Origin of the sequence: Thermoanaerobacter ethanolicus JW 200, assembly GCF_003722315.1 — a bacterium.
Classification (GTDB): domain Bacteria; phylum Bacillota; class Thermoanaerobacteria; order Thermoanaerobacterales; family Thermoanaerobacteraceae; genus Thermoanaerobacter; species Thermoanaerobacter ethanolicus.
Genome location: NZ_CP033580.1, coordinates 57,672 through 114,678, shown reverse-complemented (window position 1 = coordinate 114,678; position 57,007 = coordinate 57,672). Strand labels below are relative to the sequence as shown.

Below are 57,007 nucleotides of genomic sequence, written 5' to 3'. Positions count from 1 at the left end.
AGAAAGCTTTTAAAAGATACTGTCATTGTTGAGAAACCCACTTTAGAAGACGTGATGTTATATTTTACAAAGGAGGAGTTTAAATGTTCAGTTTGATTTTAAAAGATATACTGATAAGCAAAAAAATTTTATTGCTTACTGCTGCTTCTCTTATAGTATGGGTGCCGACTTTCCGAAATTTCGCAGCGGTAGGAATAATGGCAGGTATGACATACATGGGAATGATAATTGCAAGCTCAGCTGATGAAACAAACAAAGCTGATATTTTGTTAAATAGTTTGCCTCTAAAAAGGCATGAAATTGTATTGGCAAAATACCTGTCTATATTTGTCTATTCAGCAATAGGCATAGCTATTTATTTGTTAGTTGCAGCAGCTACAAAAGTACTAGGCTTTCCTATTTATGTATATCCTATCAATTTTAAAGCTGTAATTTACGGCATACTGGCGGTGAGTTTTCTAAATGGCATATACCTTCCTTTAATGTTTAAATTTGGACATGGTTTTTCTGGGATTATGTACATTATTTTGATTTTTGGATTTTCTTATGGCATATCTTATGTTATAAGACTTTTTGAAAAACTTGTAAATTATGATTGGTTTCAAAATATTGTATCTTTTATAATGAATCAATCAGATACAGTGAAAATGTTGTTTATAACTGCTTTAGCGCTTATTATACTGACGGTTTCATGTTTATTATCTGTTAAGTTTTATAAAAATAGGGAGTTTTAAAATATAGAGGGAGCCATTCTTAAAAAGAACCGGCCCCCTATTTAAGTGTTATTTTACAGGCAATTTTACTTCAAATTTACTGGATTTGATATTTATATATGCAGTATCGGGGCTGACAGGAGAGAATTTTATTAATCTGGGATAGGCTTTATCTTTTTCTACTTTGCCATTTATATCAAAAAGATTATACTCTGCTTCCCACTTTAGGATATTGCCTTTGTCGTCAGTCACAGTCCATAAGCTGGGTTGCATATATTGATATTCGTCAGTATATTCATACCAGCCTACTACAGGGTCTTGTGGAGCTTCAATTTCTATGCTGGTGGAAAAGGGTGAAAGAATTATTTTATTAAATTTGATTTCACCTAATTTGTCTTTGATTACAATTTTCGGTTCTAATACTTTTAAGTCAACTTTAGCGCTGGAGGCAGGAACCGTAAAACTAAAGTTCCATTTGCCTTTAATAGTGTGTCTATTTGTTCCTTCATAAAAAGTTATTTCTCTTATATTGATTTTTACATCTATAGAAGAGGGGATTTTATCGAGATATCCTCTCACAAGTTCATATTTTCCTGATGCTATAAAAGTATTGTCATCAGTTAAAATTCCTGAAACAGTGTTACTGCCAGCAGATAAATTTTCATTATTTATTGTTGTTTCAGCACTGCTATCAATGTAAATTTTATCTTTTTCTATTTTTTTTGGGATATGGTTGTCTTTTATTATATATCCTACCACTAACCTAGAGCCATCAAAAGCTGCTTCATTCAGTGTCACTTCAACACCTTTAGATATTTGCGAAGCCCCTATTCCTACAGCGTATTTTTGATACTCAGCCTTTTCTATACCTTTATTTGATAGATATTCAAATACAGAATTGATTATAGGAATATTTTTCCCTATAGCAGGGTCTATTATTCCTACTGTCAGTATTGCTACGATTAAAAGGGAAGCTACTTTTAAAAGTGCTCCTAAGGTGATTTTCTTAGAAGTAGTATTTTTTGGCACTTTGTTGTCTCCTTTCATTTCTTTTATTGTATTTAATGTAGTTTCTACTTTTTTATGGAAGTATTCAGGCACTTTAATGTCTCTATTTTGCAAAAAGTCACGTATTTGTCTGTCAATTTTTTTATTCATAGGACAAATTACCTCCCTCCAAATTTAATATTTCTTTTAGCTTTTTTCTAGCCCTAAAAAGTCGCGATTTTACAGTACCCTCTGGGGTATCCAATATTTAAGAAATTTCTTTGACTGACATGTCTTGTAAATAATACATTACCACTATTACTTTTAAATCATCTTCTAATTTGTTTAACACTTGATACAATTCTGTGTTGTTGTATTCTTCCTGGGGTACAGGAATATCAGGGAAGTCATCTACTGTTATTACTCTTTTCTGGAGGCGTTTTATTTGGTAGCAATTGTTAACTAGAATTTTCATAAGCCATGTTTTAAAATACTTTGGATGCTTTAATTGAGAAATAGACTCATAAGCTTTTAGTACAGTTTCAGATACGGCATCAGCACAGTCATTGTCGTCTTGCAATATGCTTTTTGCCACTATATACATGTCTTTTTCAAAATGGTATATGAGTTTTGCAAAGGAAGACTTGTCTCCTTGCTTGGCTTTCTTTACTTCTTGTATGATTTCCAATCTTACACCTCCTATTTTGCGATGAGATGAGTCATCCGGATGACCTTCTCACTTTATAGATGTTTGTAAAAGGAGTTTGGTTCTCGGACAAGATTATATCTTGTTGGATATGATTGTTTATAGAAGGATACAAGTATACCTATGTACTTTATATACTAAGGAAGGAACAATTTACACTGTAACCATTTTATAAACAAAACTTAATAATTTTTTAATAAATTTTAACATTTAAAGTGGTATAATGAAATAAAAAATACAAGCAGGGGGATTTTACCAGTGATGAAGAAGTGGTCAGTAGTTACAGGTGTTGTCATGTTAATACTAGCCTTTGCTGCAGGTGTTTTCGCATCTAATCATATTAAGATTTCTAATCATATTAAGATCATTGTTAACGGCCAAGAAATCAAACCAGACGTTCCACCGCAAATTATTAACGGAAGAACTATGGTCCCTGTAAAGTGGATTGCTAAAGCATTAGGTGCTGATGTCCAGTTGGAACAGAGCAGTGAAGGTTATACAGTAAAAATAACTTCAAAGCTGTTGGAGAGGTTACATGCCATTGAGCCAGAACAACCTAACACAATAGTGAACGATTGGAACAGAGAACAAATTAAACAGTTCTTAGAACAAAATAAGATTCATTCTATTCAAGATATCCGTTCGCTTGGTTGTAAAGTTCCTTTTGAAATTACCAGCGAAGATGATAGCTGGATTCGACCTATTTACTCTAAAGCTTGGCATAGTACCTTTATGGGAGGAAAATATAGTGACATAACACAACTTATTAGTTGTGCTCAACGCAACTTTTTCATTTATACCGGAGGACTTTCTGAAGGAGCAGGGTTGTATTACATGATTGGATTTTCAGAAGACTGGGAAAAACCAGTCGGCAGTTCTTTTAATTCATCACATTCTTTTGAACTATGGCTATTATCTCATAAGGTTAAAGAAATCTACCGATTGGATGATGAATGGTTGGTGGTAGTTGAACCTCAACTTCAAGGTTACCAAACGGTGAGGATAAACTATAGTGATGCTGGGATAATGGTGGATAAAGAAACAAAGAGCCGAATAATGCTTTTTCGAATGGTTACTCCGGAAGGTTACGAACTGGAACGTGCTGCTGAAGTTCTTCCAGTGCAATAAATACATAATAAAAAAGGCTGCTACTTTTTTATACAGACTTCTTTTTAGTACTCTTTTAATCTTTCATCAACTTGTGCAATTAAGGAAAAATCTTTATCATCGTGCAACAAATATAAATTGTTTTCAATGGCTGTTTGTGCTATGAGTAAATCTATAGTGCTGCGAATGGTGATTCCCTTTTTCCCAATAGACACGGGGACGGTTCATTTGTCCGACTCGGACAAAGAAACCGTCCCCGTGTCTATTTAAGATTTGTTCACTTCTGTGTCATATTCAACAAAATTTCTCTAATTTCTGTAGCTTTATCTTCATCTGCAAGGACTACTAGATAATCGCCGGCTAGAATTTTCGTATTTCCCTTTGGTATTAATTCATGCGTTCCCCTCTTTATGCCAACAAGTAAGCAACTTTGGGGCAAACTAATATCCTTTAATTTTTTGCCATCTAAACTTGAGCCTACACAAACAGGCATTTCGAAAATCGTCTTTCTTTTTTTATTGGCGGTAATAGATTTTTGTCCTTTCTTTATTGGCAGACGTTCTAACAAAGATTCATAAATCGGCATATTTGAGAACAAATCTGATGAAAGGTATGCCGTTATAGAGACAGTGCTTAGGGCCAACAAATGAGAAAATGAACCGGTCATTTCAGTTACGAGCAAACTACCTGTTATCGGTGCCCTAACTATAGCAGCAAAATATCCTGCCATAGCAAATACAATAAAATTTTTGATATAAATAGGGTTTATATGCATTATGTTAATTATTACAGTTCCGTATATGTTGCCAATCAGTGAACCTATTATAAGGAGAGGCATAAAAATACCTCCTGGTACACCTGAGCCATAGCTTACCATAGTAAATAAAAATTTAACAATCAATAGCAAAATTAAAAATTTTAAACTAAAACTATCTTTACTTAATGTATCGACAAGACTTTCACCGCCGCCAAGTGCCATAGGTATCCATAGTCCAACTGCAACAGATATAATAAGAGGTATTATTGGCTTCATATGTGATTTTATTTTTAACATGTTATATATATCTTGAGTTTTTAAAAGAGTTTTATTAAATACAATTCCACATAACCCAACGATAATTCCAAGTAAAATAAGATAAAGATAATTATTAAGCGGCATTACTGCTAGATTTTTCAGATTAAAAATAGGTTTGATTCCTAATAGTTCACCAGCTACAAAAGTTGATGTAAGTGATGAAACCATACTAGATACAAGTACCAATGGTGAGAAATTTTTATGCAGTTCTTCAAGAGCAAAAATAACTCCTGCAAGTGGTGCATTAAAAGCTGCTGCAAGCCCTGCACTAGCTCCACATGTAAGAAGGTATTTTTCTTCAACTCTAAATCTACCAAACAACCTACTTATTCCTTGTCCGATTGAAGAACCAATTTGCACACATGGACCTTCGCGTCCTAAAGAAAGTCCTGCACCTATCGCTAAAATAGTACCTATGAGCTTTAACAATAAAACTCGTAACCAATTAACCCTCCATGCTTAACAAAGCACAACCATAGATGAAAATAAATTTTCAAGTTGCAAGAAACTAGTTTTTTGGTAAACTAAAATTAACAGGGTCAAAGGTTGATTTAATGCTGATGGATTAATACCTCGTGAATTAACCTAACTTGATTACCTTTGAGCACAACCAATTGTCGCCCCATATTAAGGCAATATGGGAACAGCACGGGTGTTAAGTTTCTTATTTTTCTCAGGTAATCAACCCTGTAATAAATTTAACAGGAGTGAAGAAAATGCAGGATTTACTAGAAGTTTGCTGTGGACTAGATGTTCACAAAGAAACAATAGTGGCTTGTTTGCTTAAAGGTTCTGTCAATGATGAAAAGCCGGAAAAAACGATAAGAACATTTTCCACTTTATTAAAAGACCTTGAAGAATTAAAAACATGGCTTGAAACAGAAAACTGTCATCATGTTGCCATGGAGAGTACAGGGATATACTGGCAACCCGTATATAACGTACTCGAAAGTGCTTTTGATGGTAACATATCAATCATAGTAGCTAATGCAAAACATATGAAGAATGTACCCGGTAAAAAAACTGATATGAAAGATGCAGAATGGATTGCTACTTTATTAAGAGCTGGTCTTTTAAGTGGAAGCTTTATTCCTCCGCAAGAAATTCGAGAATTACGCAACCTTACGAGATATCGCAAAAGCATAATTGAAGAGATATCTTCTCAAAAAAATCGTATAGAGAAGCATTTACAAAGCTGTGGATTTAAGCTTTCAAATTTTTTGACAGATATATTTGGCGTATCAGGTAGAGCGATAATAGACCATATAGCAGAGCATGGAAGTATAACAGCTAAAGAAGTTGAAAATTATGTAAGAGGGAGAGCACGCAGTAAAATAGAAGACATAAAGCTATCAATTAATGGTAGAATGAATAAGCATCAAAGAGAATTTTTAAAGCTTTTACTCAATCATTTAGATGAAACGTATAAACATCTTTATGAGATAGAAGAGAGTATTAATGCTGAGATTGAAAAATACAAGAGACAGATTGAACAGCTAGATGGAATACCTGGCATAGATGTAACGGCAGCTGCTGCAATAATTGCTGAAATAGGTACAGATATGGATAAATTCAAGACTGCAGAGCACATTTGCTCATGGGCAGGATTAAGTCCCGGTAATAATGAAAGTGCGGGAAAAAAAAGTCCACTCGAGTAACAAAAGGAAACACTTATATAAAGAGGATACTGTGTGAAGTAGCATGGAGTATAACCCGCATAAGGGATTCATATCTTGCCACATGGTATTGGAAAGTAAAGCAGCGCCGTGGTACAAAAAAAGCGGTAGTAGCACTTGCCAGGAAAATATTAGTTATCATTTATACTATGCTTAAAAATAACACTGACTATGATGAAAGAATTTTCGATGAAGTGCGAAAGAAACAGGAAATAATTCGCGTTAAACGGATTATTAACGAAGCTCGCAAGTTGGGTTTAGAAGTAACAGTGTCCCAAATTTAAGTAGTATAATTAGATAACTTTACAAAAATTCCCAGCTGATGCTTTTAAAGCATTGGTTTAATATTTATTACCTTTTTTCTGGCTGGATGTTTAAGCCTATGCAGTTGTCAATGTTCAAAATTCTCCTTTTAGATAGTCTATTTTCGTGTTAACTTTTATATAACCGATAATCATGCCTTCAACTTGAGGTATACCGCTACCGCTTATCATAGGTTCTTTTTTCACTATTATACCCAATAATAAGCCTATTAGAGAAAGGAAAATTATCCAGCCAATTAACAAGTAAGGATTTGTATGAAGAATTTTGTATACACTTATTACAAGAATATTTGTTTTTTCAAGAATATATCTTAAAATAGCAATAATCAATCCAACAAAGAAACCTGTTATAATGCCTTCAACTATAATACGCTTGCGAAATTCTTCCCAATGTATTAAAGTATTGAATGTTATACTTTTACCTTTATTCAATAAGATCCCTCCCAAAACATAAAATGAATGAATATTTATTTTTCTCATATTATCATTATACTACAAAATAATGATATCTAGTATTTTATATTGTTAAGTTTACTTATAGAATAATAAGCAGTATTACAAAATTTGGATATAAAACAATACAAAAATCTTTTTATTTTAAACAAATAAACATAAACATTATGCTTTGAAGTAAATTTTCACATATTCTTGCAGGCTTCATAAAAAAGTGATATAATATTCAAAAAGGGATGAAGCCCCCTTTTGGAAAATCCGAACTGCTGATAAACAGCTGATGGCTTCTACGGTAAAAACGTAGGGGTTGTCAGCTTTTTTGTATTTAGTGCATTTGCCTACAACTTTGAAAGGGAGGTACTTTCTTATGCCTTTCCATAGCATATTATTTGAAAAAAACGAAGATGGAGTAAAAAAAGAAACATTCGAAGCGCCTGATTTTTTTGTTGACTTAAATCTTGATCAAATTATAGATGTCATAACAAGAGGCAAAGAAGAATATAATTTAAAACTGTTTTTTTACACTCCTTTAAACGATATTGATACTATCAAGTATCGCCATGAAATAATGCAAGATCTTGAAAATGAAGTTTTGCTTGAGGATATAAAATCATTTGCGGAAAAAATGCAAGAAATGCGCAAACACCTTGCTCAAGCAGACAAACTTTACTACAAATACCAGAAAGAAAGATGGTTTTTGGATGCTGTAGAAATCTACTGTGATGCAATTACTGATTTAGTAGAAGACTTGTCTTCTGTAGAGTTAAAATCTCGTGGTTTTTTAGCATTTCGTCAATATTTGATAGATTATATTAATTCTGACCGTTTTCAGCTGCTACTGAGTGAAACGAAAAAACTTAAAGCTGATTTGTCTACAGTAAAATATTGCTTGTTAATAAAAGGTAACCGTGTGACGGTTCGTAAATATGAATCTGAAATTGATTACAGTATAGAAGTAGAAAAAACGTTTGAAAAATTCAAACAGGAAGCAGCAAAGGATTATAAAGTCAAATTTTCTGATTGGCCAGATATGAACCATGTCGAAGCAAAAATATTGGATTTAGTAGCTCAGTTATATCATGATATATTTTCTAATCTTGATAATTATTGTATGAAAAATAGTGATTATTTAGACGAGACAATAGCTACTTTTGATAGGGAAGTACAATTTTATATTGCTTATTTGGAATATATGGCACTATTCAAGCGCGCTGGACTAAAATTTTGTTATCCACAAATATCTAGTAAATGCAAGGAAGTTTATAATTACGAAGGATTTGATTTAGCTCTGGCTTATAAACTCATCAACGAAAATTCGGCTGTTGTTTGTAATGATTTTTATTTAAAAGGTAAAGAGCGTATATTTGTAATTACCGGTCCGAACCAGGGAGGCAAAACAACATTTGCACGCACTTTTGGACAATTGCATTATTTGGCCAGTATAGGCTGCCCTGTTCCCGGAAAGGAAGCGCAACTCTTTCTTTTTGATAAACTATTTACACATTTTGAAAAGGAAGAAAATATTAAAGATCTTCGTGGAAAACTGGAAGATGAATTGTTTAGAATTCACAATATTCTTGCTCATGCGACATCAAACAGTATTATAATAATGAATGAAATTTTTACCTCTACCACAGCAAAAGACGCATTATTTTTAAGTAAGAAGATAATGGAAAAAATAATACAATTAGATGTGCTGTGCGTCTGGGTAACATTTATAGATGAATTGGCATTCTTAAGCGAAAAAATTGTAAGTATGGTCAGTACGGTAGTTCCTGAGAATCCGGCATTGCGCACATATAAAATTGTTAGAAGACCTCCTGATGGGCTTTCATACGCCATATCAATTGCTGAAAAATACAGGCTAACGTATAATTGCTTAAAGGAGAGGATAAAATCATGAAAGTTTTACTTATGTATAGAGATCATGATTTTGACCTGCAACAAAAATTGCCCTCGAACGAAGAAGCATTGATACAGGATTTAGAATTAAACACTTTGTTCAATGCTATGTCCCTTGGTGATAATTTTTTATTTGAAGTAGCCAAAAAATCTGTTTTATCCAGCGTGTATAGTGATCTGGATACAATATTATATCGCCAAGATGTTCTGAAGGATTCTCTAAAAAATTCTTCCATTGTTAGGAATATCTATAATATAGCAGTAGAAGCAATTGAAAACGAGAAAAAGTATTATTTTAGCATTTTCACCAGGTACCCTGCAGCTATACTTCATAGCTCAATGGATGTATTGCATATGTTTATGGAAATGCTGAAAAAACTAAAGAGTATTGCCGACCAACATGCTGATAAATTCGAATCATATGGTTTTAAAAGGTTTTTTACAATGCTCAAAAAAGAACTTGATGATGAATATTTTGAAAGTATCCAAAATCATTTAAAAGAACTGGAATTTCGCGATGGAATTTTGATCAGTGCTGAGTTGGGTAAAGGCAATAAAGGTGTCAATTATATTCTTCGCAAACAGGAGGATAAAAAACAAAGTCTAATAGACAGGATTTTTTCAAAAAGACCGAATGCTTATACTTTTTATATAAGTGAGCGCGATGAAAGCGGGGCAAGAGCTTTATCTGACTTAAAAGACAGAGGAATCAACCTCGTGGCAAATGCACTTGCTCAGTCTGCTGATCATATTCTCAGTTTTTTTAACATATTACGGACTGAATTGGCTTTTTACATTGGCTGTTTGAATTTATATGAGAAACTTGCCCAAATTGGAGAGCCGGTGTCTTTTCCTATTCCGGTAGCATCCAGTGAACGTAGGCATTCTTTTAAAGGATTATACGATGTCTGTTTGGCTTTGACAATGAAACAAAAAATCGTGGGCAACGATTTAAATGCTGATAATAAAGATCTGGCAATAATTACAGGTGCTAACCAAGGGGGTAAATCTACCTTTTTGCGAAGCATAGGTTTGGCTCAGTTGATGATGCAATGTGGTATGTTTGTGCCAGCCGAGTATTTTTCTGCTAACATATGTGATGGGATTTTTACCCACTATAAACGGAAAGAAGATGCTACCATGAAAAGTGGAAAGCTTGATGAAGAGCTTAGCAGAATGAGTGATATAGTAGACAATATAAAGCCAAATTCCATGGTACTGTTTAATGAATCATTTGCTGCGACAAATGAAAGAGAAGGTTCGGAAATTGCAAGGCAAATAATTACTGCATTGATTGAAAAACGCATCAAAGTTTTCTTTGTGACACATTTGTTTGAATTTGCCTATAGTTTTTATAATAAAAAACTGGAGAATGTTATTTTTTTACGAGCCGAAAGACGAAACGACGGAAAGCGTACTTTTAAAATAACCGAAGGCAAACCACTTCAAACAAGCTATGGTGAAGATTTGTATAAAAAGATTTTTGGAGAAAGCTATTAAATTTATTTAGGAACAGGTTATTGACAAACCTTTTTGCGAGTAATTTAAAGTCTTTTGCTTTTATGCTTGGATGCGTAATAAACAATAGTTTGAAGAAAAATGGGCTGTCAATAAAAAAGACAGCCCTTATCAATACTCTTTTAATCTTTCATCAACTTGTGCAATTAAAGAAAAATCTTTATCATCGTGTAACAAATATAAATTATTTTCAATGGCTGTTTCTGCTATAAGTAAATCTATGGTGCTGCGAATAGTGATTCCTTTTTTCTTACACTTGAAATACAATTTTGCAGCGTTTTCATAAGATTTGGTGCCATATTTTAGGTCATAGAATTTTTGTGTGCCTAAATATTCTTTAATTAAGTTAAATTCATTTTCAGTTTTTGCTCCTTGTAATAATTCTTGATAGATAAAATTGTTTATTCCAAAGGGGATATTATTCTGTATTATTTCTTCAAATTTTTTTACTTTTTCATTTTCTATGCCTTTCAGAAAAGATATTAGAACAGATGTATCTACCAAAATCATTTGCCTTCCCTCATTTTTTTGTAATCATAATTTTCATCAAACTGTATTTTTCCTTTTATCTCCATTAAATTTTTTCTTCTGCGATTTTCTACAAATTCTTTTAAAGCCAAATTGACAACTTCTTTTTTAGTTTTTAATCCTGAGATTTTTAACGCTTCTTTGATGAGATTTTCATCTATGACTATATTTGTTCTCATCACGTACACCTCCTAATGTGTATTGTAATACACTTAATCTTTTAAGTCAAGGGAGAATGGAATTTTATATTTCTTAAATAAAAATAAAAATTTATACTGTAACCATTTTGTAATCAAAACTTAATAGTTTTTTAATAAATTTTAACATTTAAGAAGTTATAATGGAAAAGGAAGAAGGAGATGGGAGGGAAAAGATGAGTTGGCTTGAAAAATTTTTCAAATTGGCAGTTATTCTATTTGTCTTAATTAATTTGCTATCTGGTTGTTCTTATATTCTTAAAGATGATAAGGATTTAATCAAAAATACAATTGAGAGATTTTACGATACACAGTATAAAGCTTACTTGAAAATGGAGTATATAGATATAACCCCCCTATTTAGATATGTCGAGAATACAGAATCAGAATAAAGTTACAGCATTAAAGGAATTAACTTTTAGAAGAAAATATACTGCTGAAAAAGGGTATGGATATGTAGAAAAAAGACGTTTTCCTTTAGAATTTAAATGTTTTTAAAAATTATTTCTTTTTTTGATTTTATTTTATCAATTTTATCAATACATTCCTTAAAATTGGCTTTTCTCATTATAAATTCACCTAATAAGAATAATTATCAATATTGTTGGAATCAGGAGAATAATTGAGATATAATTTAGAAAACAGGATAGGGTATAGTAAGCAGAGACTATGTGTTGAGAATTAGTAATAGTGAAAATGCGAGAGAAAGGAAGCAACAGTTGAAATTAATAGCGCAAAAAAGATATAATTTTCCGATGAAAAGATTCAAGAAGATAGTAGAGGTGAAATGTCATGCTTGTTATTAAGCCAATTGATGAAAAGTTAAAGAAAAAAGTAATAGATTTTATAATACGCAATTGGGGTTCGCCAATAATGGTTTCAAAAGGTAAAGTTCATTCAATGGACAAATTACCAGGGTATGTGGCTATTGTAAATAATGATATAAAAGGTTTAATAACCTATAATATTGATAATGAGGAATGTGAAATAGTATCCCTTGATAGTTTAATTGAAAATCAAGGTATCGGTAGTAAATTGTTAGAGCGTGTAATACATAAAGCAAAGGAGCAAGAATGTAAAAGAATTTGGCTTATTACAACCAATGATAATATAAGAGCGATTCGTTTTTACCAAAAAAGAGGATTCAATATGGTTGCACTTTATGTAAATGCAGTTCAGGAAGCACGAAAGATAAAACCCGAAATTCCTTTATATGGATATGATAATATACCGATATTGCATGAAATTGAATTTGAAATAAAACTAGATTCTAGTGTAGAAACTCAATTTTAGAATCTGCTTTTCTGTACTTTGACAAATTTATTTAGGTAAATTGTGGTAATTTGCACCTATGATAACAAAAATCCAGTTTAAAGTCCGCCAAGAAAAGCTTATATTTACCTTTATAATACGTTATTACCATTTATTGGGCCAATATGGGCACACTTCCCCCTCGGACCTTTGGAATAGCTTTTTTAGCTCGCTCCAACATGTATCTTGCAAAACGCTTAAAGTTCTGGGCCAATACCTTTAAGCCTACGTTTACTCTACATTTTACAAGTCCCCTTACTCGAAGCTTCGAAAGACCATGACCCCTCTTCAAGGCTGAATTGGTACCTTCTATTGCAGCTCTTTTGCTCTTGTCTTCCTCACACCTACATTCTATCTTTTCCCGTTGTTTGGCTGCTTCTATCGATTTTAGATTTATCCTCACCACGTAATCTTTTTTCTGTTCTTTGCAGTAACATTGATTTTTCAATTCACACATTGCACAGGCTTCTTTTGGAAAATGGGCCACCGTCTGCCCCTTCTTAACACCGGCATGGATGGGTATTATTCCCCTTGGGCACTTCGTTATCACTTTCGTTTCTTCATCTATTTCATATTCGGTCACTGATATCCTAGAAATAGGCTTCCTGCCGCTTAAGTCGGTAAAGTGGAGTTCCACACCGTTTTCTTTTGCAATTTGCACTACTTCTTCGGAGTAATAACCACCGTCTACATAGACTTCTTGGCATTCAGTATTTTGTTTTACAATAGGTAGTCTTTCTTTTAAAAGTTCTACATCGCTTTTTATGTTCTTTTCTACCGTATAGTCTGTTATGAGCTGGAAGGGATTTTCTTTTGAACAGGTTTCGCTGAGGTTTAAAACGTATCCGCTTTCAGCTTTGTTCCCCTTCTTGCGATAAGTAGCATCCTCATCGTATGCTGACTGAAGGGAATCGCTGGGTATGCTTTTGCTGTCTTTGGCCTTGAGCCTCTTGGTTTTTTCGTCGTAGTACGCCTGTTCTGACAGGAATCTTGCGAGGATTTTATATGCATCGGATTTTTCAAGTCCGGGAATGTTTTCGATTGTTTCCTTTGCTTCTTGGCACAGATTCAAGAGTATTTCGAGCCTGCTTTCGCTTTCTGAAGGCTTGGTTTTATGTATCACTTCTGTCTTGAATTTAGGGTTGAGGACTTCTTTCAGGTTCTCTGAAAGTCTATCTTCAGGGATGGATTTTACTGCCCTGTAAAGTACATCAAAGGCAAGGGCGATTCTTCCTGCTTTTTTGATGTTTGACATGAACATGGTGGAGTCCATGCGCTGTTCTTTCATGGATATGCCTGCTTCTTTGGCAAAAATACTGGTAAGATTTAGAAATTGCCCGAATATCAAGTCCTCTTGTTCAGGATGTTTTATGAGGTATTGGTATATCCTTGATCTAAAGTCATACAAGGTTTTCTCTGAAAGGTTCATGCCTCCTAATGTCCTTATTCCTACAGCGTAATTTATCAGGTAATTGAAGTTAAAGTTTTCAATAAGTTCATCATCAGAGTAGTTTTTAAGGTGTTTTATGTATTCCAGGGAAAGGAGTATGTTAACCGGGAAGTTAGGCCTTCCTGTATCACTGTATAAGACTGAAAAGGGTTTTTCATCGATGTTGCAGAACACGTATTTATAGAATATGGGTGCCCATGATTTTTCTAGTTTAGCCTTTATCCTTGAATCCATGAAGTTAACACTTTCAAATAAAGATTGTTGAAAATGGTCGCTGTTTTCTCTAAACAAGTGCAACACCCCATTTGTTGTAATTTTTGCTTCTTTGATTCTAACATAATTCTATGAAAATTTGTACTACCTATATTTTTATGTTTATTTATTCAATCTATTTTATATTTATACTTCTTCATAAAGAAAAGAGGCTTTTTACACTAGAATCAAAACTATAATTTAAATAAATCTATTTGCTTGTTATAATGGTTGATAAACCGGGAGATGGCATTGTCAAAGTAAAATAATCTGGCAATACCCATTATTTTGCAAAAAATTGCGTAAATAAATAGTATTTTATAAATATAGATTTTCGGATACATATAAATCTTAAATAAGAATAATTATCAATACTATTGTATTTAAGTTTTAAGTGAGATATAATTAAGAAAACAGGATAGAGTATGAAAAGACAGAAAATCTTTGTATAAATTTTTGATATATAATATGTGAAAGGTGGGAAAAAGTATGCATAAGGTTGTTTTACTGCGGCATGGAGAAAGCCTGTGGAATATGGAAAATAGATTTACTGGCTGGACGGATGTGGATCTGTCACCGAGAGGTATTGAAGAGGCAAGAGAGAGTGGCAAGACTTTAAAGGCAGAAGGATACACTTTTGATTGTGCTTTTACTTCTGTACTTAAAAGGGCTATAAGGACTTTGTGGATTGTTCTTGATGAATTGGACAGGATGTGGATACCGGTTTACAAATCATGGAGGCTCAATGAAAGACATTACGGAGCACTTCAAGGGCTCAATAAAGCTGAGACTGCCAAGAAATACGGAGAAGAGCAGGTAAAAATATGGAGAAGGTCTGCTGATGTAAGGCCTCCTGCATTGACAAAAGATGACCCAAGATACCCCGGTTTTGACCCCAGATATGCTGACCTTTCTGAAGATGAAATTCCCCTCACTGAAAACTTGATTGACACAATTAATAGGGTTATTCCGTATTGGAAATCAACAATTGCGCCGACGATAAAATCCGGTAAAAAAGTCCTCATAGTTGCCCATGGAAACAGTTTAAGAGGGCTGATAAAATACCTTGACAATCTTTCAAATGAGGAGATAATGGAGCTAAACATCCCTACAGGAATTCCCTTAGTTTATGAGCTTGATGATGATTTAAAGCCTATAAGGCATTATTATCTTGCCGATGAAGAGAAAGTAAAAGAGAAAAAGAAATTAGTAGAAAACCAAGGAAAGATTTAAGGAAATTCTTAAAATACTGGTTTGTCTTATTTTTACTTGTTTTTTGGCTTTTAAAAGTGTACAATAGAAATATAAGGAAGTTCTAGATTGAAAGGTGGGTTTTGTATGTTAAGCAACAAAATGTTGGAAGGATTAAATAAACAGTTGAATTACGAAATTTATTCTGCATATCTATATGTAGCAATGGAAAATTATTTTCAAGAGAAAAACTTAGAAGGTTTTGCTAATTTCTTCAAGGTTCAGACACAAGAAGAACTTGCACATGCGAGAATTTTTTACGAGTACATATATCGCATGGGTGGGAAAGTGACTCTGTACCCGATAGAAAAACCAGAGGGAAACTTTGAAAGTATTTTAGACCTTTTTAAAAAGGCTTTGAGTCATGAAAAAACTGTAACTGAAAGGATTTACAAGCTTGTTGATATAGCAATTGAGGATAAAGACCATGCCACAAATGCATTTTTGCAGTGGTTTGTTAATGAGCAGGTAGAAGAAGAAGAGAGCTTCCAGAGGCTTGTTGACAAGTTAGAGCTTATAGGAGATAACATACAGCCTATATTCATGCTGAATGCTGAATTGGCTCAAAGGACATTTGTATTACCTGCTCCACTTGCGCAAGGACAGCAATAAACGGTTCGTTGTTTGTTTAAATTTAGGCATTTTTAAAACGATGACTCTGCTTATGGAAACTTAACGAAATCGCGGAAATACAGTACGGGGGTATGCTTTTTTGATAAGGTATATCCCCATGAATTTTTTTAAAAAATATAAGATAAGGTTTTCGTTGTTAAACTATAGACAAAGCGTAATTTATATAGTAAAATTTATGTAAGGAATACTGTTATAATTATATCAAATAAGAGGTGTTTTTTATGAGTAGTCATAAAAGAATTGTTATCATTGGGGCCGGGTATGGGGGCGTACACGCCGCCAAACTATTAAACAAAAAATTTAAAAATGATAGCACTGTAGAAATAACTCTTATTGACAAAAAACCCTATCATACATTGTTAACAGATTTACATGAAGTGGCTGGTTCCAGAATAGAACCTGATAGCGTTCGTGTGTACTTACACAAAATTTTCGCAAACAAAAAAGTAAAAGTCATAACAGATGAAGTGGAAAAGATTGATTATGAAAAGCAAAGCGTAATTGGAAAAGATGGGGAGTATAACTATGATTATTTGATTTTAGGGATTGGAAGTGAACCATGTGATTTTGGCATACCCGGTGTGTTTGAGTATGGGTTTACGGTAGGAACGTTAGAAGCTGCTATTAAGACAAGGGAACATATTGAGGAGATGTTTAGAAAAGCGAGTGTTGAAAGTAATGCAGAAAAGAAAAGAAAAATGCTTACCTTTGTGGTAGCTGGCGCAGGGTTTACGGGAATTGAAACTGCAGGCGAATTAATGGAATGGACAAAAAGCTTGTGTGACAAATATCATTTAGATCGCAATGATGTTAAAATTATGGTGGTAGAAGCGCTGAATACCATACTTCCCAACTTAAATGCAAGATTAGCTGCCAAAGCTCAAAAGTTTTTGAACAGAAAAGGAGTAGAAGTTTTGACTAATGCTCCTATAGTGGAAGTAGCAAAGGATTATATAGTTTTAAAAGATGAAAGAAAGATTGAAACAAAAACGCTTATATGGACCTGTGGAGTTCAAGGTAACAAATGCGTTGAGAATTTTGGCTTAGAGTTAGGTAGAAGATGTAGAGTCCAGACAAATGAATACATGCAAGCAGTAGGCAAAGAAAATATCTATGTAATAGGCGATTTAGCATACTATGAGTTAGATGGAAAACCTATTCCTCAAGTTGTAGAGACAGCACTACAGTCAGCTGAAACTGCAGTACACAATATAGTGGCTGATATAAAAGGAGAAGAAAAAAAGCCTTTTAAACCTAGATACCATGGTTTTATGGTTTCTATAGGAAGTAGATATGCAGTAGCAGAACTTATGGGTGTGTCTTTGACAGGCTTTTTAGCAATGGCTATGAAGCACCTTGTAAATATGCATTACCTTTTTGGAGTAGCAGGCGTTGATGCCGTGTTATCATACATTTACCATGAGTTCTTTGAAGTTAAAAGCAATCGCTCAATATTGGGAGGACATATTGCCGCGCATATTCCTATCTTTTGGCTTGTTCTTTTAAGAATATATGTGGGTGCATTGTGGCTTATAGAAGGCATAAATAAGATACAGCAAGGATGGCTTGACCCTTCAAAAATATTTATTATAACTACCTCTGATGTATCCGGTGCTACAGCTAAAGCTGGCGAAGCTGCAACTGCAGCGCAGGCCTTGCAGCCATTGTTAAAAGAGCCTCCAGCTTTCTACAAATGGTTTATGGATACTTTTGTAGCACCACATGCCTTCTTATTCCAAGCAATGGTAGTGCTTGCAGAAGTAGCGATAGGTCTGGCTTTAATAGCAGGTTTGTTTACCGCCTTAGCATCAGCTGGTTCTATATTCTTGGCACTGAACTTCATATTATCTGCGATGGCAGATAAGTCTATATTGTGGTATATTTTTTCAGCTATAGCTCTTATGGGAGGAGCGGGGAGAGCTTTTGGACTGGATTATTATGTGATACCGTGGATAAAAAATTGGTGGAAAAAGACTTCTTTTGCCAGAAGAACGTATCTTTATGTTAGCTGATGTAATATGAAAGAGGGTTATTTATAGTGAAAAAAGGTGATATCCTCATAGTACTTTTTGTGGCGATTTTGTCTATCGGGTTGTTGATATTTTACAAAGTATCAACAACCCAACATTATCCCCACAAATATGCGGCAATAATGGTAGACGGTAAGATATATAAAGAGGTGTCCTTAGATGATGTTAATTATCGAGAAGAGATACCTATAGTTACAAAATATGGGAAAGATGTATTGCTGGTTGAAGATGGTGGGGTAAAGGTTATTTACGCTGAGTGCCCAGATAAAATTTGTATAAAAGAAGGATTTATTGATAAACCGGGGCAAAGTATAATATGTTTGCCGTTTAGGATAGTTGTAGAAATACGGGGTGTTAAAAATGACAAAGTTGACCAAGTCGTCTATTGAGCATACAACTATGTCAAAGACTCAGAGAATGGTTTTTCTGGCTATATTAGTTGCTAATTCTTTAGTCTTATACATTATAGAAGGAATATTACCTGTCCCTTTTATTGCTCCCGGTGCTAAGTTAGGACTTGCTAACATAATCACAGTCGTATCTTTGTATTTGTTTGGCTTTTTTGATACATTTATTGTGCTTGCTGTAAGGATATTGCTAGCAACATTTTTTGCTTCCTCGCCATCTTCCTTTTTTTATAGCATAGGCGGAGGTTTATTAAGCCTTTTTGCCATGTTTTTCGCAAAAAAAGTAGGCAAAGAAAATATAACTGAAGTTGGGGTCAGTGTTATAGGTGCTGTATTTCACAACATTGGTCAGATGCTGGTAGCTTCTCTTATAGTGCAAAATATCAATATAATGGTTTATATACCTGTATTAATGATAGCTGGAGTTGGGACTGGCATTTTTGTGGGATTGTCTTCAAAATTTATTCTAAAGCATTGGAAGAAATTAAAAAATCTAAATTTACATTGATTAAGGTGGTCAGATGGATAAGTTTTGGAATAATAATTTAGAAATAAAAAATGAGCTTGATGAAGTTATAAAAATAATGGAAAAACGTATAAAAAACTCCAATAGGTCAATTAGAAATATATTGTTAGATATGATTCGTAACAGCGGAAAGATGCTTAGGCCTGCTTTTGTAATCTTGTCTGGGAAATTTGGAGAATACGATAGAAAAAGGATATTACCTTTAGCTGCTGCTGTTGAGATGCTCCACATGGCAACTTTAGTACACGATGATATAATTGACAATGCTTTAATAAGACGCAGTAAACCTACTATCCAAGCAGAATATGGGAAAAATTATGCGGTATTTATAGGGGATTTTCTTTTTTCTGAATGCTTTTTGCTTTTATCCGATAACATTACTATTGAAAATCTTAAGAAAGTGTCAAAAGTGGTGTCTAGAATATGCAAAGGTGAAATTGGACAATTTGAAAGCCGATACAATATAGATATCACAATAAATGATTATTTGAAGCGGATAGCTGCAAAAACTGCTGCACTTTTTGCCTTAAGTTTTTACGTGGGAGCTTATGAAAGCAACTGTGGAGAAAAGTTGGCTAAAATATTGGGAAGTATAGGATACAATATTGGCATGGCTTTTCAAATTATAGACGATGTTCTGGACTATACTGGAGAAGAAAATGTGGTTGGCAAACCTTTGTGCAATGATATAAGACAAGGAGTTTTTACACTGCCTTTAATATATTCTTTAGAAAAGAATAAAGACGAAAAAATGATAGCATTACTTAAAAAAGAGAGTTATTGTGAGGAAGACATAAAACGCATAGTTGAATTCGTTCAGGAAAATGGTGGTGTAGACCGGTCAAAAATGCTGGCAGAAAAATATACTAAAAAAGCCTTTGATAAAATATCTATGTTGAAAGACTCTCCACCTAAACAAATTTTAATTGAAGTTACGAGTAAGCTTTTATATAGGAATTATTAAAAAATATGTAAAGCTATTTTTGGAGGAGATTATATGAAAAAATCCATAACTTCTTTTGTAATTTTTTTTCTAATATTTAATGCCGCCATTATACTATCTGGATGTTCAAATAAAAATTCACAGCCTATATCTGATACCCAATTTGCTTTAGATACTTATTGCACAATAACCATATACGATAAAGCTCCGAAAAAAGTATTAGATGATGGATTTAAAGCTATAAGAGATGTAGAGGACAAGATGAGTGTTGCCATCAAAGGCAGTGAAGTGAATCAAATTAATGAGAATGCAGGTGTTAGACCTGTTAAGGTTTCACCTGACACCTTTTATGTGATAAAAAAAGCGGTACATTTTTCTGATGTTGAAAAGGGGTATTTTGATATTACAGTAGGACCTATAGTAAAACTTTGGAATATAGGCACCGATAAAGCCAGAGTACCTTCACCTGAAGAAATAAAAGCTAAACTTCCTCTTGTAAGTTATAAAAATATAATACTGGATGAAAAAAATATGACTATTATGTTAAAAAACAAAGGTATGAGCATAGATTTAGGAGGTATTGCCAAAGGATATGCGGCAGATAAAGTTGCACAAGTTTTAAAAAAAGAAGGTGTAAAACATGCCATAATAAATTTAGGAGGTGATGTCCTTACAATAGGAACAAAACCAGATGGCAGTAACTGGCGTATAGGTATTCAAACTCCTTTTAAACCAAGAGGTGAGTATTTGGGCATAGTAGAGGTTTCCAATAAAGCTGTTGTTACTTCTGGAGTATATGAAAGGTATTTTGAAAAAGATGGAAAATTATATCATCATATATTGAATCCTTTTACAGGGTATCCTGCAGATAACCATCTCTACAGTGTGACAATAATAACAGACACTTCTATTGATGGCGATGCGCTTTCAAAAATTTTTGTTATGGGATTAGAAGAAGGTTTAAAACTTGCAGAAAGTTTACCAGGAGTACAAGCTATTTTTGTCACAGATGACAAAAAAGTATATATAACTTCCGGATTAAAAGGCAATTTCAAAATTACTGACCCTGAGTATAGTTTAATGACTAGATAATTTTGGCTTTGGAGGGGAGAAATTTTATGAACAAATCAGAATTTTTGAGGGCTTGGAAGGGATTTTGGCAATTGGCAGATCCTAAGATATGGGTAGCATCTACTGTACCTATGTTTGTTGCAGCTGCCTATGCATATGGCAAAACTGGAGAATTTAACTTTTTATGGTTTGTTATATCTTTGATAGGTATTTATTTTATTGAAATTGGCAAAAATGCAGTTAATGAATTTATTGATTATAAGTCTGGAGTAGACACTTTTGTAACTCCAGATAAAAGGACTCCTTTTAGCGGTGGAAAAAAGACCATAGTCGAAGGTAAACTCACAGTTGAAGAGACAATACTTATTGCAATTATAACAATGCTTGCCGCTTGTATCATAGGATTGGTTATTGTAATCTTTAGGGAACCTTTGGTGTTAATTGTAGGATTATTAGGAGTTTTGATGTCAATTTTTTATAGTTTACCTCCCTTTAAATTTAGTTATAATGGACTTGGAGAAATAGCTGTGGGAGTGACATTTGGACCTTTAATAGTGATGGGAATGTATTTGGTGATGACACATCGCGTAAGTATAGATGTTTTACTGATTTCCTTGCCTATAGGTTTTTTAATAACCAATGTTCTTTGGATAAATCAATATCCCGATTATGAGGCTGACCTTAAAGGCCATAAATACAATTTATTAGTAAGGATAGGCAAAGAAAAAGGAGTAAAGGTATATGCAGCCCTTTATGGAGCAGCATATCTCTCTTTCATTGTAATAGCTGTTGTTACCAAAAACTTACTATGGTTATTATCTTTTATAACAATTCCATTAGCAGTACAATCTGTAAATATTGCTCGTAAATATTATGACAATATACCACAGTTAGTAAAAGCGAATGCTAATACTGTGAAGATATATCAAATTACAGGAATTATGATGATTTTAGCTTCATTGCTGTCCAAAACAAAATTTTAGTGAGACAAATTGATGGAGTTTTTTGTAAAGGAAACGTTTTTAATTTATATATCTTGATATTATTTTAACGTAATGGTATAATATTCTTAAATAAAAATTTATATTGAGGAGAGGTGTAATTGTATGAAAAGGATTTTGGTTCTTATGTTGGTAGGGGTGTTTGCTTTGTTTGTACTGAGTGGCTGTTCTTCAAAAACAGCAAGCGGTGGTTACAAAGATGGTACTTACAAAGCAGAACAGCCTAATTTTGACAGTCATGGCTGGAAGGGACAAATAGAAATAACTGTAAAGGATGGCAAAATAGCATCTGTAACCTATAATGAAGTTAACAAAGATGGGCAATTTAAGAGAAATGATCAACAATATGCCGAAAAGATGAAAGAAAAAACTAATATTACTCCAAAAGAAGCAGATGAAAAGTTAGAGCAACAACTAATAGAAAAGCAAGATCCTGCTAAAGTAGATACAGTAACAGGGGCTACAGAAACTTCGAAAACTTTTAAAGAATTAGCTACAGAGGCTTTAAAGAGTGCAAAGTAATTTTTGAGTAGAGAAAATAAAGGGGACAGTTTTTAAAGCTGACCCCTTTAAAATTTATTAAGACATAAGCCTCTTTTCTCCTTCTATTGCTTTTATAGGAGCGATATCCTGTGTTACATCTAAAGTACCTATATATTCACCATTTTTGTCCCTTAAAGCAAAATATCTTATAAATACATATTTGTCACCCAACTTTATCCAGAAGTCTTCATGACTTTTTTGCCTGACTTGAAGTCCTGAAGCAGCTGTTCAACAATATGGACACTTGTAGGTGGGTGACAATATTGAACTTTTCTGCCAATGACGGATTTTGTCCTTGCAAATATTCTGTCTTTTGTGTTGGAAAAATATTTTACTATGTCATCTTTGTCTACAAAGGTTATGTCAAAAGGGAGATTATCAAATATGGCACTTATTTCTTCTGGTTTTAAAATACCTGTGTCAAATTTTATATAACCAAGGAATGCTTTATTACTAAATTTTTCTTTTTTTTCAACATTGACACGTTCTGGGTGCCATTTTATCTCTGGTTCAATAAGGCAATATCCTATTTCATCACTTTCTTCCATTATACTTATCCATTCATCTTCTGTGAAGGTGTCTAATGCCATAGGCAAAAGTATATTTTCTTCTTTAAAAATCATGTCTAATATTTTGTTTAATGTAGCATTGGCATGTTGTAATATTTCTTCTTTTTTCGAATTATCGTAATTAATAAGGCTTGTTCTCAAGTCTTTGAGCATTTTCCTTATTTCATCATCAACACCCCACATGACAGAGGGAGGTCCCGTTATACCGTATTTTTCAAGGTACGGAAAAAGCAGGTTTTCTTTTCTCGAATAATGCTTGTCTATGTCCATTAAAAGATTAATATGCTCTAAAAGCTTTTGAGCGTCTTCAAAACTTCCGCTGTTTTTCAACTTTTCAAGAGTAGGTTTTATATTTTCATTAATGTGCTTTTCTATTGCTCTATTTTCTTCTTTAAAGGTGTGCACTGGATGCCCCGGAATTGTTTCGGGCTTTTTTAGTTGTTCTAATGAATCTCTAAACACTTCAGCATGGACATCACATAGCCTCTGTACTTCTTTTACGTCTAGTCCCTCGTTTATTAGTTCTTGTTCTATTGCTGGCAATTCTGTAGAAGTTATTCCATTTATGACATCTTTAAATTTTTCCTTAACTTCCGCAACGCTTTTACCCCTATGAAGTTCTTTTATAACTTCTTTTAAAAGTTTCCTTCTGTATTCCCTATTATTAATAAGTTCACTCATGGGAAATACCTCCTTTTCTCTAACATACCTGATTATATTTTACCCTGTATTGAAAATTTTACTGTAACGTATATCACAAATTTAAATAATTTTTATGAATTTTTGTATCTAAAAGGCCTTATAAAGAGTTGTTAAACTGTTGAAAATCTGCTGAGATTGTGATATCTTAAAATAAAATCATAATTAGAAAAAGCAGTAATGAACATTAGGGCGGGTGAATTTTGTGAGGAGTCTACCCAATATGACAGAGGGAGAATACAGAAAATTGTATGCATTCTATCCGAGGAAAATTGTGTTGCTGATACTCCGACTCATTGCTTTTGTATAACTGCCAGAATAAATAGTATTGGAAGAGTAGTTTCAAAAAGTTTTGGCTATAGAAAAAGGTAATAAAAAATCAGAGAGTGTAAAACCTGCACTCTCTTTTTTTACAAATTATTTTGCAGAGTAATAGCATCTTTTAGGAGACATTATTAAATCTTCTTTTTTTAATTCTTTAATAGCCTTTTCAACTTCTTTTTTGTCAAGGCCGGATTTTTCTACAATATCACTAGGACGCAGAGGCTTTGAAGATTCTCTTAAAGTTTTTAATACTATCTCTTTGGCATCCATTTTATTTTTCCTCCTTAATACACATTACAATTTTATATTGATTACGATTCCATTATAATGTCAATTCTTATTTTTGACAAGAACTTCTAAAATAATTTTTTAACGATAAAATTAAGACTTCACTGGCTTCTCCAACTACTGCTTTTGTAGCTTTTCAACAAAGGGTATAGTTCTTTATTTTCTTTTTTTATTCTAATTGGTCATGCAGCTATGATGGAAGGATATGGATTAAGACTTAGAGATAAAGATGGCAAGATTATATGGGATTTTTCTTCAATGTCATATATGATGAATATGATGGGAAAATGGAATAAGAAAAATATTTCTGAAAAAACTCTTCCCATCATTGTAGATGAAAAAAACAGTGGGATATGTGGATATAATTTATTATGAGCCGATGATGATGAGTGACTTGGATTTTAAGTTTTTATATGACATTAGCAGATATAATGTTATAGCAACGGTGATAGCTATTTTTATAGCATTGATTATAAGTATTTATGTGTCAAATTATATTACAAGACCGTTAGTTAATATTACGGAAGTTGCTAAAAAGCTTGAAAAAGGTGATTTTACTGCAAAGGTATATGATATACCTAAAGAAGAAGAGCTATTTAAGCTCACAGCTGCAATATACTTTATTATATCATTATTTCGAGGCACAAAAAATAGAAACAAAGAGAGGGATGCGATAGAAATTTTAAAAGAAAGATATGCAAGAGGGGAAATAAGCGAAGAGGAATATCTTGAAAGAAAAAAATACTTGAAAAAAAATAATTATATTATCATTTTTACTCCAGCTCGTTTATCATCCTTAATACTTCATCTGCTTGTATTGCGGCGACTGCCATGACTTTGGGTGCCAAAGGTTTCTTTTCATTAATCGATGTAACAAAATCACCCACAATTGAAAAGTTTTTACCCCGTTTTATTTTAATATTTTCGCAATCACCAAATCCTGCGACACCTGAAGCCAAAACCACTTTTTTATTATGTTTTTGGGCTTTTTTAAAAATCAGCGTTTTGGTAAATTCATTGTCAACAGCTTCCACAACTATATCATGTTGAGGGATTAACTCATCTAAATTTGACTCATCAATTTTTATATTTTTGGCTGCTATGTTTGCGTGGGGGTTGATTTTAAAGAGAGTATCTTTAAGGGCTAATACCTTTTTTTCTCCTACATGGTGTAAAAAGTAATTTTGTCGGTTGAGATTTAAGATGTCTACCTCATCAAAATCAACTATTGTGAGGTTTTTAATGCCACTTCTTATAAGCATTACTGCAACATTTGAACCAAGTCCACCACAGCCAATGAGAAGAATTTTTACTCTTGAAAGCTTGTCAAGCATCTTTTCATCAAAATAATTTTTAAGCATTACATCAAAAAGATTCATGCATTTTTCACTCTCCTTACTTTGTTTGTAATTTTAAATGTTGACTTTTGTGTAAGAAAAAGGCTGGTTTTAAAAATTTTTTATACTACCAGCCTTAGGTACAATCTCTACACTAGCCAACGGTATTAGAAACTTTTGTAAGTCTGCAAAAAGAACATTCTTCCGTTGTTGTGACATGGCCACAAGTTTTGCATTCCTTCAATTCAATATTTTCTACCTCTTTAAAATGTTTTTTGCCCTTTTCAAGGAAGCCAATCAAAAAACGCTGTTTTGTGCCAGGACTTTTTTCTTCCAGTTCATTTAGCAATTCTTTATAAAGAATTGAACGAGCTCCAACTGAATAAGGACACTCTTCATGTAAAAATTCAATTTTGTTTAAAAGTACGTAATACATGTTTTCTTTTTCTGTTAAAGTATAAAGAGGCTTTACTTTTTTTATAAGTTTCGGATGAGTTTGAGGTAAAACTGGTCCCTGTCTTGCAAGATAGCTTTCTCCCCAATTCAAAATATTGCCTAAAAGTGTTGCTACTTCGTCATCTAAATTATGGCCTGTTGCAATAACTGAAAATCCATTGTCGTAAGCTACTTTGTTAAACAAGTATCTTTTAATTGTTCCACATACGGAACAGGGGCTTCGTTTTAAAGTCTTTGAAAGCTTGTATATATCAAGCCCGAATTCTTCTTTAATATTTTTTACAATGAGTGGGAGATTATTTTTCTTTGCAAAATTTTCAACCACCTCTTGAGACCTGTTTGAATACTCTCCAATTCCAAGGTTTATATACATTGCGACAACGTTATAACCTTCCTTGGCTAGAACGTCCCACAGAGCCATACTATCTTTGCCGCCAGATACTACCACTAAAACTCTATCGTCTTTTTTAAACATTTTATTTTTTTGAATGTTTTTTAAGACTTGGTTTCTATAATAATGTAAAAAACACTCAGCACAGAAGGCTGCATTATGCCTTTTTAGAGTGATAACTGCTTTTTTCTTACATCTTATGCACTTCAATTGGTAAAGCCTCCTTCTACTAACCTCCAGAAACTACCGATATTATCTCTACTACATCATCATCTTGAAGAATTTCATCTGGAGTAACTATTTCTCCATTTTTTATAAAGACATGTGATTCTAAATTTATCTCCAACTCTTTCGCGAGTTTTTCAACATTTTTTGGAGCTTTTATTGTAATTTGATTGTCTTTTCCTACAAATATTACTGTCATTCTTGATACCCCCGTAGAACCAAATCTCGAAAATTGTGCGGTAAAATTATTTATAACACATTTGAACTATTCGGTCAAGAATTTTAAAAGGAAGTAGAATGTTCAACAAATACATATTAATGAATGAATCAGGAGAGGTAATACTATGCAAAATAATCAAAGGGCCTTTGTTTTAGAGAGGTTTGGTTGTGGAAGTTGTGCCCTAGATGCAAAAGGAAGTCCACTGAACGCAAATTGTGATTCTGATAGTTGTAAGCTTTTTTTTGAGAATGATGACTCTAATAAAGTATACAGGAGAATCATTCAATATGGGATTTCTGCTATCTTGTTTGCGATAGCATTGCTATTTAATTTATTGGTTTATATCAAATTTACCTTATTTTTTATAAGTTATTAATCGCAGGAGGAGATGTCGTCTTAAAAGCTGCCAAAAATATTTTGAAAGGGCAGATTTTTGATGAGTATTTTCTCATGAGCATAGCGACAATTGGTGCTTTTGCTATTGGAGAGTATCCTGAAAGTGTAGCCGTAATGCTTTTTTACCAAATTGGGGAACTTCTGCAGGATATTGCTGTTGATCATTCGAAAAGGTCTATTATAGAGTTAATGAATATTCGTCCCGATTATGCTAACTTAAAAATTGGATATGAAATAAAGAGGGTTTCACCACAAGGAGTAAGACCGGGAGACGTCATCATAGTAAAGCCTGGTGAAAAAATACCACTGTTTCAAAAATACTAGAATTTATTGAAGAGGCTAGCAGTAAGAAAGCTCCTACAGAAAAATTTATGACAAAGTTTGCGAAATATTACACTTCTATTGTTGTTTTTTTGGCATTGATTATTGCAGTATTAAATATGCGTGTTATTGCAGCAGTGTGACAGAAGAAGAAATTATAAAGGCGGTAGTAGAATATGGCGCTAATACTATGAAAGAAGTTTTAAAACTTACGGGTGCAATGAGCAATTCCGATTGTCAAAGAAAAAATCCGTTGGGCAAGTGCTGCCATAAAATAGTGCAGGAAGCTATTGATAAGGGCTTGAATATTCGCAGTGGCTTGGTATAAAGGGCGAAGAGTATTCGCCTATTTTTATATTCTTATTTACCTATTTTAGAAAAAATAGTACAATTAAGGTGAAAACAATTTTTTCTAAGAGAATAGAAAATTAGCAGGAGGGGTTAGGGTGAATAAAATCATAACAAGGCCTCATGAGATTGATAAAAATGTTAGAGTGCTGTATGCGGGAAATCACTATATAAGTTTACCTGAGATAGATGTAGAGAAGGCTTCAATAAAAAATTTAAATATTGTTTCTCTTTCAAATAAAGGACTTGTGGAGCTTTCTGGAGAAGAAGCTTTGTTTAAACCTGTATTTTATAAAAAAGGTGAAAAACTTGAAATTGTAAAAAGTGAAGTATCAGAAGAGCTTTATTACATACCTAATATTAAACTGTATTTTTCAAACGGGGATTTTGTAATAATAAAAATCTATGCAGATATCAAGGAAAAAGGTTTTATATATGAATTTGAAAGCTCTGAAGAAATAGAAGTTTATTTAGAAGTAAATCTTGATAAACTGTTCTTTTTAAGATTTAACTCTCATGAAATAGAATTTAAAAAAGAATTTAAAATTGACAAATGGCTTAAAAACCCTGCTTTAAACATTTATTCTTATAATATAGCTTTTTCACTTGCTTTTGGTGGAGAAAAAGATTTTGATTATGAGGAAAAGAATGAAAAAATAATACTTAAATCGAAAACCAATGGGACAAACTGTTTTTATATAAGTGTAAACTCCGATATGGATGGGGCTTCAACTACTTTAATTCATTTAAAAAGAAAAGGATTTAAAAATATATATAAAGAGTTTTACAACTGGCTTAAAAATAAGTATATAAAATATTCTCAAGATAAGGATTTAGAAAGTTTATTGAACAAAAACCTATTTTTTAACTACTTTTTCTCTATAGGAAAAGACATGGAATCCGACAATTATATTGCATTAACATCAAGAAGTCCAAGATATTATGTCTCAGGAGCCTTTTGGGAAAGGGATAGTTTTTTATGGTCTTTTCCTGCTGTAAAAATTATTGATAAAAGCTTTCACGATTACATTGCAAGGGAGATGATTTTAAGACACAGTAAAAATGCAGGGGCACATGCCCATTATATAGATGGAACGGTTTTATATCCCGGATTTGAGTTGGATGAGGCTGCCAGCTATTTTATACTACTTGAGAATATGGATGTGGATTTAGATGATATAGAGCTTGTAAAGGCATTAGAAGTTGTATACAGCCGAATTGAGGAAGAATATGACAGTAGGATAGGACTTTATAAAACTTTCTTGCTTCCCTCTGACGACCCTTCAGAGTACCCCTTTGTTACGATAGACAATGTAATACTCTGGAGAGGGTTTATAAACTTAAAGAATCTTTACTTAAAGCTTAACTGGTATAAAAAGGCGGATATGCTTCAGAAAAAGATAGACGGCATTTACAATGGAATATACAAATACCTTGTGACAGAGGTAGAAGGTAAGAGGATTTTTGCTTGGTCTACTGATGGAGAAGGGAATTATAAACTCTACAATGACCCACCCGGCAATTTAGGGCTTATGTATTATTATGACTTTGTAGACTATCAAAATGAAGTATTTAAAAATACAATTGATTACTATTACTCTCGAAAATACAAATATTATTTTGAAGATGCAAAAATAAAAGAGCTTGCCTGTGACCATCATCCCAATACACCCTCAGGTTTAGGGCTTTGTGGTAGCCTATTAAATCCCTTAATGAGGGAGGAAGCTTTGAAGTGGCTTAAGATGGCAAATATGGATTATGGGCTTTTAGCAGAGAGTTTTGACAAAGATACAGGGGAAGCAAAGACAGGAGTTGGTTTTGCAACTGGTTCAGGATATCTTGCAATGGCTCTTTATAGAATACTTTTTGAGGAGTGAGTTTTATGAGAGTAGCTGCAGCAGTTTTTAAAAGGGGTGATAGCGGAAGCTGTATAAGAAAATATGAGGAGGTTTTAAGAGAATGCGAGGAAAAGGCAGTTGACCTTGTGGTTTTTCCCGCTCTTACTGGAGAGGTATGTGATTTTGAAGAGGATTTTATAGAAAAAATTAGGGATTTTTCATTGAGGTATAAAGACATAGCTATAAATCCGGGAAGTTATTTTGAAAACCACGACGGAAAAGTTTATCATTCTTCTTTTGTAATGTTAAATGGAGAGATTAAACTATTTCAAAGGCAGTTATACCTTGCAAGGTGGGAGAGAGAATTAGGATTATCAAGAGATACGGCTCTTAAAATTGTAGATATAAAGGGATATAAAATTAGCATAATTCTTTCTACTGATGTGTTTTATCCTCAGGTTTCAAGATATGCGGCTTTAAAAGGTGTCAATCTGGTGCTTTCACCTGTTGCAATAAAAGGACAGAGAAATTTTGCAAGGCAGATAGCAGGGGTATGGCAAAATGTGCAGCAAAACTTGTTTTTTGCAATTGAAAGTGGATTTAAAGGAGAGTATAAAGGAAATAACTTTTATTCAGAGGCAGCTATACATGCTCCTTTAGAGATGACAAAAGACGATGATGGTTTTCTTGCCAAGGAAGTAGATTCTAATATAATAATTGCGGAACTTAATGAGGTAGAGAGACAAAAAGCTATTTCTAAATTTGATGTGATAAAACAACTTAATATAAACTCCTATAAAGGGATTTTTAGGTGATTGATATGAAAAACATTTTAGAGATTGTTTTTGAAAGCAAAATGTCTGAGAAAAAAGTTAATAACTATTTAAGAAGATTACATGGGTTTTCAAGAGGAAATTTTATTTTAAAGAAAAAAGGGAAAGTAAGGGTCGCATGTGTGGAGAGGGAAATAAAAGTTACAAATTCTTTTGAAGAATATGCCGAAAGGATGAGAAAATTTGTAGAAGAGGCAGCATTAAAAGGAAGTGATATAGTAGCCTTTCCTGAATACAATTTTTTTGATTTGTTAGGGCTTATTCCCGGATTTGGCAAGCTAAATAATTTTCTAAATAAAAAGGCAAAAAGTGAAGAGGTTTCAAATAGCGAAGGTGGTGGAGAAGGATTACTCAAAGTTATATTTAAATCTATATCAAAAGCTTATCAAGAGGCTTATGAGAAGATAATGAGGGATTTTGCTAAAAGGTATGGAATTTATATTTACACAGGAAGTTATATTATCACTGAAAATGGCAATTTGTACAATGGTGGCACGTTAATATCAAGAGAAGGTGAGATTTTAGGAAGGCAGAAGAAAATTCATTTGACAGATTTTGAAGAGAAGATTGGTATAAAGAGGGATGAGGAACTTAAAGTATTTTCTCTTGATATAGGTAAGATTGCATGCCCTGTTTGTATGGATGCCACATATTTTGAGACCTTTAGAATGGCTTTTGAAAAGGGGGCGGAAATTGTAATACTGCCTATTGCCAATATGGAGGAGTACAATTTCTGGAGAGCTTTAAGGGGAATATGGCCAAGGGTACAGGAGTCGTACATTTATGGTGCAAAAGCTTCTTTAAACGGATGGATAGGAGGAATTCACTTTACAGGGAAAGCAGCTATTTTTGCTCCCATTGATATGACTGAAAATGAAGATGGAATAATTGCAATTGCGCCTCATTATGAAGGTGATTATGTCGTAACTTCTGATTTAGACATTGAAAGGCTATATGAAGTAAGGGAAAAAGCGGAATACTTTAAAGATGTGAATGAGGAATTTGAGAAGGATTATTATGAAAAGGTGTATGAGAATTTTAGGAGGGTAAAAGATGAAAAATAATAGATTTTTTGTGCTTTTTATGTATTCTTTGGGGTATTTAGGAATTTCCATATTTACACAGACTGCGGTAAAATGGTATCAATACTATTACACTCCTCCAGCATTTAATACACAGGGGCTTAAAATGCTTGTACCAATAAGCCTTATAGGTTTTTCTATGATAGTTGCGAGAATATTTGACGGCATATCTGACCCAATAGTTGCTTATTATTCTGACAAATTAAATACCAAAATGGGCAGGAGAATACCTTTTGTGCTATTTGGCTCACCTGTTTTGATGATTTCTTTTATAATGATATGGTTTCCTCCTGTTTCTGAGGTGTCAATAGTAAATTTTGTTTATCTCACTTTTGTATTAAGTTTATTTTTTGTGTCTTTTACTGCAGTTGTGGCGCCGTATCTTGCTCTCATACCTGAAATAACTAAAGATGCAAAAGAAAGAATTACACTTACTATGATGCAAGGGATAACGCAGATTATAGGTGTTATGGTAGCAGAAGCAGGGTCGGGAATTCTGATTGGGATTTTTAATTTTAAAATTATGGGAATTATATTGGGAATCTTTGCTTTTATTACTTTAATGCTTACGCCTATTTTTGTAAAAGAAGAAAAAATAGAGGAAGAAAATATACCTACAGTGGGGATGTTTACTTCTATTAAGATGACTTTGGCAAATGCAGATTTTATGTATTACCTTACTGCAGCAACAGCTTTGTGGTTTGGCATAAATACCTTGACTATAGCAATGCCTTATATAACAGAAGTGCTTTTAAAGACTCCTGCTGAAGATTCTGGCTTTATGATTGCAGGTGCATTTGTTGTGGCAGTTTTGTTTAGCTTCTTTGTGCCGAAGCTTACACTATTATACGGAAAGAAAAAACTTCTTATGGTGTTTTCTATAATATTTGCTTTCATTTTAACTCTTACTGGACTTTTTGGGACTGTTTTTAATAAAACAGTTTCTATAATTATCATTTTATTAGCTGGTATACCGCTTTCTGTATTCTTTGTAGTACCTAATGCAATGATTGCTGATATAGCGGAATTGGATGGGATTAAGACAGGGCAAAGAAGAGAGGGAATGTTTTTTGGAGCTCAGGGATTTATAATAAAAATAGTAATAGGGATTTCTTCTCTTGTAACTCCACTTTTATTTAAGATTTTTGGGTATAATGCAGAAAATCCGCTTGGTTTACAGCTTTGTGGGCCTTTAGCAGGTGCTATAATTATACTAAGCTTAATTGTGTTTAATAAATATTCTTTGACAGAAAAAGAATTGGAGAGGTATAAGTTAGAGAGTAAAAAATAAGGGCTTTTTGCCCTTATTTTCATTCAGATTTCCATAGACCGTGCAAATTGCAGTAGGACCACGCTTTTAAATCTTTTGCATCTGTTACAAAAACTGCTTCAGGCTTTTCACCTGGTTTTAATACTTTTCTCATGTATACCCCATCAGCTAAGAGAGAAATCCATTCAATCCAATGTTTTTCTTCCATTGGGTGAGGTATACTTCCTACTTTTACTGTTACAATATTTCCATTTCTTTCAATAACAGGTGTGTGCTTTTCTGTGCCTGTATCTCCTGTTTTTTCTTGCATTTTTACCATTGGTTCACCACAGCAGACTAAAGTGCCAACCCCTTCGTGAAGTACTTCTACTATATTTCCACATTTTTCACATTTGTAAACTCCATATAAATCAGCCATTTTTATTCCTCCTTCTATGTAAAAGTGTGAAATTAAAATTAAGTTTCAGAAGATAATATATTTTAACGGAAATATATTATCTTCTATATTTATAATACATTAAAATTTTTTAAGTTTCAAGAGGGAAGGAAAAATTTTTTATAAATTGAGTTACAAATATCGGACAATTGAAAAATGCAATTGTTAATTTTTATAAAAGTATGATAATATAATGGTGAGGAGGTGGTAAAATGCACAAAATATTGGTAATTGAAGACGATGTTAATATAGCTAAATTTGTAAAAATAAATTTGGATAAATACTACGAGACTGAAATAGTGCATGAGGGTGAGAAGACACTTTATTTATTAGAAAGGGAAAGGTTTTCTGTTATAGTGTTGGATATAATGCTTCCGGACATAAGTGGTTTTGAACTTTTGAAAAAGATAAGAGCCATGAAAGTGAATACTCCAGTAATTATCTTGACAGCCAAAAGCCAGGATGTGGATAAAATCTTGGGCTTAGAGCTAGGAGCAGATGACTATATAACAAAACCTTTTAACCCGAGAGAACTTGTCGCCAGAGTAAGAGCGGTTATAAGAAGGGTTTATGAATTTAATGCTTCAAGTAAAAGTATCAATTTGTTGGAATATGATGAAATAAAATTGGACTTGATCCAGAATAAGGCTTTTGTAAGAGGAAAGGAGGTTTTTCTTACTCCGAGAGAATTTCAGATTTTAAAGATGTTGATGACAAATAGGAAAAAAGTTGTAAAGAGAGAGGAACTTATTGCTTCTATATGGGGCGATTCTTTTATCGAGGATACGAAAACTTTGGACGTACATATACGAAGATTGAGGGAGAAAATTGAAGTAAATCCTGACCAGCCGAAATATATACATACCCAATGGGGAGTTGGGTACTATTTTGGGGGAAACTAAATGAGTATAAAGATTAAACTTACCATTTCATATATTTTATTGATTACAATGATAATAATTTTTTTCGGAGTCATATCTACTTTAACTCTTGAAAAATATTATATTGACAATATAATTGAGATATTAACTTCTCAGGGCACTTCTTTTTCTCGTGTGTTTGACAGCTACATTGATGCAGATATATATACAATAAGCCAAGATGTAGTTAAAAAGCTTGCTACAGATACTAATGCTCAAGTTCAGGTTTTAAATATGGAAGGTATGCTTTTAGGAGATTCCACACTTTCATCTACTCCTGTCCCTGTCAAAATACTCACCCCGGATGTCATACAAGCTATTTCTGGAGAAAGTGGAGTTTATACAGAAAAAATCAATAATGAAAGAGTTTTACACGTTTCGGTTCCTGTAAAAAACAAATTAAATTATGTGGCAATTTTGAGGCTTTCTTCTTCTTTGGAGGAAGTTTCCAACATAATAAAAAGACTGGTTTTATTTTTAGCGCTTGTTTTGACAGTGTCTTCTTTAGTTGCGTTGATAATAGGATTTTTTATAGCAAATGAATTAACAAAACCTCTTGAAATGGTAAAAAAGGCAACTCAGGAAATGGCAAAGGGCAATTTTAAAGTGAGAGCGGAGAAAACTTCAAATGACGAAATAGGAATACTTGCGGATTCTTTTAACAAAATGGCCGAAGAATTGGGACAGTTAGAAGAGATGAAAAATGAATTTATAAGCAATATTTCTCACGAATTAAAAACACCTCTTACTTCCATAAAAGGATTCGCGATAACTGCGATGGATTTGGTAGAAAAAAATAGTGAACTATATGAGTATTTGAACATTATTGATGAAGAAACAGATAGGCTTTCTCGTTTAGTGGATGAACTTTTGGATTTTTCTAAGATAGAATTAAATAAGATTAAACTAAGTTTTGAAGAAGTAGAGTTAGATAAATTGATAGAGGATACAGTCGCAATTTTAAGACCTCATGCTAGCAATTATGGAGTAAATTTAATTTGCAAAAAAAAGATTGATAGGGTTGTCATAAATGGGGATGTAAATCGATTAAAACAAGTATTAGTGAATATAATTGACAATGGAATAAAAGCTTGTAGTAGAGGAAAATATGTTAAGGTGTTTCTTGACATAAAGGACAAAAAAGCTGTAATAAGGATTGAAGACCAGGGACAAGGAATTCCGCAAGAGGAAATAAAATATATATTTGATAAATTTTATAGAGGTAAAAATAATAAATACAGTGGCACAGGATTGGGACTTGCTATTTCTAAAAAGATAATTGAAGAACACAAAGGGACTATTACTGTAGAAAGCGAGGTAGGAAAAGGTAGTGTTTTCACTATTGAGTTGCCTTTAAAAGATAGATAAATTATTGACAAACTCCCTGATTTGTATTATTCATTATATAGGTTATTTTTTATGAAGGGAGATTTAAATATGAATACTACGCCTACCTCATCTAGACTTCATATTGCGCTTTTCGGTAGAAGAAATGCGGGAAAATCAAGTCTCATTAATGCTTTAACAAATCAAGAAGTGGCTCTTGTGTCTGATATTGCAGGCACTACTACTGACCCTGTCTCAAAAGCTATGGAGATACTTCCAATCGGACCAGTGGTAATTATTGATACTGCAGGATTAGATGATGTAGGGCCTCTTGGAGAGCTGAGAGTAAAAAAGACCTATGAAGTTCTAAATAAAACAGACCTCGCTATTCTTGTGATTGATGGTACAGAAGGAGTTACAGAATTTGAGGAAAAGATTTTACAGATAATAACGGAGAAAAACATCCCAGTTGTAGGGGTTATTAATAAAAAAGATTTGTCAAATTATTCACAATTACAAAAAAAAGAATGGGAAAAAAGATTAAATCTAAAACTGATAGAAGTTTCTGCTAGAAACAAAGAAGGAATAGAAGAACTCAAAATGATGATAATAAAAAAAGCACCAAGCGATGATAGTATAAAATTGGTAGGGGATTTGATAAAAACTGGTGATTTAGTGATTTTAGTTGTGCCTATTGATAAAGCAGCTCCAAAGGGGAGGCTTATACTTCCCCAGCAACAAACTATAAGGGACATTCTTGACACTGGCGGTATAGCACTAGTAGTAAAAGATACAGAATTGGACAAAGCATTAAAAAGCATAAATAATAAGCCTTCTTTAGTTATTACAGATTCACAAGTTTTTAATAAGGTTGGTGCTATTGTTCCTCCTGACATACCTCTCACTTCATTTTCAATACTTTTTGCCCGATATAAAGGAGATTTAGAGGAGCTTGTAAAAGGGGTAAGAGTTATCGAAAAATTAAAGGAGGGCGATAAAGTTTTAATTGCAGAAGGGTGTACCCACCACAGACAAGAAGATGATATAGGAACAGTTAAAATACCTCGTTGGCTAAGACAAAAAACAGGAAAGAATTTGCAATTTAGCTGGTCTAGTGGTATGACATTTCCTGCGGATTTGGAATCTTACAGTTTAATTGTTCATTGTGGAGCTTGTATGCTAAATAGAAGAGAGATGCTTTATAGGATTTCTTACGCTAAAGAGAAAAAAATACCTATCGTAAATTATGGAATTTTAATTGCTTATGTCAATGGGCTTCTTCCAAGGGCTATTGAAATATTTAAAGAGGCAAAAAGGATATATGAGGAAGAGTAGAAAAAAATTAGAATGGGAAAAACATTATACTTTATACACTTTTTTATATTGAAACACTAAGACATAAAGTGTATACGAAAGGGCGATTATTCCACTTACTATAAAAGTTATGTGGGAGCCAAACTTTTGAGATAATGTACCAGCATACAATGAGCCTATAGGAGTTACTCCACCAAAAACCAAAGAATAAACACTCATTACTCTTCCTCTGAATTCATCTGCAGAGTTAATTTGTATAGTAGTGTTTGCGGAGGAACTAAAAGTTATCATAGACCACCCTGCTAAAGCTAAAAGTAAAGCTGTTAATAGATAATTACTCTGTATTCCTATGAGGATTTGAAAAATTCCAAGACCTATGCCACCGCCAAACAAATAAACGGGTTTTACTCCTCTTCTGCTTATTGAAGCCAGTACCAATGCTCCAATTAGTGCTCCTGTTCCCATTGCTGACATAAGCATACCATAACCAGTAGCTTCTCTGTGAAGTACATCTTTAGTAAAAACGGGAACTAATACATTGAAATTCATTGAGAAAGTGCTTAAAATTGCAATCATGAGTATCGTGGTGAGTATAATTGGAGTATTTTTGATGTATATTAACCCGTCCTTTAAGTCATCAAAAATCTTTGCTTTGACATCATTAGTTTTTGGCGTTTTTCCTTCTACGGTAATTAATATGAGTCCTATTATTACAGCAATAAAGCTTGCAGAATTTAAATAAAAACATACAGCATATCCTAATTTGCCAATTAATATTCCTGCAATTGCTGGTCCTACTATTCTTGCTGCGTTAAACACTGCAGAGTTTAAAGCAATGGCATTCATTAAATCTTTTTTGCCCACTAAGTCAATGATGAAAGATTGCCTTGCTGGCATATCTATTGTATTCAAAAAGCCATTAAACAAAGCCAAAGCCAAGATTTCCCAATAATTTATTATCTTTAAAGCAGTCAAAGTGGCCAAGATAAAGGCAGAAATTGCAAAACTTGACTGTGTAAATAAAATTAGTTTTCTCTTTGGGAATCTATCTATTACAACGCCTGCGAATAGAGAAAAAAGCATCACAGGTAAAAACTGAACAGCACTTACTAGCCCCAATAAAAAAGACGAATTTGTCAGTTTAAGAACTAGCCAACCTTGGCCTATATTTTGCATCCATGTGCCTATAAGGGAAATCATTTGTCCAAACCAGAAGAGCCTAAAATTTCTGTGTTTAAGAGCAGGAAAAGAATATTCTAATTTTTCCACTGTATTCATTTATTTTTCTCCTTGCTATTAATTTTCATATAACAGCTCTATTGATTGATTAAAATATTTTTTAGCTTCTTCTGGATTATTTAGGGCAATATACAGATTTCCCAATCCTTTATAGGCTTCGGACAAGTCCTTTTTAAGGCCAAGGGTTTTGAGTATTTCTACAGATTTTAAAAGTTCTTTTTCACTTAATTCGAACTGGCCTTGTTTTAAATGTAAATTTCCTAATATTGTATAAATTCTACCCATTTCTTCTTCTTCTCCTAGTTTTGTTACGATTTCTAAAGATTGATTTAAATATTCTAATGCTTTGGGATAATCTTCTTTTAAATAGTAAATTCTTCCGATTTCTGTGAGATTGTATGCCATTCCTCTTTCATTTCCTAAATCTTTATACATCGAATAGCTCTTTACAAAATATTTTTCTGCAATATCATACTTTTTTAAATCTGTATATACAAAACCTAAATAATTGTATTCATTAGCAATATCTTCTTTTAAGTTTAGGGTTTTACTTATCAGAATAGCACGCCTTATATATTTTAAAGCATCCTTATATTGTTTAAGCTCGTGATTTACAAGTCCTAGTCCATTATTTGACAAAGCAATAAAATCTACTGCTTTAATTTGAGTAGAATATTCAAGGCATTTCATATAATAATCTCTTGCTTTAATAAATTCTCCCATTTTACTGTATAAATTTGCTATACTATAAAGTATGCGGGATTTCAACTGTGTGTGTTTTAAAGAGTATTTTTCAAAACCATCTAAAGCTTTTAAATAATTTTCCAATGATGATTGAAATTTTTGCAGATTGCCCAAACACAATCCTTTCATGTAATGCATTTCTACTATAATTTCAGTCAATGAGCTTTTTTCAAAATATGGAGATATTTTATCTAAAATTTCAAGAACTTTTGTATAGTCTTTGATAGCAAAATAAGATTTGGCTAGGTAAAAATTTATCAAATTTGTTGAATACTCATCTATTGCATTGTCTAAAATATCGATGTATAATTTAATAGCTTCATCATAATTTTTGTTATCAAAAGCTTTTTGAGCAGTTAAGAACTTTTCTAAAATATTTTTGTATTTTGCAAGTTCTTTTTTTAATTCTTCTTTTTCGACATAATCCTCATCTAAAAAATAAACAACTGGCTTATTTAACTTTTGAGCTATGAAATTTAAAGCTTTCAAGGAAGGGCTTATCTTACCTTTTTCTATAAGACTTATATAGCCCTTTGAAAATTCATCCCCTGATAAATCTCCTTGTTTTAAAAATTGCCTTTTTCTTTCTTCCCTGATTCTTTTGCCTAATTCTACCATATCCATGTAATACCACTCCTTAATGCAGATGCTAAAATATATTATAATTTAATTTGGCAACTTTTTCAACAGGTTTGTACAGAGTAAATTTAATTATATAAAAATTATGATAAGTGATATAATATTATTTGTACATTTTAATGTTAGAGGTGGTTTTTGTGAATAAACTATTTATTGTAGGATTAGGACCGGGCTCACCAGATACTATTACAGTAGGAGTATTGGAAAAGATGAAAAGAGCTGATAAAGTCTTTTTGAGGACCGAAAAACATCCTATTGTTTCATATCTTAAAGAGCAAGAAATTATTTTTGAAACTTTTGATAAAATATACGAAAAAAGTATGACTTTTGAGGAAGTTTATGAAAATATTGCTCGGGAAATAATAGATATAGCAAGAAAATATCGAAATGTGGTATATGCTGTGCCGGGGCATCCCCATGTTGCAGAAAAATCAGTAGAGTACATATTAAACTTTTGCAAAGACTGTGCCGATATATCAGTAGAAGTTATACCAGCTGTTTCTTTTATTGATGCAATTATAAGCGATTTAAAAATTGACCCTATTTATGGGTTGAAAATAATCGACGCTTTATCTTTAGATACTCAAAAGCCGGATAAAAGATGCCATAATATAGTAGTGCAAATATATGATAAATTTGTCGCTTCAGAAGCGAAATTAAAGCTGTCAGAAATATATGGCGATAATTATCTTGTAACTTTAATAAAAAATGCAGGAATTAATGGTAGACAAGTGATAGAAACGATGCCACTTTATCTGATTGATAGAATTGATTGGATCGATTATCTTACTTCGCTATATATTCCTCCTGTTCAAAAAATTTTTCAAGAAAAGTATGACATATATGACCTTTTAGAGATAATGAGAATTTTAAGAAGTGAAAAGGGATGTCCATGGGATAAAGAGCAGACTCATCAAAGCCTTGAAAAATATTTGGTGGAAGAGAGTTATGAGTTAATTGATGCGATTGAGAAAGAATCTGAGGATAAGATGGCAGAAGAGTTAGGAGATGTGCTTTTACAAGTTGTATTCCATTCACAAATTGCAAAGGAGAGGGGAACATTCAATTTTTGCGATGTAGTAGATGGCATATGCAAAAAGATGATTTGGAGGCATCCTCACGTTTTTGGGACAGAAGAATTAAAAACTTCTAAAGCCGTATTAGAAAAATGGGATGAGTTGAAGAGAGAAGAGAAGGATTTAAATTCTTATACGGAAGTTTTAAAAGATGTGCCAAAGCATATGCCTGCTCTTATCAGAAGTTATAAGGTCCAGGAAAAAGCAGCAAAGGTGGGTTTTGATTGGGAGAGGGTTGAGGATGCAATTTCTAAAGTTTATGAGGAGTTAGAAGAATTAAAGGAGGTGTATAAAGGGAAAGATAAAGAAAAGATTATTGAGGAAGTTGGAGATTTAATTTTTGCAGTGGTAAATGTAGCTAGATTTTTAGATGTAGAACCAGAAAGCGCAACTCACAACACAGTGGAAAAATTTATAAAGCGATTTGAATACATAGAAAAAACTGCAGCAAAAAATGGACAAAAATTGGATGAAATGACATTAGATGACATGGATAAGCTATGGAATGAAGCAAAGATGAATAAATTTGATAAAAAAAATGAAAAATAAGCGTATATTAGCAGGATTTTTCGATTTTGTGAAGAATAAATAAGAGTAAAACATATTTAAAACTAAGGAGGTATTGTTGTGAATAAGGCAGATCTTGTTGCGAAAATTGCAGAAAAAAGTGAGTTAACAAAAAAGGATGCTGAAAAGGCATTGAATGCTTTCATCGAGGCAGTAGAAGAAGCATTGAAAAACGGTGACAAAGTTCAATTAGTAGGATTTGGTACATTTGAAGTAAGAGAAAGAGCAGAAAGAAAAGGAAGAAATCCTCAGACAAGAGAAGAAATAACAATTCCTGCTTCAAAAGCTCCTATCTTCAAAGCAGGAAAAGCGTTGAAGGATTTAGTAAATTCTTAAGAAAATCAGGTCTTTATGACCTGATTTTCTTACGTGCGCCCGGCATGGGCGATAGCTAGGCGGTGAAAGTCCGCTGTGGGCTTGGTAGTGGGAACCACTAGCCAAGAGCAAGGGTGTCCATCGTGAGGTGGAATCTGAAGGAAGCTTAAGGCAAAATCTCGGTCTGATGAACAAGAACCAGATAAGAGGCTGAATTGGGGTGGATGAGTTTGCGTAACAAAACGAAGTCCAACACTACCCGAATCCCATACAGTAAATCTGGCAGATATATGAGATGAAAGTTATCGTTCTTACCCGGGGAGGTCTCAAGGATAAGTCATGGAAGTAAAATCTGAAGTGACAACCCATGCAGTGATGTATGGCTGAACCTTGAGAAGTCAGCAGAGGTCATAGTACTTATCTAGACATGAATAGATAAGGAAGGACCGAACGTTAGGAGGTTTTGGAAATCTTATGGACTCGAAAGATATGCAGAGACTGCAGACAACTCAACAAAGAGGCTATCCGTTGAATAGAGAAATGGAATTTCAAAAGACAACGGAAGTGCATAGTATATCATCGGCGTCGGAAGATGGAAGAAACGAAGTACAAAGATATACCAGCAAGATGCTTGAAATGATAGTAGAACGAAGGAACATGGAAGCAGCATACAAGCGCGTTGTTGCAAATAAAGGAAGCCATGGAGTCGATGGGATGGAAGTAGATGAACTTCTACCGTATCTCAAAGAAAACTGGGCAACCATAAAACAACAACTGCTGGAGGGGAAATACAAACCACAACCAGTGCGAAGAGTAGAAATTCCCAAACCAGATGGAGGAGTAAGACTACTAGGAATACCTACAGTACTAGACAGACTAATACAACAAGCAATAGCCCAAATACTAAATAAAGTCTACAACCATACATTTTCAGATAGCAGTTATGGATTCAGACCAGGACGCAGTGCAAAAGACGCAATAAAAGCCGCAGAAGCATACATAAATGAAGGATACACGTGGGTTGTAGATATGGACTTAGAAAAGTTCTTTGACAGAGTAAACCACGACATAATAATGTCCAAACTAGAAAAGCGGATAGGAGATAAAAGGGTACTAAAGTTAATACGAAGATACCTAGAATCAGGAGTAATGATAAACGGAATCAAAGTATCAACAGAAGAAGGGACACCCCAAGGAGGGCCATTAAGTCCCCTATTAGCAAACATAATGTTGGACGAACTAGACAAAGAACTTGAGAAACGAGGGCATAAATTCTGCCGATATGCAGATGACTGCAACATATATGTAAAAAGCAGGTCTGCAGGAAACAGAGTAATGAAGAGCATAAAGAAGTTCATAGAAAGCAAATTAAAACTAAAAGTCAACGAAGCAAAAAGTGCTGTAGATAGACCATGGAGAAGAAAATTTCTTGGATTTTCATTCTATACAAAAGAAAACGAAGTAAGAATAAGAATCCATGAAAAATCCATCAAAAGGTTTAAGGAAAAAGTAAGAGAAATAACCAATCGGAACAAGGGAATAAGCATGGAAAACAGAATAAAAAGACTAAATCAAATAACAACAGGATGGGTCAACTATTTTGGATTAGCAGACGCGAAAAGCATAATGAAAACCCTTGACGAATGGATAAGGCGAAGACTAAGGGCATGTATATGGAAACAATGGAAGAAGATAAAAACGAAGCATGATAACTTAGTAAAACTAGGAGTAGAAGAACAAAAAGCCTGGGAATACGCCAATACAAGGAAAGGTGACTTAAGAATATCCAATAGCCCAATCCTAAATAAGACTCTTACAAATAAATACTTTGAAAGCATAGGTTATAAGAGTTTATCCCAAAGATATCTAATTGTACACAATTCCTAATGAACCGCCGTATACCGAACGGTACGTACGGTGGTGTGAGAGGACGCTGAATAAAATAATTATTCAGCTCCTACTCGATTTTTGCATGGGGGTGTAAAAAGCACATGAGAGTTGATAAGTTTTTGAAAGTTTCAAGGCTTATCAAAAGGCGTACGATTGCAAAAGAGGCCTGTGACAAAGGATTAGTTTTTATAAATGGCAAGCAGGCAAAAGCTAGTGACGAAGTAAAAGAACATGATATAATAGAGATAAGCTTTGGAAATAAAATTGTCAAAATAGAGGTTATAGGTGTAAAGGAACATGCTTTAAAAGACGAGGCTTACAAAATGTATAAATTGATAGAAGAATGAATGATTTGTGAAAATCCCTCAAATACTATAAATAAATAGGGATGTGCAAAATTAATTAAAATAATCATAATCAAAAACCAAAATATGTATTACATACAATATATAGTAATCAACACTGACAATCAAACATAAAGGAAGTGGTAAGGGAAAAGAAAAGACAAAAAGAGGAGCTAAAAAAGGGCATAAATATCCTGTAGAAGTCAAATGTTAAAAAATGGCATGAAATAGATTCAATAAAAATTAGGCCGATTGCATCAAAGCAACAAGAGATCTAAACTCATCAAATTTACCCAGTTTAATAGCTACAATAGCGACAGTAAGCAAAGTAATATGGCCAAAAGTATTAAGGTTGCTGACAGAATTAATATTTCTAACATAAGCTTTTTCAAAATCTAGAGCTTTAAAGCGGGAATTATATCTTTCTGATTCAATCCTCAATTTATAGACAGCCTTAAAATATAGGGAGTCTCTATTAATAGAGGACCTATAATCAGAAGATATAATAGCATACTTAGTACAGCCTCTATGCTTTTTGCCATTAAAATATTTAGGATGCTGAATAGGGCAGGCAGAGTCATCTTTAGAATTACAGAACTTGCAAACAAATTTTTGCTTAATAAAACCATCAAAATATTGCTTGCCATCTTTGAGCATTTTAATACCTGCTTCACAAACCATATAACCATCATCAGTCAGTGGGGGATTTTTAGAATTACGCTTGTTAAGAGGAATAAAACAATGACCATGGAGAGTATCTCTAACAAAATTATAAACTCTCTTAACATCATACCCCTTATCGGCAATAAAATTAACATACTTAAGGTTAAACCACTTATTAGTCTTCTCAAGCAAAGATAAAGCGGCTTCAAAATCAGGGGCATCAGCGGGGGTAGTAGTTTCAGCGATGGGTAAACCAGAGATAGCATCAACAATAATGTGATTTTTATAGCCCCAATAAAACTTATAGCGTTTATTAGAAGAATCGTTAGAAGCAGAATAAACGCCTAATTTACAATCCTTATCTGACTTAGGCTGATTATCTTTAGAGAATTTATTTTTAGAAAAAGACTTAGGGTTATTTAACTTAGTGTTAGCTTTAATAGGGGTAGAATCCATGGAAATAAACTCACCGGAGATAATACCCATATTTTTGAGGATATTGACCTGATTTTGAAAAATAGAGGTCAAATAATCATGAGAGAAGTCATTAATAAAACGGCGAAAAGTCCAATAAGAAGGAAGAGGTTTAGAAATGTCGAAGCCACAAAGATGAGCAATGATAAGATTATTGCGGAGATAATCTAAAAGGTCAGAAATTGTGCCGAATCTTTCAGCTTTCATGACAATAAAAGCTCTAAAAAGTGCATGGTGAGAATAACCCTTACGGCCAGGACTAGAGGAAGGGAATTCAGGTATTGAAGACAGGTCAAGATTTTCAAACATAGAAGAATAGAAATCAATTTTAGACTGAGAGGTAAAGAGTTCAGGTATATTTAAAAGCAATTGAAGCTGGTACATGTAGAATTTCCTCCTTCTTAAAAAATTTTTTATAGTGTATATATAATAATTCGACAAATGGGAGGGGAAATCCTACATAAAAGATAAAAAATTCAAGAGTGATAGGAAAAAAGTATGTCTGTAGAATGGCTTAAATTAAGGCTTCTGAATTTTGCACAAGTCTATAAATAAAAGTATAGGAGGGATTTTAATTGTATAGGAACATACTGAAATTAATTGCGGTGTTAGTAGCTTTGTTATTTGCCATGACTTCCTGCAAGCCGCCCGCCAAAAAACCTGAACCAATAAAAAAGCCACGAATGGAACTACCTAAAATACCTGCCAAAATAAATGCAGGAGAGAAGAAAGAGCCTATTCTTAAAGTTTATGTTGTGCAAACGGGCAAAATAGAAAAAATGCCTCTAGAAAAGTATGTTGAAGGAACGGTGGCAGGAGAAATAAAGAATGACTGGCCAATTGAGGCTTTAAAAGCACAAGCGATTTTAGCAAGGACATATGTTTTAAATTTTGTAAGCACTAAAAAGTCTAAATATCCAGGAGCTGATATATCAACAGATTTTGAAGAGGCTCAAGCTTGGAACCCTTCAAATATAAATTCTAAAATAAAAGAAGCAGTAAAAGATACAAGAGGTGTAGTTGCTGTCTATGACGGAAAATTTATAAATGCATGGTTTCACTCTCATGCAGCAGGACAAACTGCTTTAGCTAAAGAAGGCCTTAATTATAAAAAGGCGGAACCTCCTTACATTGTAAGTGTAAAGTCAAATGATAGTCCTGATGCACCGGCTAATGTAAAGCATTGGACAGCTACTTTTACAAAAAGTGAAGTGATTAATGCGTTAAAGAAAATGGGGCTTGGAATAAATGACTTTAAAACTGTCAAAATAGGAACAAAAGGAGCTTCAGGCAGGACGATAAACCTTCTTTTCGATAAGATTCCTGTAAATGCTCCCGATTTTAGAATGGCAATTGGAAGTGAAAAACTAAAATCTACCATGATAGATGAGGTTTCCTATGATGGAAGTAAATTAGTGATAAAAGGAAGAGGGTTTGGGCATGGTGTAGGAATGTCTCAATGGGGAGCTTATCAAATGGCTAAAGAGGGGAAAAAGGCGAAAGACATACTAAACTATTACTTTAAAAGCATAAATATAGTCAAGATTTGGGATTGAAGTCCTCCTATTGGAGGATTTTTTTGTTCTAAAAAAAGTACAAGATTCATAGATAATAATAGTCAATTAAAAAGAGGGGAGGTTTAAAATGGAAGATAAAAGGAACTTTTTAAGAGCGGGGAAACCTCATAATATTACAATTGAAAATAGAGAAAAAATCAGTATTTCTGGGGTAACAAATGTTGTAAGCTTTGACGAAGAAACCGTAATATTGGAGACGGATTTGGGAATTTTGACAATAAGAGGTCAAGGGCTTCACATTAATAAATTGAACCTTGATGACGGACAAGTGTCAATTGATGGAGAAATAGTAAATTTAAATTACAGTGACAAAAGTGGCCTTATAGGAAAATCAGGGGGATTCATAAGTAGAATGTTTAGATAAGTCGCATGTTGCGGCTTATTTTGTTTTATATACTCGATTTTAAAAAGTTTAATTGCTATAATAAATTTGGATATTTTTGCGCAAAGGAAGTAGAGAGGTGTGAAACAAATGAGTGAGGAGAGAAAAAATTGGTTTAGAAACATGACTACAAAAGAAAAAGTGGAATATATATGGGACTATTATAAAGTTCATATTATCACAGGCATATTGGTGATTTATCTATTAGGCGCTTTTACAAGCAGTGTCTTAAATAGAAAAGAATATGTATTGAATATTGCCTTCGTGGGGAAATTTATGGACTTTGATAGGTTAAATGAATTTAGCAAAGAGGTTACTAAAGAATTGATTGGCGATCCTTCAGGCAAAAAACAAGCTTCTATTGATTTTTATGGGCTTGTAAAAAATCCAAATGGCAATTTTACTCTTGACCCTGCCTCAACTCAAAAATTAATGGCCAGAATGGGAGCGCAAGATATAGATGTCATTATTTTAGATAAAAATAATTTTGATATATTGGCAAGTCAAGGTGCTTTTTTGCGATTGGATGAGATAAAGGAGTTAAATTTATCAGGGTTAAATGTGGCAAAAGTAGAGGAACCCTCTAATGAGGTAAAACCAGGTGCTTACGGAATATACGTTGGATGGAATAATAAATATTTAAAAAATTTGGGATATGACTATAATGATAAAATTGTTACAATTATTGCGAATGGACAGCACAAAGATTTGGCTATAAAATTTGTAAAATGGCTTTTGAATATAAAATAAAGGGGGAGAAATTTAATTGAAGAAAGTCTTTTTAGTAGATTTTGACGGTACTGTTACTAAAGTAGATACTGTTGATTTGATGGTGAATAAGTTTGCAAAGGATGGTTGGCAGTATTATGAGGAATTATGGGAAAAGGGGGAAATGTCTACTGAAGAATGCGCAATTGAGACATTAAAGCTTATGGAAATGAACGAGAAAAAACTTTTGGATTTGCTTTACACTATTGAGATAGATGATTATTTCTTGGAGTTTTTAAATTTTTGCAAAGTAAAGAATTATGAAGTTGTAATAGTGAGTGATGGATATGACTTTAATATAAAGGCCATTATGGACAAGTATGGGTTTAATGTAGAGTTTTATAGCAATAAGCTTTGGTTTGATAAGGGAGAAATAAAAGTGGATTTTCCATATAAGAGCAAGGATTGCAACAAATGTGGTATGTGTAAGCTGGAAGTATTGAATAGATACAAAAATGAGGGGTATTATGTAGTATATATAGGAGATGGATATTCAGATATTTGTGTTGTGAAATATGCTGATGAGGTTTTTGCAAATGGTGTTTTAGAAAAATATTGCAAAGAAAATGATATTCCATATATTTCTTTTAAAAATTTTGGCGATATAATAGAAAAGTTAAAGCGATAAACTTATTGGGAGTTTATCGCTTTAATAATAGGTGGCAATACTTGTTTTTTTCTTGATATGACATATGGAAGGTAAAAACTGTTATTTTTTATTTGTACGTTGAAGGCTCTTTCCAACAATTCTTTATTATTTCCTACAAAAAGTATTTCAGATCCTTCGTTTATTATGTCTGTAAGCATAAGTAGTAAAATATCATAACCTTTATCTTTTTTTACTTTTTCCATAAAATTTATTAGGTCTTGTTTTAATTTTCCTGCATCTGTGAGAGTATTCACCTGACCTATGCCAATTTTATAATTATTTATTGTAAATTCTTTAAAATCTGTATAAAATATTTCTTCAACAGTTTTCCCTTCTAAAGAGGTACCTGCTTTGAACATTTCAGTTCCAAACTCATTTATGTCTATGTTGGCAATTTCTGCAAGTTTCTTAGCTGCTCTTACGTCTTCTGGTGTGCAAGTAGGAGATTTAAATACAAGAGTATCTGATAAAATAGCAGCGCACATTATTCCCGCTATTTTTGGTTCTGGAATTAGCCCTTTTTCTTCAAAAAGTCGATTTATAATTGTAGCAGTAGAGCCTACTGGATGGTTTCTAAATAGTATTGGCTGCTCTGTTTCTATCGTCCCAATCCTGTGATGGTCAATTATTTCTAATATTCTTGCTTGTTCTATTCCTTCTACTGCTTGAGAGAATTCATTGTGGTCTACCATTATTACATTTTTTCTTTCATAGTCTAAAATATGTCGCCTTGCAAGTAGTCCTACAACTTTTCCTTCTTCATCGACAACTGGAAAGTTGCGGTATCTATATTTTAACATTACTTCTTTTACATCATCAATATAATCGCTGACTCTAAATGTTACTAGGTCTTCTTTTTTTATTACATATGATAATGGTATACTTTGGTTTAATAATTTAACAGTGTCAAAAGTATCTGGTACAACTTTTATAATTGTTACTTTGTATTGTTTAGCTAGTTCAAAAATTTTTTCTGAAATTCCGTTATTGCCAGTAATTATGAGAGCTTTTATTCCTTGTTGAATTGCAGCTTGCTGTATATCATCTCTGTCTCCAACGATTAAGATATCTCCTTTTTTTATTCTTTTTAACACATTTTCTTTGGACATTGCAGCTACTAAAATGTCGCCTTCAAGATAATCTACATATCTTAAAATTTCTTCTCCTTTCAAAGTAGCTAATATATTGTCAATAGGAATTTTATATTTAGATAATTCATGAGAAGAGGAAAGATATGCCTTTGCCAAATCTCCTACTGTTGCAATTCCTATTAATTTGTTCTCCTCATCTACTACTGCTATTGTTCTAATGTTTTTTTCCATCATAGCGTTCCATGCTTCAAACATGGAGGTGTTTTCTTTAAAAACAAGAGATTTATCAAATTTAATGTCTTGTACTTGGGTATATACATTTTCAATAAAAGTAGGCTTTTCTACTCCAAAATAGTCTAATACAAATTTTGTCTCTCGGTTTATAGGACCTAATCTAACAGGTATAGCATTTATACCTTCAGATATGCGCTTTAGATAGGCATAAGCAATAGCTGAGCAAATAGAATCGGTATCTGGATTTTTATGTCCGGAAACATATACTGTTGTCATGATGCATCGCCCCTATTTTAGTTTCATTCTTGTTGCAGTGGATAAATATAATATAACAAGAAAAGGAGGGTATGTAAATGGTAATAACCATACAAAGTCAAATTTATGCATTTTTAGTTACAGTGTATGGCGGTTTTGTGCTGGGATTTATATACGATATTTTTAAAGTGACAAGGCAAGTTTTTAGGCTTAAAAAAACTTTTTCTAATATTGCCGATATTATATTTTGGCTTTTTGGGACAATTACTATGCTTTATTTTATGTATATAAGCAATTACGTTGAAATCAGGCTTTATAGTTTTTTAGGATTTGCAATTGGAGTTATTCTTTATTATGTGTTACTAAGTTATTTCATCACCCAAGCTTTAATTGGAATTTATGAATTTACAATAAAGTTTTTAAAAAAGATGGCAGAAATTATTATATACCCTGTTAAAATAGTAGTCAATTTTTTTATTGTTCCTTATAGGTTTACAAGAAAAATTTTAACTTTGCCTGGTGCTTTTCTAAAAAATAATTTAACCTATTTTAAGATTTTTAAGAGGAAAAAATAGAGGATTTTTTAAAGAGATGTCGAATAAAAATAATAGATTAATCCGCATTGTGAAAGTAGGTGTTTTGAGTGAAAAAACTAAAGAAGATATTGTTTTTTGCCTTTATTGCATATATTGGATTTACTTTTTTTCAGCAGCAAGTTGCATTAGAGAAACTTAATAATAGGTATAGGGATTTGAAAAATAAAGAAGCTGCAGTAATGAAAGAAAATAAGTATTTAAATGAATTACTTCACCAGATAAATAGTGAAAGTTTTATTGAAAATGAGGCAAGGCAAAAATTGGGGTTGGTTAAAAAAGGAGAAATAATTTATGTAGATATTTCAAAAACTAAGACACAAGAGACAAAAAAGTGATTTCGAAAAATTTATCTTGAAATATTTTGTATTTTAATATATAATGAACTCATTAATAAAATTTTTAGAGGGAGGATCTTTATTTATATGCCATTTGAGGTTGGAGATGTTGTTGAGGGCACTGTGTTAAACATCACAGACTTTGGAGCATTTATTCAGCTACCAGAGGGAAAAACTGGGTTGGTGCATATTTCGGAAGTTGCTAATACCTATGTAAAAGACATTAGGGAGCATTTGAAGGAGCATGATAAAGTAAAAGTAAAAATATTGTCCATGGATGCTAATGGAAGAATAAGTTTGTCAATCAAAAAGGCTTTGCCTAAAAAAAATAATAATAATAAAGAAAGAGATCCAAAGGATTTTGTATGGCAGAGCAATAGGAATTATAATACTAATAGTTCTTTTGAAGAGAGATTGCTTAAGTTTTTAAAGGATTCAGACGAAAGACAGCAACAGCTGCGAAAGAATTTTGATTCCAAGAGAAGAAACACAGGCTACAGAAGAAGCAATGGATATTAACTTCGGGTTATGCCCGAAGATTTTTCATAAAGGGTTTTTACCTGTGATAGTTGGGGGTTATTATGAGAATTTGTGCGATTGATATAGGGACAAATTCAATACGCCAACTTATATGTGACATAGATAATGAAAATATAAACAAGATACAAAAAGACGTTGAAATAACTCGATTAGGGGAAGGAATTTCTAAAACGGGGAAGTTAAATAATAATGCGATACAGAGAAGCATTGAAGTGATTGAACGCTTTGTGAAATTGGCCCAAGAAAAAGGCGCAGAAGTTATATATGCTTTTGCAACATCTGCGATGAGGGATGCTAAAAATAAAGATGCTTTTTTTGAGCAAATTGGAAAACTTGGGCTAGAGGTAGAAATTATAGATGGAGAAACAGAGAGCTTGTTTGGATACATCGGAGCGGTGATGGGAGTTAATAAGGAAGATGCTCTGGTGTTAGATATAGGAGGAGGAAGTACTGAATTAGCGTACAAAGGTAGAGAATTTGTAAAAAAAAGTTTTGATATAGGGGCTGTGAGGCTTACTGAAAAATTTATTAAAAATGATCCTCCTACAACTGAGGAATATGATGAAATTAGGTTACACATAATAGATGCAGTGGTAAATTCCATTGATAAGTACAAAGAGGTTGAAAATGTTATCGGCATAGGAGGAACGATAACAACTCTTGCCGCAGTTTCTCAGCAATTAGAAATTTATTCTCAAGAAAAAGTCCATGGCTATCAGTTAAAAAAGGAAGAAATTAAAAGGATTTTAGATAAATTTATGTCTGTTACATTGGAAGAACGAAAAAAAATTTTTGGATTGCAGCCCCAAAGGGCTGATATAATAATTGCGGGAACTGCTATATTACTGACTATATTAGAAATGCTGAGTTTCAAAGAAATAACGGTTAGTGAGTGGGATAATTTAGAAGGAGCAGTCCTCTATAAATTTGGGGAATTTAAGCTATAGAAATGGAATTTTCATTTGAAGTTGCAAAAGTGGATAAAAAACTATTGACTTAAAGATATAGATATAATATAATAAATACTGTCTCAAGGAGATGAAGCCGGAGTGGCGGAACTGGCAGACGCACAGGACTTAAAATCCTGCGGGCCCTAAAAGCCCGTACCGGTTCGAGTCCGGTCTCCGGCACCAATGGCGCGGGGTGGAGCAGTCCGGTAGCTCGTCGGGCTCATAACCCGGAGGTCGTAGGTTCAAATCCTACCCCCGCAACCAAAAATATGGCGGCGTAGCTCAGTTGGCCAGAGCATGCGGTTCATACCCGCAGTGTCGGTGGTTCAAATCCACTCGCCGCTACCAGCAAAGAACGGAAATCGTCACCTATCCAGAAGTAAAATTCACACTTTATTTCATCTGGGGTGACGATTATTTTTTTTATGTAGTTTTTAAGCACTTCTTTAATTTCATGAGGGTCCTTCGATGAATTAATTATTTCCCTATCTTTTTCAAAGATTTTCAAAATCATTTCTGGTGTAATAAAGTCTGTCTCTTTTTTATTTTCCAGCTCTTTAATTCTGTAAGCAAGCTCATTTCTCATTGCTTCTAATTCGTTCATTTTTTCTTTCATTATTGGCTGGAACATCCCCTGAGCAATAGCTTCTACTATGTTTTTCATCTGCTCTTCAACCTCCTTGTAGCGCTTTTTTAAAAAAGTAATTTCTTCTGCTCTCTCTTTATTTAGCTTCTGATTCTCCTCGTTTAAAAGTCTAGCCAATACCGGCGCTACTTTTGGGTCAAGCACTCTCTTGTTCAGCTCATCTATGACAAAAGCTTCTACTTTTTCTTTATTTATATCTCTATTTGTGCACTGCTTTGTTCTGTCCTTTCTGCTGCATCTATAAGTTACATATTTTCCTCTGCTTAAACACCCTACCATTTTAGAACCGCATATTCCGCAGTAAACAAGACCTGACAAAAGATAAACCCTTTTTGCAGAATTAGCCCCTCTTGTTACTTTTCTTTCTTCCATTTTCTCCTGCACTTTTTTAAATAAGTCTTCATCAATGATTGCAGGTATAGCATTCTCTATAACGATTACGTCTTCTTTTACTATTCTATGATTTTTCTTTGTGCCTTTGTTGAATATATATTTACCTGTATATTTTTCATTTTTTAAAATTTCATGAATGCTGTTTTTGCTGAACGGATTCCCCTTCTTAGTTCTGTAACCTCTTAAGTTTAATTCATCAATTATCTGCCTATATCCATACCCATGTGCATATAACTCAAAAATCAGTCTCACTGCTTCAGCTTCTTTTTCGTTTATCACATATTTTCCATCCACAATATCATATCCCAAAGGTGGTATACCTCCATTAAATTTGGCCTGAAAAGCATTTTCTTTCAATCCTTTCATAACCTCCCTTGCGAGGTTTTTGGAGTAGTACTCAGCCATCCCTTCAAGTACCGACTCAAGAATTATAGACTCAGGACTATCGTCAAGCTGTTCTAATACCGATATTAATTTTACACCATTCTTTTTCAACTGTCTTCTGTAAAAGGCGCTGTCATATCTGTTGCGAGCGAACCTGTCCAATTTATGAACAATAACGGCATTAAAAAGACCCAATGAGCTGTCCTTTATCATCTGCAGAAATGCTGGTCTGTCATCGGTTGTAGCACTTTTCGCTTCATCAGTATATATCTTTACAAGCTGTATATTATTCTTTTCGCAGTACTCTTTTATGGCTCTTAATTGGGCCTCAATGCTCTCTTCTCGCTGATTATCGCTAGAGTATCTTGCGTATGCAGCAGCTCTTAACTCTGTGTCAACCATGAGAAATTCCCTCCTCAACCTTATTTAGCTTTTGTGAAGTATTCTAATTTTCTTCAACAATAAAGCCAGTTTTCTTTTTAACCAGCTTTTTGTTTAGATTACACAACTAGAATTTTTTATTAATACTTCGGGCAATTTCAAAATATTAACAAATACATAGTAATTCCATTTACCTAGTTGCTGTAAAACATACATAGCAAATACATTAGCGTCTCTTTCAATTCGACTCTCTGAAAACAGTGTGAATTTAGTTAGGTATGGAGTATTAACACGAGTATGTAAAACTGCATGCCCGAGCTCATGCGAGCATACAATCAGCTTCATAGCCTCATCAAGATTTTGATTAATTATTATGTACTTGTTACGTTTATGATATTTATAGTAACCAAGAATATTACCCAATTCACATTCTACAATGTTAATATTTAAATATTTAGCTATTTCAAAGGGGCTGGCAGAATCAGTTTTTTTAATGAGTTTTTCTGCCAGCTGCTTTATTTCTTCCTGAGAATATTTAACCAATCTATATCACCTTCATTTCAGGGATTACTTTCTGTATTTTTTAGGAGTATATTTTTTCTTATTCATCAACCTAGCGTGTTTTAAAATCATCTCAAAAGAATCTTTCAAGTATTCCTTAGTTTCCTCATCAATCGGCTCACCATTAAAGAAAGCCAGTCCTTCTGCGCTTGTGAGGTCTTTCATCCATTCTTTTAGAGTTTTAGCAATGTCTTTTTTGTCTTTCTCTGTAAGCTTTGGCTGCCATTCTTGGGGTTGGTTAATAATAGGGTTTTTTGATATCTCTTTTGAGAAATTTTTTATTTCAGATGGATTATCAGTACGCCCTAATAAATAGTCAACAGAAACGTTAAAAAAATCTGCTATTTTTTGTAGTATATCAGGAGGAGGTGTTCGTTGTTCATTTTCATAATATCCTACTGCTCTATCTGAAACACCTAAATATAAGGCTAAATCTTTTTGCGTTAGTCCTTTTTTCTTTCTTAGTTCCTTTATTCTTTTGCCTAACATATTCCTTTCACCACTCGCTTTAGTTTTAAATTAATTATAACATAATGTTCGATTTTTTATATTTAAATGAACAAAAAGTTCTTGACATAGAACTAAATGTTCAGTATAATATAAATAGATTAAGAACAGCAAGTTCATACAGGAGGGTCACTAATGAATAAACTAAAAGAGCTAAGAATGAAATATAAACTTACACAAAAAGAATTAGCAAAGAATCTTGGAATAACTCCGGATTATGTTTCTCAAATTGAACGTGGTAGAATTCCCGGTATGGAAACTGCAATCAAGATTGCAAATTTCTTCAATACTACTATAGATGAAATTTTTTTAGCAAATAATCGAACTAAAAGTTCTTAACGATAATTCAGAATAAGTTTTTAAGTATAACCACTGTTCTGTCTCTATTATACCCTTATTTCTTCCAATTTTACATAAGGAGGTAAAAAATCATGGATAACAGAATAACAATAAAATTTGAAGTTGACATTACGGACGTTATAACTCAAATCATCCAGCTTCTCAACACTGCAGAAAAGAATAAAGAAGAACAAAAGCCTTTATCCTTACTTGACGCTTATACAATAGATGAAGCAGCAAAAGTGCTAGGTGTAAGTAAAAGCTATATGTATGAGCTTGCAAAACATAAGGATTTTCCTGCTATGAAAATACATGGCAAAAAAATAATCATCCCTAGGAGAGGCTTAGAAGAGTGGATGCAGAAGAAGTTTGAAGAAGAAAAAGGCAACAGTAAAGTAATTGCCATGGGAGGCAGAAGATAATGTGGCTTGAGTTTAAACCAATGAAAAATAAAGAGCTTCTCCTCAAAGTAGCAGAAAGACTTATGAAGGTAGCACAAATTAGAATAGAAAAAGCCGGAGAAGGCTGGAAATTGATGATAAAGACATAGTATATAGCCGCAGTATGCCCAAAATACGGAACAAAAAATATAACCTGAGAGGTGGAATGATGGATAAAAAAAATAAAGCCCTCGAACTATATCTTGAAGGATTTAAGTTAGTGGAAATAGCGCAGCAGCTTGGTGTATCACAGCCAGCTGTTACTAAAATGCTAAAGCAATTTCCAGAATATCATCATGAGAAAGAACGCCGTAAAAAGGAAAACCAAGAAAAAGCCAAGCAGTGGAGAAACGAATATAAGAAGCAGAAAAGAGAACAAGATAAAGAAGATTATGAAGCATTACAAAAAGATCATATGGATGCTGTACGGTCACTTTCAAGAAAAGGCAAACTCAGTAATGATACTCTTATAAAATTATGCATTCTTCACTATGATTATAACAAAGAAAAAGAAAGGCTTGTCTTCAACGGAAGTGCTGGAAAAAGACCAGCGGACCTGCCTAGGTCGATTTATGTGCATAAAAATGTGTTGAAACAGTTTAGAGTACCAACGCATTAGAAAATTAAAAGAGGTGAACGTATGAAAAAAAGAAGAGAATTGTTTTATAATATTACAGACCCTATTGCTACGATAATTGCTCCACTTACTTTTTTATTGTTCGTCATATGGGCATTATATTTTTTTACTACTCCTACACCAAGTTTCTTTCATCTAAACTCTAACGCTGCAGATATAGGAATAAGGCCTATAAGCAATGAGAATTTTATTTTG

At 33.2% G+C, this 57,007-nt stretch carries 61 protein-coding genes, 3 tRNA genes, 6 pseudogenes and 1 riboswitch (2 of these 71 only partly in view); of the genes and pseudogenes, 48 read left to right on the top strand and 22 right to left on the bottom strand.

From position 1 onward, the window contains the following. Both EB239_RS00715 and EB239_RS00710 read left to right on the top strand, forming a co-directional pair. On the top strand, window positions 1–96 hold the end of the coding sequence (locus EB239_RS00715; RefSeq protein ID WP_003869697.1) for an ABC transporter ATP-binding protein. Its footprint begins 777 nt before the window's first position; 96 of the gene's 873 nt are visible here — the last part of the coding sequence; the start codon falls outside the window, past its left edge; its stop codon occupies window positions 94–96. Continuing rightward, complete coding sequence (locus tag EB239_RS00710; RefSeq protein WP_003869698.1) at window positions 84–734, top strand: ABC-2 transporter permease; 651 nt, start codon at window positions 84–86, stop codon at window positions 732–734. Before EB239_RS00715 ends, EB239_RS00710 begins: the two co-directional genes overlap by 13 nt. A gap of 48 nt (window positions 735–782) precedes the next feature. On the opposite strand, the gene EB239_RS00705 is transcribed toward EB239_RS00710, so the two are convergent. Genes EB239_RS00705 through EB239_RS00700 form a run of 3 tightly spaced genes read right to left on the bottom strand, consistent with a single transcriptional unit; the run spans window position 783 to window position 2,388 of the window. Continuing rightward, window positions 783–1,871, bottom strand: coding sequence for a DUF4179 domain-containing protein (locus tag EB239_RS00705; RefSeq protein ID WP_003869699.1), 1,089 nt, complete (start codon window positions 1,869–1,871; stop codon window positions 783–785). After that, on the bottom strand, window positions 1,864–1,965 hold the full coding sequence (locus tag EB239_RS14820) for a hypothetical protein (protein ID WP_318261419.1): 102 nt from the start codon (window positions 1,963–1,965) through the stop codon (window positions 1,864–1,866). The genes EB239_RS00705 and EB239_RS14820 overlap by 8 nt, the downstream gene beginning before the upstream one ends. Before the next feature lie 3 nt (window positions 1,966–1,968). Further along, complete coding sequence (locus EB239_RS00700) at window positions 1,969–2,388, bottom strand: sigma-70 family RNA polymerase sigma factor (RefSeq protein WP_003869700.1); 420 nt, start codon at window positions 2,386–2,388, stop codon at window positions 1,969–1,971. A gap of 279 nt (window positions 2,389–2,667) precedes the next feature. Between EB239_RS00700 and EB239_RS00695 the strand changes: the two genes are divergently transcribed. Further along, window positions 2,668–3,534 carry a copper amine oxidase N-terminal domain-containing protein gene (locus EB239_RS00695; RefSeq protein WP_003869701.1) on the top strand — a complete coding sequence of 289 codons (867 nt, stop codon included), beginning with the start codon at window positions 2,668–2,670 and terminating at the stop codon, window positions 3,532–3,534. Between the two features lie 256 nt (window positions 3,535–3,790). Here EB239_RS00695 and EB239_RS15185 read toward each other — a convergent pair whose 3' ends face one another. Both EB239_RS15185 and EB239_RS00685 read right to left on the bottom strand, forming a co-directional pair. After that, window positions 3,791–4,006, bottom strand: coding sequence for a TrkA C-terminal domain-containing protein (locus tag EB239_RS15185; RefSeq protein WP_404815219.1), 216 nt, complete (start codon window positions 4,004–4,006; stop codon window positions 3,791–3,793). Between the two features lie 120 nt (window positions 4,007–4,126). Continuing rightward, window positions 4,127–5,023, bottom strand: a pseudogene (locus EB239_RS00685) (ClC family H(+)/Cl(-) exchange transporter); the annotation flags it as partial. 281 nt (window positions 5,024–5,304) lie between these two features. Between EB239_RS00685 and EB239_RS00680 the strand changes: the two are divergent. Continuing rightward, window positions 5,305–6,548, top strand: a pseudogene (locus EB239_RS00680) (IS110 family transposase). Window positions 6,549–6,662: 114 nt separating this feature from the next. On the opposite strand, the gene EB239_RS00675 reads toward EB239_RS00680, so the two are convergent. Next, a complete protein-coding gene (locus tag EB239_RS00675) occupies window positions 6,663–7,019 on the bottom strand; it encodes a hypothetical protein (RefSeq protein ID WP_003869703.1) in 357 nt (118 codons plus the stop codon). 244 nt (window positions 7,020–7,263) lie between these two features. Further along, window positions 7,264–7,337: riboswitch (Fluoride riboswitch) on the top strand. A gap of 70 nt (window positions 7,338–7,407) precedes the next feature. Here EB239_RS00675 and EB239_RS00670 point away from each other — a divergent pair. Both EB239_RS00670 and EB239_RS00665 read left to right on the top strand, forming a co-directional pair. Further along, complete coding sequence (locus tag EB239_RS00670; RefSeq protein ID WP_003869704.1) at window positions 7,408–8,943, top strand: MutS-related protein; 1,536 nt, start codon at window positions 7,408–7,410, stop codon at window positions 8,941–8,943. Beyond that, window positions 8,940–10,442 carry a MutS-related protein gene (locus tag EB239_RS00665; RefSeq protein WP_003869705.1) on the top strand — a complete coding sequence of 501 codons (1,503 nt, stop codon included), beginning with the start codon at window positions 8,940–8,942 and terminating at the stop codon, window positions 10,440–10,442. Before EB239_RS00670 ends, EB239_RS00665 begins: the two co-directional genes overlap by 4 nt. Before the next feature lie 129 nt (window positions 10,443–10,571). Here the strand turns inward: EB239_RS00665 and vapC are convergent, their stop codons facing one another. Next, complete coding sequence (gene vapC, locus EB239_RS00660; protein ID WP_003869706.1) at window positions 10,572–10,970, bottom strand: type II toxin-antitoxin system VapC family toxin; 399 nt, start codon at window positions 10,968–10,970, stop codon at window positions 10,572–10,574. Then, on the bottom strand, window positions 10,967–11,167 hold the full coding sequence (locus EB239_RS00655) for a type II toxin-antitoxin system VapB family antitoxin (protein ID WP_003869707.1): 201 nt from the start codon (window positions 11,165–11,167) through the stop codon (window positions 10,967–10,969). The genes vapC and EB239_RS00655 overlap by 4 nt, the downstream gene beginning before the upstream one ends. Window positions 11,168–11,361: 194 nt before the next feature. On the opposite strand from EB239_RS00655, the gene EB239_RS00650 reads away from it, so the two are divergent. Beyond that, a complete protein-coding gene (locus EB239_RS00650; RefSeq protein WP_003869708.1) occupies window positions 11,362–11,577 on the top strand; it encodes a hypothetical protein in 216 nt (71 codons plus the stop codon). A 400-nt stretch (window positions 11,578–11,977) separates the two neighbouring features. Beyond that, complete coding sequence (locus tag EB239_RS00645) at window positions 11,978–12,478, top strand: GNAT family N-acetyltransferase (protein WP_003869709.1); 501 nt, start codon at window positions 11,978–11,980, stop codon at window positions 12,476–12,478. A gap of 130 nt (window positions 12,479–12,608) precedes the next feature. Here the strand turns inward: EB239_RS00645 and EB239_RS00640 are convergent, their stop codons facing one another. Then, window positions 12,609–14,246 carry a transposase gene (locus tag EB239_RS00640; protein WP_003869710.1) on the bottom strand — a complete coding sequence of 546 codons (1,638 nt, stop codon included), beginning with the start codon at window positions 14,244–14,246 and terminating at the stop codon, window positions 12,609–12,611. A 441-nt stretch (window positions 14,247–14,687) separates the two neighbouring features. Between EB239_RS00640 and gpmA the strand changes: the two genes are divergently transcribed. The 9 genes from gpmA to EB239_RS00595 all read left to right on the top strand — a co-directional run bounded on the left by gpmA (window position 14,688) and on the right by EB239_RS00595 (window position 22,582). Continuing rightward, complete coding sequence (gene gpmA, locus EB239_RS00635; protein WP_003869711.1) at window positions 14,688–15,431, top strand: 2,3-diphosphoglycerate-dependent phosphoglycerate mutase; 744 nt, start codon at window positions 14,688–14,690, stop codon at window positions 15,429–15,431. A 105-nt stretch (window positions 15,432–15,536) separates the two neighbouring features. Further along, on the top strand, window positions 15,537–16,061 hold the full coding sequence (locus tag EB239_RS00630; protein ID WP_003869712.1) for a ferritin: 525 nt from the start codon (window positions 15,537–15,539) through the stop codon (window positions 16,059–16,061). A gap of 242 nt (window positions 16,062–16,303) precedes the next feature. Further along, window positions 16,304–18,094: an FAD-dependent oxidoreductase gene (locus tag EB239_RS00625; protein ID WP_003869713.1), complete on the top strand. Its 1,791-nt coding sequence runs from the start codon at window positions 16,304–16,306 to the stop codon at window positions 18,092–18,094. Between the two features lie 26 nt (window positions 18,095–18,120). Next, the gene (locus EB239_RS00620; RefSeq protein WP_003869714.1) at window positions 18,121–18,501 is read left to right on the top strand and encodes a NusG domain II-containing protein; all 381 of its coding nucleotides are present in this window, start codon (window positions 18,121–18,123) and stop codon (window positions 18,499–18,501) included. Then, window positions 18,473–19,027, top strand: a complete 555-nt coding sequence (locus EB239_RS00615) for a Gx transporter family protein (protein ID WP_050984240.1) — start codon at window positions 18,473–18,475, stop codon at window positions 19,025–19,027. The genes EB239_RS00620 and EB239_RS00615 overlap by 29 nt, the downstream gene beginning before the upstream one ends. A 13-nt stretch (window positions 19,028–19,040) precedes the next feature. Next, window positions 19,041–20,009, top strand: a complete 969-nt coding sequence (locus tag EB239_RS00610) for a polyprenyl synthetase family protein (protein ID WP_003869716.1) — start codon at window positions 19,041–19,043, stop codon at window positions 20,007–20,009. A 33-nt stretch (window positions 20,010–20,042) separates the two neighbouring features. After that, complete coding sequence (locus tag EB239_RS00605; RefSeq protein WP_003869717.1) at window positions 20,043–21,080, top strand: FAD:protein FMN transferase; 1,038 nt, start codon at window positions 20,043–20,045, stop codon at window positions 21,078–21,080. A gap of 26 nt (window positions 21,081–21,106) precedes the next feature. Continuing rightward, window positions 21,107–22,042, top strand: a complete 936-nt coding sequence (menA, locus tag EB239_RS00600) for a 1,4-dihydroxy-2-naphthoate octaprenyltransferase (RefSeq protein ID WP_003869718.1) — start codon at window positions 21,107–21,109, stop codon at window positions 22,040–22,042. Between the two features lie 123 nt (window positions 22,043–22,165). Beyond that, the gene (locus tag EB239_RS00595) at window positions 22,166–22,582 is read left to right on the top strand and encodes an FMN-binding protein (protein ID WP_003869719.1); all 417 of its coding nucleotides are present in this window, start codon (window positions 22,166–22,168) and stop codon (window positions 22,580–22,582) included. A 57-nt stretch (window positions 22,583–22,639) separates the two neighbouring features. Here EB239_RS00595 and EB239_RS00590 read toward each other — a convergent pair. Continuing rightward, window positions 22,640–23,853 (bottom strand): annotated as a pseudogene (locus tag EB239_RS00590) (DUF438 domain-containing protein). A 435-nt stretch (window positions 23,854–24,288) separates the two neighbouring features. Continuing rightward, a complete protein-coding gene (locus EB239_RS00580; protein WP_003869722.1) occupies window positions 24,289–24,465 on the bottom strand; it encodes a MarR family transcriptional regulator in 177 nt (58 codons plus the stop codon). Window positions 24,466–24,660: 195 nt separating this feature from the next. Here EB239_RS00580 and EB239_RS14815 point away from each other — a divergent pair. Beyond that, a pseudogene (locus EB239_RS14815) lies at window positions 24,661–25,099 on the top strand (HAMP domain-containing protein); the annotation flags it as partial. Beyond that, window positions 25,088–25,237, top strand: a pseudogene (locus EB239_RS15175) (SHOCT domain-containing protein); the annotation flags it as partial. The pseudogenes EB239_RS14815 and EB239_RS15175, both read left to right, overlap by 12 nt. Window positions 25,238–25,256: 19 nt before the next feature. On the opposite strand, the gene thiF reads toward EB239_RS15175, so the two are convergent. The 3 genes from thiF to EB239_RS00555 all read right to left on the bottom strand — a co-directional run bounded on the left by thiF (window position 25,257) and on the right by EB239_RS00555 (window position 27,091). Beyond that, window positions 25,257–25,862 (bottom strand): sulfur carrier protein ThiS adenylyltransferase ThiF, encoded by a 606-nt coding sequence (gene thiF, locus EB239_RS00565; RefSeq protein ID WP_003869724.1) that lies wholly within the window; start codon window positions 25,860–25,862, stop codon window positions 25,257–25,259. 112 nt (window positions 25,863–25,974) lie between these two features. Then, on the bottom strand, window positions 25,975–26,877 hold the full coding sequence (locus EB239_RS00560) for an ATP-binding protein (RefSeq protein ID WP_003869725.1): 903 nt from the start codon (window positions 26,875–26,877) through the stop codon (window positions 25,975–25,977). 19 nt (window positions 26,878–26,896) lie between these two features. Then, a complete protein-coding gene (locus EB239_RS00555; protein WP_003869726.1) occupies window positions 26,897–27,091 on the bottom strand; it encodes a MoaD/ThiS family protein in 195 nt (64 codons plus the stop codon). A gap of 145 nt (window positions 27,092–27,236) precedes the next feature. On the opposite strand from EB239_RS00555, the pseudogene EB239_RS00550 reads away from it, so the two are divergent. From EB239_RS00550 to EB239_RS00525, 6 genes and pseudogenes are all read left to right on the top strand, one after another. Further along, window positions 27,237–27,960, top strand: a pseudogene (locus EB239_RS00550) (heavy metal translocating P-type ATPase); the annotation flags it as partial. An 8-nt stretch (window positions 27,961–27,968) separates the two neighbouring features. Then, a complete protein-coding gene (locus tag EB239_RS00545; protein WP_039929175.1) occupies window positions 27,969–28,157 on the top strand; it encodes a bacterioferritin-associated ferredoxin in 189 nt (62 codons plus the stop codon). A gap of 118 nt (window positions 28,158–28,275) precedes the next feature. Next, window positions 28,276–30,054, top strand: a complete 1,779-nt coding sequence (locus EB239_RS00540; protein WP_003869729.1) for a glycoside hydrolase family 125 protein — start codon at window positions 28,276–28,278, stop codon at window positions 30,052–30,054. Window positions 30,055–30,059: 5 nt separating this feature from the next. Next, entirely contained in the window at window positions 30,060–30,830 is a 771-nt protein-coding gene (locus EB239_RS00535; protein WP_003869730.1) for a carbon-nitrogen hydrolase family protein, read from the top strand. Between the two features lie 5 nt (window positions 30,831–30,835). Further along, the gene (locus EB239_RS00530; RefSeq protein WP_003869731.1) at window positions 30,836–31,912 is read left to right on the top strand and encodes a nitrilase-related carbon-nitrogen hydrolase; all 1,077 of its coding nucleotides are present in this window, start codon (window positions 30,836–30,838) and stop codon (window positions 31,910–31,912) included. Beyond that, entirely contained in the window at window positions 31,902–33,221 is a 1,320-nt protein-coding gene (locus EB239_RS00525; protein WP_003869732.1) for an MFS transporter, read from the top strand. The genes EB239_RS00530 and EB239_RS00525 overlap by 11 nt, the downstream gene beginning before the upstream one ends. Window positions 33,222–33,240: 19 nt before the next feature. Here EB239_RS00525 and EB239_RS00520 read toward each other — a convergent pair whose 3' ends face one another. After that, window positions 33,241–33,618, bottom strand: a complete 378-nt coding sequence (locus EB239_RS00520; RefSeq protein ID WP_003869733.1) for a desulfoferrodoxin — start codon at window positions 33,616–33,618, stop codon at window positions 33,241–33,243. A 230-nt stretch (window positions 33,619–33,848) separates the two neighbouring features. On the opposite strand from EB239_RS00520, the gene EB239_RS00515 reads away from it, so the two are divergent. From EB239_RS00515 to hydF, 3 genes are all read left to right on the top strand, one after another. Beyond that, window positions 33,849–34,538, top strand: a complete 690-nt coding sequence (locus tag EB239_RS00515) for a response regulator transcription factor (protein WP_003869734.1) — start codon at window positions 33,849–33,851, stop codon at window positions 34,536–34,538. Beyond that, window positions 34,539–35,924, top strand: coding sequence for a sensor histidine kinase (locus tag EB239_RS00510; RefSeq protein ID WP_003869735.1), 1,386 nt, complete (start codon window positions 34,539–34,541; stop codon window positions 35,922–35,924). It begins immediately after the preceding gene. A gap of 69 nt (window positions 35,925–35,993) precedes the next feature. Then, on the top strand, window positions 35,994–37,217 hold the full coding sequence (gene hydF / locus EB239_RS00505) for a [FeFe] hydrogenase H-cluster maturation GTPase HydF (RefSeq protein WP_003869736.1): 1,224 nt from the start codon (window positions 35,994–35,996) through the stop codon (window positions 37,215–37,217). Window positions 37,218–37,241: 24 nt separating this feature from the next. Here hydF and EB239_RS00500 read toward each other — a convergent pair whose 3' ends face one another. Together EB239_RS00500 and EB239_RS00495 are read right to left on the bottom strand one after the other, a co-directional pair. Continuing rightward, window positions 37,242–38,474, bottom strand: coding sequence for an MFS transporter (locus EB239_RS00500; RefSeq protein WP_003869737.1), 1,233 nt, complete (start codon window positions 38,472–38,474; stop codon window positions 37,242–37,244). Window positions 38,475–38,492: 18 nt separating this feature from the next. Next, window positions 38,493–39,803 (bottom strand): helix-turn-helix domain-containing protein, encoded by a 1,311-nt coding sequence (locus EB239_RS00495; RefSeq protein ID WP_003869738.1) that lies wholly within the window; start codon window positions 39,801–39,803, stop codon window positions 38,493–38,495. 152 nt (window positions 39,804–39,955) lie between these two features. On the opposite strand from EB239_RS00495, the gene EB239_RS00490 reads away from it, so the two are divergent. The 4 genes from EB239_RS00490 (at window position 39,956) to EB239_RS00470 (ending at window position 44,013) form a co-directional block, all read left to right on the top strand. Next, the gene (locus EB239_RS00490) at window positions 39,956–41,443 is read left to right on the top strand and encodes a bifunctional methyltransferase/pyrophosphohydrolase YabN (RefSeq protein ID WP_003869739.1); all 1,488 of its coding nucleotides are present in this window, start codon (window positions 39,956–39,958) and stop codon (window positions 41,441–41,443) included. A gap of 78 nt (window positions 41,444–41,521) precedes the next feature. Further along, window positions 41,522–41,797: an HU family DNA-binding protein gene (locus EB239_RS00485; protein WP_003869740.1), complete on the top strand. Its 276-nt coding sequence runs from the start codon at window positions 41,522–41,524 to the stop codon at window positions 41,795–41,797. A gap of 453 nt (window positions 41,798–42,250) precedes the next feature. Beyond that, window positions 42,251–43,663: a group II intron reverse transcriptase/maturase gene (ltrA, locus tag EB239_RS00475; protein ID WP_129545071.1), complete on the top strand. Its 1,413-nt coding sequence runs from the start codon at window positions 42,251–42,253 to the stop codon at window positions 43,661–43,663. Window positions 43,664–43,767: 104 nt separating this feature from the next. Continuing rightward, window positions 43,768–44,013, top strand: coding sequence for an RNA-binding S4 domain-containing protein (locus EB239_RS00470; RefSeq protein ID WP_003871730.1), 246 nt, complete (start codon window positions 43,768–43,770; stop codon window positions 44,011–44,013). 240 nt (window positions 44,014–44,253) lie between these two features. Here EB239_RS00470 and EB239_RS00465 read toward each other — a convergent pair whose 3' ends face one another. Further along, on the bottom strand, window positions 44,254–45,531 hold the full coding sequence (locus tag EB239_RS00465; RefSeq protein ID WP_003869920.1) for a transposase: 1,278 nt from the start codon (window positions 45,529–45,531) through the stop codon (window positions 44,254–44,256). 191 nt (window positions 45,532–45,722) lie between these two features. Between EB239_RS00465 and EB239_RS00460 the strand changes: the two genes are divergently transcribed. The 4 genes from EB239_RS00460 to EB239_RS00445 all read left to right on the top strand — a co-directional run bounded on the left by EB239_RS00460 (window position 45,723) and on the right by EB239_RS00445 (window position 48,502). Then, on the top strand, window positions 45,723–46,703 hold the full coding sequence (locus EB239_RS00460) for a SpoIID/LytB domain-containing protein (RefSeq protein ID WP_003871169.1): 981 nt from the start codon (window positions 45,723–45,725) through the stop codon (window positions 46,701–46,703). An 88-nt stretch (window positions 46,704–46,791) separates the two neighbouring features. Then, complete coding sequence (yabP, locus tag EB239_RS00455; RefSeq protein ID WP_003871168.1) at window positions 46,792–47,088, top strand: sporulation protein YabP; 297 nt, start codon at window positions 46,792–46,794, stop codon at window positions 47,086–47,088. Between the two features lie 108 nt (window positions 47,089–47,196). Next, window positions 47,197–47,856 carry an extracellular solute-binding protein gene (locus tag EB239_RS00450; protein WP_003871167.1) on the top strand — a complete coding sequence of 220 codons (660 nt, stop codon included), beginning with the start codon at window positions 47,197–47,199 and terminating at the stop codon, window positions 47,854–47,856. Window positions 47,857–47,872: 16 nt separating this feature from the next. After that, the gene (locus EB239_RS00445; protein ID WP_003871166.1) at window positions 47,873–48,502 is read left to right on the top strand and encodes an MtnX-like HAD-IB family phosphatase; all 630 of its coding nucleotides are present in this window, start codon (window positions 47,873–47,875) and stop codon (window positions 48,500–48,502) included. A gap of 2 nt (window positions 48,503–48,504) precedes the next feature. Here EB239_RS00445 and EB239_RS00440 read toward each other — a convergent pair whose 3' ends face one another. After that, on the bottom strand, window positions 48,505–50,124 hold the full coding sequence (locus tag EB239_RS00440; RefSeq protein ID WP_003871165.1) for a putative manganese-dependent inorganic diphosphatase: 1,620 nt from the start codon (window positions 50,122–50,124) through the stop codon (window positions 48,505–48,507). Window positions 50,125–50,201: 77 nt separating this feature from the next. On the opposite strand from EB239_RS00440, the gene yabQ reads away from it, so the two are divergent. From yabQ to EB239_RS00405, 7 genes are all read left to right on the top strand, one after another. Then, on the top strand, window positions 50,202–50,678 hold the full coding sequence (gene yabQ / locus EB239_RS00435; protein ID WP_003871164.1) for a spore cortex biosynthesis protein YabQ: 477 nt from the start codon (window positions 50,202–50,204) through the stop codon (window positions 50,676–50,678). Window positions 50,679–50,746: 68 nt separating this feature from the next. Next, complete coding sequence (locus tag EB239_RS00430) at window positions 50,747–51,034, top strand: FtsB family cell division protein (protein WP_003871163.1); 288 nt, start codon at window positions 50,747–50,749, stop codon at window positions 51,032–51,034. 87 nt (window positions 51,035–51,121) lie between these two features. Next, the gene (locus EB239_RS00425) at window positions 51,122–51,553 is read left to right on the top strand and encodes a S1 domain-containing RNA-binding protein (protein ID WP_003871162.1); all 432 of its coding nucleotides are present in this window, start codon (window positions 51,122–51,124) and stop codon (window positions 51,551–51,553) included. Between the two features lie 62 nt (window positions 51,554–51,615). Beyond that, window positions 51,616–52,521 (top strand): Ppx/GppA phosphatase family protein, encoded by a 906-nt coding sequence (locus EB239_RS00420; protein ID WP_003871161.1) that lies wholly within the window; start codon window positions 51,616–51,618, stop codon window positions 52,519–52,521. Between the two features lie 96 nt (window positions 52,522–52,617). Continuing rightward, window positions 52,618–52,707: transfer RNA gene (locus EB239_RS00415), tRNA-Leu, on the top strand. Window positions 52,708–52,711: 4 nt separating this feature from the next. After that, window positions 52,712–52,788, top strand: a tRNA-Met gene (locus EB239_RS00410). 7 nt (window positions 52,789–52,795) lie between these two features. After that, window positions 52,796–52,872 (top strand) — tRNA-Met (locus EB239_RS00405). On the opposite strand, the gene EB239_RS00400 is transcribed toward EB239_RS00405, so the two are convergent. The 3 genes from EB239_RS00400 to EB239_RS00390 all read right to left on the bottom strand — a co-directional run bounded on the left by EB239_RS00400 (window position 52,829) and on the right by EB239_RS00390 (window position 55,378). Further along, window positions 52,829–54,349 carry a recombinase family protein gene (locus EB239_RS00400; RefSeq protein ID WP_129545170.1) on the bottom strand — a complete coding sequence of 507 codons (1,521 nt, stop codon included), beginning with the start codon at window positions 54,347–54,349 and terminating at the stop codon, window positions 52,829–52,831. The two genes, EB239_RS00405 and EB239_RS00400, sit on opposite strands and share 44 nt — an antisense overlap. A 93-nt stretch (window positions 54,350–54,442) precedes the next feature. Next, window positions 54,443–54,871 (bottom strand): ImmA/IrrE family metallo-endopeptidase, encoded by a 429-nt coding sequence (locus EB239_RS00395; protein ID WP_003870342.1) that lies wholly within the window; start codon window positions 54,869–54,871, stop codon window positions 54,443–54,445. 24 nt (window positions 54,872–54,895) lie between these two features. Continuing rightward, on the bottom strand, window positions 54,896–55,378 hold the full coding sequence (locus tag EB239_RS00390) for a helix-turn-helix domain-containing protein (protein ID WP_003870343.1): 483 nt from the start codon (window positions 55,376–55,378) through the stop codon (window positions 54,896–54,898). A 153-nt stretch (window positions 55,379–55,531) separates the two neighbouring features. On the opposite strand from EB239_RS00390, the gene EB239_RS00385 reads away from it, so the two are divergent. From EB239_RS00385 to EB239_RS00370, 5 genes are all read left to right on the top strand, one after another. Continuing rightward, entirely contained in the window at window positions 55,532–55,735 is a 204-nt protein-coding gene (locus EB239_RS00385; RefSeq protein WP_003870344.1) for a helix-turn-helix transcriptional regulator, read from the top strand. 92 nt (window positions 55,736–55,827) lie between these two features. After that, entirely contained in the window at window positions 55,828–56,157 is a 330-nt protein-coding gene (locus EB239_RS00380; RefSeq protein WP_003870345.1) for a helix-turn-helix domain-containing protein, read from the top strand. Next, window positions 56,157–56,285: a hypothetical protein gene (locus EB239_RS14810; protein WP_003870346.1), complete on the top strand. Its 129-nt coding sequence runs from the start codon at window positions 56,157–56,159 to the stop codon at window positions 56,283–56,285. The genes EB239_RS00380 and EB239_RS14810 overlap by 1 nt, the downstream gene beginning before the upstream one ends. 59 nt (window positions 56,286–56,344) lie before the next feature. Next, window positions 56,345–56,794 (top strand): helix-turn-helix domain-containing protein, encoded by a 450-nt coding sequence (locus EB239_RS00375; RefSeq protein WP_003870347.1) that lies wholly within the window; start codon window positions 56,345–56,347, stop codon window positions 56,792–56,794. A gap of 21 nt (window positions 56,795–56,815) precedes the next feature. Continuing rightward, a protein-coding gene (locus EB239_RS00370; protein WP_003870348.1) for a stalk domain-containing protein crosses the window boundary here: on the top strand, window positions 56,816–57,007 show its start. It continues 357 nt past the right edge of the window; 192 of the gene's 549 nt are visible here — the first part of the coding sequence; it begins with the start codon at window positions 56,816–56,818; the stop codon falls past the right edge of the window.

Excerpts from the sequence above, each read along its gene's own strand:
- EB239_RS00710 (WP_003869698.1), top strand. The coding sequence starts at position 84 with ATGTTCAGTTTGATTTTAAAAGATATACTGATAAGCAAAAAAATTTTA.
- EB239_RS00705 (WP_003869699.1), bottom strand. The coding sequence starts at position 1,871 with ATGAATAAAAAAATTGACAGACAAATACGTGACTTTTTGCAAAATAGA.
- EB239_RS00695 (WP_003869701.1), top strand. The coding sequence starts at position 2,668 with ATGAAGAAGTGGTCAGTAGTTACAGGTGTTGTCATGTTAATACTAGCC.
- EB239_RS15185 (WP_404815219.1), bottom strand. The coding sequence starts at position 4,006 with ATGCCTGTTTGTGTAGGCTCAAGTTTAGATGGCAAAAAATTAAAGGAT.
- EB239_RS00670 (WP_003869704.1), top strand. The coding sequence starts at position 7,408 with ATGCCTTTCCATAGCATATTATTTGAAAAAAACGAAGATGGAGTAAAA.
- EB239_RS00665 (WP_003869705.1), top strand. The coding sequence starts at position 8,940 with ATGAAAGTTTTACTTATGTATAGAGATCATGATTTTGACCTGCAACAA.
- vapC (WP_003869706.1), bottom strand. The coding sequence starts at position 10,970 with ATGATTTTGGTAGATACATCTGTTCTAATATCTTTTCTGAAAGGCATA.
- EB239_RS00655 (WP_003869707.1), bottom strand. The coding sequence starts at position 11,167 with ATGAGAACAAATATAGTCATAGATGAAAATCTCATCAAAGAAGCGTTA.
- EB239_RS00650 (WP_003869708.1), top strand. The coding sequence starts at position 11,362 with ATGAGTTGGCTTGAAAAATTTTTCAAATTGGCAGTTATTCTATTTGTC.
- EB239_RS00645 (WP_003869709.1), top strand. The coding sequence starts at position 11,978 with ATGCTTGTTATTAAGCCAATTGATGAAAAGTTAAAGAAAAAAGTAATA.
- gpmA (WP_003869711.1), top strand. The coding sequence starts at position 14,688 with ATGCATAAGGTTGTTTTACTGCGGCATGGAGAAAGCCTGTGGAATATG.
- EB239_RS00630 (WP_003869712.1), top strand. The coding sequence starts at position 15,537 with ATGTTAAGCAACAAAATGTTGGAAGGATTAAATAAACAGTTGAATTAC.
- EB239_RS00625 (WP_003869713.1), top strand. The coding sequence starts at position 16,304 with ATGAGTAGTCATAAAAGAATTGTTATCATTGGGGCCGGGTATGGGGGC.
- EB239_RS00615 (WP_050984240.1), top strand. The coding sequence starts at position 18,473 with ATGACAAAGTTGACCAAGTCGTCTATTGAGCATACAACTATGTCAAAG.
- EB239_RS00610 (WP_003869716.1), top strand. The coding sequence starts at position 19,041 with ATGGATAAGTTTTGGAATAATAATTTAGAAATAAAAAATGAGCTTGAT.
- EB239_RS00605 (WP_003869717.1), top strand. The coding sequence starts at position 20,043 with ATGAAAAAATCCATAACTTCTTTTGTAATTTTTTTTCTAATATTTAAT.
- menA (WP_003869718.1), top strand. The coding sequence starts at position 21,107 with ATGAACAAATCAGAATTTTTGAGGGCTTGGAAGGGATTTTGGCAATTG.
- EB239_RS00595 (WP_003869719.1), top strand. The coding sequence starts at position 22,166 with ATGAAAAGGATTTTGGTTCTTATGTTGGTAGGGGTGTTTGCTTTGTTT.
- EB239_RS00580 (WP_003869722.1), bottom strand. The coding sequence starts at position 24,465 with ATGGATGCCAAAGAGATAGTATTAAAAACTTTAAGAGAATCTTCAAAG.
- thiF (WP_003869724.1), bottom strand. The coding sequence starts at position 25,862 with ATGAATCTTTTTGATGTAATGCTTAAAAATTATTTTGATGAAAAGATG.
- EB239_RS00555 (WP_003869726.1), bottom strand. The coding sequence starts at position 27,091 with ATGACAGTAATATTTGTAGGAAAAGACAATCAAATTACAATAAAAGCT.
- EB239_RS00535 (WP_003869730.1), top strand. The coding sequence starts at position 30,060 with ATGAGAGTAGCTGCAGCAGTTTTTAAAAGGGGTGATAGCGGAAGCTGT.
- EB239_RS00530 (WP_003869731.1), top strand. The coding sequence starts at position 30,836 with ATGAAAAACATTTTAGAGATTGTTTTTGAAAGCAAAATGTCTGAGAAA.
- EB239_RS00525 (WP_003869732.1), top strand. The coding sequence starts at position 31,902 with ATGAAAAATAATAGATTTTTTGTGCTTTTTATGTATTCTTTGGGGTAT.
- EB239_RS00520 (WP_003869733.1), bottom strand. The coding sequence starts at position 33,618 with ATGGCTGATTTATATGGAGTTTACAAATGTGAAAAATGTGGAAATATA.
- EB239_RS00515 (WP_003869734.1), top strand. The coding sequence starts at position 33,849 with ATGCACAAAATATTGGTAATTGAAGACGATGTTAATATAGCTAAATTT.
- EB239_RS00510 (WP_003869735.1), top strand. The coding sequence starts at position 34,539 with ATGAGTATAAAGATTAAACTTACCATTTCATATATTTTATTGATTACA.
- hydF (WP_003869736.1), top strand. The coding sequence starts at position 35,994 with ATGAATACTACGCCTACCTCATCTAGACTTCATATTGCGCTTTTCGGT.
- EB239_RS00500 (WP_003869737.1), bottom strand. The coding sequence starts at position 38,474 with ATGAATACAGTGGAAAAATTAGAATATTCTTTTCCTGCTCTTAAACAC.
- EB239_RS00495 (WP_003869738.1), bottom strand. The coding sequence starts at position 39,803 with ATGGATATGGTAGAATTAGGCAAAAGAATCAGGGAAGAAAGAAAAAGG.
- ltrA (WP_129545071.1), top strand. The coding sequence starts at position 42,251 with ATGGACTCGAAAGATATGCAGAGACTGCAGACAACTCAACAAAGAGGC.
- EB239_RS00470 (WP_003871730.1), top strand. The coding sequence starts at position 43,768 with ATGAGAGTTGATAAGTTTTTGAAAGTTTCAAGGCTTATCAAAAGGCGT.
- EB239_RS00465 (WP_003869920.1), bottom strand. The coding sequence starts at position 45,531 with ATGTACCAGCTTCAATTGCTTTTAAATATACCTGAACTCTTTACCTCT.
- yabP (WP_003871168.1), top strand. The coding sequence starts at position 46,792 with ATGGAAGATAAAAGGAACTTTTTAAGAGCGGGGAAACCTCATAATATT.
- EB239_RS00450 (WP_003871167.1), top strand. The coding sequence starts at position 47,197 with ATGAGTGAGGAGAGAAAAAATTGGTTTAGAAACATGACTACAAAAGAA.
- EB239_RS00440 (WP_003871165.1), bottom strand. The coding sequence starts at position 50,124 with ATGACAACAGTATATGTTTCCGGACATAAAAATCCAGATACCGATTCT.
- yabQ (WP_003871164.1), top strand. The coding sequence starts at position 50,202 with ATGGTAATAACCATACAAAGTCAAATTTATGCATTTTTAGTTACAGTG.
- EB239_RS00425 (WP_003871162.1), top strand. The coding sequence starts at position 51,122 with ATGCCATTTGAGGTTGGAGATGTTGTTGAGGGCACTGTGTTAAACATC.
- EB239_RS00420 (WP_003871161.1), top strand. The coding sequence starts at position 51,616 with ATGAGAATTTGTGCGATTGATATAGGGACAAATTCAATACGCCAACTT.
- EB239_RS00400 (WP_129545170.1), bottom strand. The coding sequence starts at position 54,349 with ATGGTTGACACAGAGTTAAGAGCTGCTGCATACGCAAGATACTCTAGC.
- EB239_RS00390 (WP_003870343.1), bottom strand. The coding sequence starts at position 55,378 with ATGTTAGGCAAAAGAATAAAGGAACTAAGAAAGAAAAAAGGACTAACG.
- EB239_RS00385 (WP_003870344.1), top strand. The coding sequence starts at position 55,532 with ATGAATAAACTAAAAGAGCTAAGAATGAAATATAAACTTACACAAAAA.
- EB239_RS00380 (WP_003870345.1), top strand. The coding sequence starts at position 55,828 with ATGGATAACAGAATAACAATAAAATTTGAAGTTGACATTACGGACGTT.
- EB239_RS14810 (WP_003870346.1), top strand. The coding sequence starts at position 56,157 with ATGTGGCTTGAGTTTAAACCAATGAAAAATAAAGAGCTTCTCCTCAAA.
- EB239_RS00375 (WP_003870347.1), top strand. The coding sequence starts at position 56,345 with ATGGATAAAAAAAATAAAGCCCTCGAACTATATCTTGAAGGATTTAAG.